The sequence below is a fragment of the Streptomyces sp. NRRL B-1347 genome (assembly GCF_000720325.1).
GTDB lineage: Bacteria > Actinomycetota > Actinomycetes > Streptomycetales > Streptomycetaceae > Streptomyces.
Genome location: NZ_JOJM01000067.1, coordinates 1 through 43293, shown reverse-complemented (window position 1 = coordinate 43293; position 43293 = coordinate 1). Strand labels below are relative to the sequence as shown.

The 43293-nt window shown below is 72.6% G+C and carries 36 protein-coding genes and 1 tRNA gene; 22 read left to right on the top strand and 15 right to left on the bottom strand.

Annotated elements, in window-relative coordinates:
- Positions 1-406 precede the first annotated feature (406 nt).
- Complete coding sequence (locus IG74_RS0136810; protein ID WP_030686288.1) at positions 407-1117, bottom strand: HAD family hydrolase; 711 nt, start codon at positions 1115-1117, stop codon at positions 407-409.
- 121 nt (positions 1118-1238) lie between these two features.
- A complete protein-coding gene (gene metH, locus IG74_RS0136805) occupies positions 1239-4769 on the bottom strand; it encodes a methionine synthase (RefSeq protein ID WP_030686285.1) in 3531 nt (1176 codons plus the stop codon).
- A gap of 298 nt (positions 4770-5067) precedes the next feature.
- Here metH and IG74_RS0136800 point away from each other — a divergent pair, with 298 nt between their 5' ends.
- The 8 genes from IG74_RS0136800 (at position 5068) to mtnB (ending at position 13471) form a co-directional block, all read left to right on the top strand.
- Complete coding sequence (locus IG74_RS0136800) at positions 5068-5832, top strand: IclR family transcriptional regulator (protein WP_030686283.1); 765 nt, start codon at positions 5068-5070, stop codon at positions 5830-5832.
- 394 nt (positions 5833-6226) lie between these two features.
- Complete coding sequence (locus IG74_RS0136795; RefSeq protein ID WP_030686282.1) at positions 6227-7012, top strand: MIP/aquaporin family protein; 786 nt, start codon at positions 6227-6229, stop codon at positions 7010-7012.
- Between the two features lie 46 nt (positions 7013-7058).
- Positions 7059-8597 (top strand): glycerol kinase GlpK, encoded by a 1539-nt coding sequence (gene glpK / locus IG74_RS0136790; protein WP_030686271.1) that lies wholly within the window; start codon positions 7059-7061, stop codon positions 8595-8597.
- A gap of 30 nt (positions 8598-8627) precedes the next feature.
- Entirely contained in the window at positions 8628-10247 is a 1620-nt protein-coding gene (locus tag IG74_RS0136785; RefSeq protein ID WP_030686269.1) for a glycerol-3-phosphate dehydrogenase/oxidase, read from the top strand.
- A 165-nt stretch (positions 10248-10412) separates the two neighbouring features.
- Positions 10413-11477: an LLM class flavin-dependent oxidoreductase gene (locus tag IG74_RS0136780; protein WP_030686266.1), complete on the top strand. Its 1065-nt coding sequence runs from the start codon at positions 10413-10415 to the stop codon at positions 11475-11477.
- 79 nt (positions 11478-11556) lie between these two features.
- Complete coding sequence (locus IG74_RS0136775) at positions 11557-12150, top strand: 1,2-dihydroxy-3-keto-5-methylthiopentene dioxygenase (RefSeq protein ID WP_030686264.1); 594 nt, start codon at positions 11557-11559, stop codon at positions 12148-12150.
- A complete protein-coding gene (gene mtnC / locus IG74_RS0136770) occupies positions 12147-12869 on the top strand; it encodes an acireductone synthase (protein WP_030686263.1) in 723 nt (240 codons plus the stop codon). Before IG74_RS0136775 ends, mtnC begins: the two co-directional genes overlap by 4 nt.
- Complete coding sequence (gene mtnB, locus IG74_RS0136765) at positions 12866-13471, top strand: methylthioribulose 1-phosphate dehydratase (protein ID WP_030686262.1); 606 nt, start codon at positions 12866-12868, stop codon at positions 13469-13471. Before mtnC ends, mtnB begins: the two co-directional genes overlap by 4 nt.
- Positions 13472-13492: 21 nt before the next feature.
- Here the strand turns inward: mtnB and mtnA are convergent, their stop codons facing one another.
- Positions 13493-14536 (bottom strand): S-methyl-5-thioribose-1-phosphate isomerase, encoded by a 1044-nt coding sequence (mtnA, locus tag IG74_RS0136760; RefSeq protein WP_030686261.1) that lies wholly within the window; start codon positions 14534-14536, stop codon positions 13493-13495.
- Positions 14537-14713: 177 nt separating this feature from the next.
- Between mtnA and IG74_RS0136755 the strand changes: the two genes are divergently transcribed.
- The 8 genes from IG74_RS0136755 to IG74_RS0136720 all read left to right on the top strand — a co-directional run bounded on the left by IG74_RS0136755 (position 14714) and on the right by IG74_RS0136720 (position 23178).
- A complete protein-coding gene (locus tag IG74_RS0136755; RefSeq protein WP_234334568.1) occupies positions 14714-15514 on the top strand; it encodes a nucleoside phosphorylase in 801 nt (266 codons plus the stop codon).
- A gap of 37 nt (positions 15515-15551) precedes the next feature.
- Positions 15552-16874: an amidohydrolase gene (locus tag IG74_RS0136750; protein ID WP_030686259.1), complete on the top strand. Its 1323-nt coding sequence runs from the start codon at positions 15552-15554 to the stop codon at positions 16872-16874.
- Entirely contained in the window at positions 16871-17500 is a 630-nt protein-coding gene (locus tag IG74_RS0136745; protein ID WP_030686258.1) for a sulfite oxidase-like oxidoreductase, read from the top strand. The genes IG74_RS0136750 and IG74_RS0136745 overlap by 4 nt, the downstream gene beginning before the upstream one ends.
- Positions 17493-18245, top strand: coding sequence for a ferredoxin reductase (locus IG74_RS0136740; protein ID WP_030686257.1), 753 nt, complete (start codon positions 17493-17495; stop codon positions 18243-18245). Before IG74_RS0136745 ends, IG74_RS0136740 begins: the two co-directional genes overlap by 8 nt.
- 114 nt (positions 18246-18359) lie before the next feature.
- Positions 18360-19031 carry a FadR/GntR family transcriptional regulator gene (locus IG74_RS0136735; RefSeq protein WP_030686255.1) on the top strand — a complete coding sequence of 224 codons (672 nt, stop codon included), beginning with the start codon at positions 18360-18362 and terminating at the stop codon, positions 19029-19031.
- 158 nt (positions 19032-19189) lie between these two features.
- Positions 19190-20329: a PAC2 family protein gene (locus IG74_RS0136730; RefSeq protein WP_078869366.1), complete on the top strand. Its 1140-nt coding sequence runs from the start codon at positions 19190-19192 to the stop codon at positions 20327-20329.
- A 346-nt stretch (positions 20330-20675) separates the two neighbouring features.
- Positions 20676-22430, top strand: a complete 1755-nt coding sequence (locus IG74_RS0136725) for a S8 family peptidase (protein ID WP_030686249.1) — start codon at positions 20676-20678, stop codon at positions 22428-22430.
- Positions 22431-22494: 64 nt separating this feature from the next.
- The gene (locus IG74_RS0136720) at positions 22495-23178 is read left to right on the top strand and encodes a hypothetical protein (protein WP_030686248.1); all 684 of its coding nucleotides are present in this window, start codon (positions 22495-22497) and stop codon (positions 23176-23178) included.
- Positions 23179-23342: 164 nt separating this feature from the next.
- Here IG74_RS0136720 and mshC read toward each other — a convergent pair whose 3' ends face one another.
- From mshC to IG74_RS0136700, 4 genes are all read right to left on the bottom strand, one after another.
- Positions 23343-24572, bottom strand: a complete 1230-nt coding sequence (mshC, locus tag IG74_RS0136715) for a cysteine--1-D-myo-inosityl 2-amino-2-deoxy-alpha-D-glucopyranoside ligase (RefSeq protein WP_030686245.1) — start codon at positions 24570-24572, stop codon at positions 23343-23345.
- 102 nt (positions 24573-24674) lie between these two features.
- Positions 24675-25514: an SCO1664 family protein gene (locus IG74_RS0136710; RefSeq protein WP_030686243.1), complete on the bottom strand. Its 840-nt coding sequence runs from the start codon at positions 25512-25514 to the stop codon at positions 24675-24677.
- Complete coding sequence (locus IG74_RS0136705) at positions 25478-26068, bottom strand: DUF3090 domain-containing protein (protein WP_030686241.1); 591 nt, start codon at positions 26066-26068, stop codon at positions 25478-25480. The genes IG74_RS0136710 and IG74_RS0136705 overlap by 37 nt, the downstream gene beginning before the upstream one ends.
- 90 nt (positions 26069-26158) lie before the next feature.
- The gene (locus tag IG74_RS0136700) at positions 26159-26845 is read right to left on the bottom strand and encodes a histidine phosphatase family protein (RefSeq protein ID WP_030686239.1); all 687 of its coding nucleotides are present in this window, start codon (positions 26843-26845) and stop codon (positions 26159-26161) included.
- A gap of 62 nt (positions 26846-26907) precedes the next feature.
- Between IG74_RS0136700 and corA the strand changes: the two genes are divergently transcribed.
- Positions 26908-27906: a magnesium/cobalt transporter CorA gene (gene corA, locus IG74_RS0136695; RefSeq protein ID WP_030686236.1), complete on the top strand. Its 999-nt coding sequence runs from the start codon at positions 26908-26910 to the stop codon at positions 27904-27906.
- A 43-nt stretch (positions 27907-27949) separates the two neighbouring features.
- Here the strand turns inward: corA and IG74_RS0136690 are convergent, their stop codons facing one another.
- Positions 27950-28738, bottom strand: a complete 789-nt coding sequence (locus IG74_RS0136690; RefSeq protein ID WP_030686235.1) for a hypothetical protein — start codon at positions 28736-28738, stop codon at positions 27950-27952.
- A gap of 221 nt (positions 28739-28959) precedes the next feature.
- Complete coding sequence (locus IG74_RS0136685) at positions 28960-30015, bottom strand: LLM class F420-dependent oxidoreductase (protein WP_030686231.1); 1056 nt, start codon at positions 30013-30015, stop codon at positions 28960-28962.
- A gap of 235 nt (positions 30016-30250) precedes the next feature.
- Between IG74_RS0136685 and IG74_RS0136680 the strand changes: the two genes are divergently transcribed.
- Together IG74_RS0136680 and IG74_RS0136670 are read left to right on the top strand one after the other, a co-directional pair.
- Positions 30251-31240: an aldo/keto reductase gene (locus IG74_RS0136680; protein ID WP_030686229.1), complete on the top strand. Its 990-nt coding sequence runs from the start codon at positions 30251-30253 to the stop codon at positions 31238-31240.
- Positions 31237-33465, top strand: a complete 2229-nt coding sequence (locus tag IG74_RS0136670) for a helix-hairpin-helix domain-containing protein (protein ID WP_037826672.1) — start codon at positions 31237-31239, stop codon at positions 33463-33465. The genes IG74_RS0136680 and IG74_RS0136670 overlap by 4 nt, the downstream gene beginning before the upstream one ends.
- Positions 33466-33673: 208 nt before the next feature.
- On the opposite strand, the gene IG74_RS0136665 is transcribed toward IG74_RS0136670, so the two are convergent.
- Positions 33674-34447 carry a hypothetical protein gene (locus IG74_RS0136665; protein WP_030686227.1) on the bottom strand — a complete coding sequence of 258 codons (774 nt, stop codon included), beginning with the start codon at positions 34445-34447 and terminating at the stop codon, positions 33674-33676.
- 47 nt (positions 34448-34494) lie between these two features.
- On the opposite strand from IG74_RS0136665, the gene IG74_RS50040 reads away from it, so the two are divergent.
- Positions 34495-34683, top strand: coding sequence for a DUF5703 family protein (locus tag IG74_RS50040; protein WP_016641768.1), 189 nt, complete (start codon positions 34495-34497; stop codon positions 34681-34683).
- A 73-nt stretch (positions 34684-34756) separates the two neighbouring features.
- Here the strand turns inward: IG74_RS50040 and IG74_RS0136660 are convergent, their stop codons facing one another.
- The 3 genes from IG74_RS0136660 to IG74_RS0136650 all read right to left on the bottom strand — a co-directional run bounded on the left by IG74_RS0136660 (position 34757) and on the right by IG74_RS0136650 (position 37674).
- The gene (locus tag IG74_RS0136660; protein ID WP_030686224.1) at positions 34757-35758 is read right to left on the bottom strand and encodes a chaplin family protein; all 1002 of its coding nucleotides are present in this window, start codon (positions 35756-35758) and stop codon (positions 34757-34759) included.
- A 156-nt stretch (positions 35759-35914) separates the two neighbouring features.
- The gene (chpH, locus tag IG74_RS0136655) at positions 35915-36148 is read right to left on the bottom strand and encodes a chaplin ChpH (protein ID WP_030686223.1); all 234 of its coding nucleotides are present in this window, start codon (positions 36146-36148) and stop codon (positions 35915-35917) included.
- Between the two features lie 182 nt (positions 36149-36330).
- On the bottom strand, positions 36331-37674 hold the full coding sequence (locus IG74_RS0136650; RefSeq protein WP_030686221.1) for a M20/M25/M40 family metallo-hydrolase: 1344 nt from the start codon (positions 37672-37674) through the stop codon (positions 36331-36333).
- A gap of 178 nt (positions 37675-37852) precedes the next feature.
- Here IG74_RS0136650 and IG74_RS0136645 point away from each other — a divergent pair.
- Positions 37853-37940: transfer RNA gene (locus tag IG74_RS0136645), tRNA-Leu, on the top strand.
- A 151-nt stretch (positions 37941-38091) separates the two neighbouring features.
- Positions 38092-39654, top strand: coding sequence for an acetolactate synthase large subunit (locus IG74_RS0136640; RefSeq protein ID WP_030686219.1), 1563 nt, complete (start codon positions 38092-38094; stop codon positions 39652-39654).
- A 78-nt stretch (positions 39655-39732) separates the two neighbouring features.
- On the opposite strand, the gene IG74_RS0136635 is transcribed toward IG74_RS0136640, so the two are convergent.
- Together IG74_RS0136635 and IG74_RS0136630 are read right to left on the bottom strand one after the other, a co-directional pair.
- Positions 39733-42591, bottom strand: coding sequence for a peroxidase family protein (locus tag IG74_RS0136635; RefSeq protein ID WP_030686216.1), 2859 nt, complete (start codon positions 42589-42591; stop codon positions 39733-39735).
- A 281-nt stretch (positions 42592-42872) separates the two neighbouring features.
- Positions 42873-43268, bottom strand: a complete 396-nt coding sequence (locus IG74_RS0136630) for a YchJ family protein (protein WP_030686215.1) — start codon at positions 43266-43268, stop codon at positions 42873-42875.
- Positions 43269-43293: the final 25 nt, after the last annotated feature.

The window sequence follows — 43293 nt, the reverse complement described above, 5'->3', positions numbered from 1 at the left end:
CGCAGAGCTACCTCGCCGGACTCCATCTCCGCGCCTCCATGATCTGGATCAACGACCTCACACGAACCAATCCTTGATCACGACTCGATACAGGCCCTAGGAGCGTTGACGGAGACCGGAGTTGGGCTGCCATCACGCAGGGATACCGGGCGTGGACGCACCGATAACCCGACACCGGAAGGTTTCGTGCACCGCCGGTCCAATCAGGACACAAGGACATGCCTCAACCGGGGCGCACCACCCCACCTGCACAAGTGCTCGCAGCTGTCGACCCTCTTCCCAGTGGGAAAGGTCACACTTTCAACTGGGCGCGCTGTCTGGGCTTTTCGGCCATGGGCAGGTGGTTGGCTGGTTCCCCACAACCCCGGAGGCGGTCGGGCGCCGGGTGCCGGAGCGCCCCGGGCGCTCAGTTGCGCGCCGCAGGCGTGCTCATCAGGCCGTGCAGGAACGACAGGTCGACGTGTTCGAGAGAGGGTACGACGGTCCGGCCCGCGGCCGGGCCTATGGGGGCCACGGACGGCACGGCCACCACGCGGCAGCCCGCGGCCTCGGCGGCGGCCACGCCGGTCGCGGTGTCCTCGATGACCGCGCAGCGGGCCGGGTCGGCGCCGAGGCCGGACGCGGCGAGCAGATACGGGTCGGGGTGCGGCTTGGTGCGGGCCACCTCGTCGCCCGCGACGGTCAGCGCGAAGTGGTGGGCGCCGATGGAGCCGAGGACGCGGTCGATGATGCGCCGGTGCGAGGCGGAGACCAGGGCCATCGGCACCTCGTGGGCGGAGAGCTCGGCGAGGAGTCTGGCGGCGCCGGGCATCAGCGGCAGGGCGCGGCTGATGCGGTCCTCGAAGCCGTCGTTGAGCAGGACCGTCAGCTCGTCGAGGGTGATGTCGGCGCCGGTGGCCTCGATGAGGAAGCCCGCGCTGCGGGACATGGGGCCGCCGACGACGACGTCGCGCCAGGCCTCGTCGAGCGAGTGGCCGAGCGCGGCGAACACCTCGACCTCGGCGTCCCACCAGAAGCCCTCGGTGTCGACGAGCGTTCCGTCCATGTCGAGGAGAACGGCCTGCAGGGCGGAGCCTTCGGCCGTTCGGGTACCGAGCGCGGGGACCGTACTGGTCATCCGTACACCTCCATGAGGGACGAGAAGGCCGGTCCCCAGAAGGAGACCGGCCTGTACTGGACCGACCAGTGTACGACTCGTCCGGCGCGAACGCTCTTGAGTAAGGACCGGTGGGACGGCCTCAGCGCGCGTTGAAGTACTTCGCTTCCGGGTGGTGGATGACGATGGCGTCCGTGGACTGTTCGGGGTGGAGCTGGAACTCCTCGGAGAGCTCGACGCCGATGCGCTCGGGCCGCAGGAGCTCGGCGATCTTCGCGCGGTCCTCCAGGTCCGGGCAGGCGCCGTAGCCGAGCGAGAAGCGCGCGCCGCGGTACTTGAGCGCGAACATGTCCTCGACGTCGGCGGGGTCCTCGCCGCCGAAGCCGAGCTCGGCACGCACGCGTGCGTGCCAGTACTCGGCGAGGGCCTCGGCCAACTGCACGGACAGGCCGTGCAGTTCCAGGTAGTCGCGGTAGGAGTCGGAGGCGAAGAGCTCGGCGGTGGCCTCGCCGATCCTGGAGCCGACGGTGACGACCTGGAGGCCCACCACGTCGGTCTCGCCCGACTCCTCGGGCCGGAAGAAGTCCGCGAGGCACAGGTGGCGGCCGCGGCGCTGGCGCGGGAAGGAGAAGCGGGTGCGCTCGTTGCCCTGCTCGTCCAGGATGATCAGGTCGTCGCCCTTGGAGACGCAGGGGAAGTAGCCGTAGACGACGGCGGCTTCGAGCAGGCCCTTGGTCTGCAGGTCGTCGAGCAGACCGCGGAGCCGGGGCCGACCCTCGGTCTCGGCGAGCTCCTCGTACGTCGGCCCGTCGCCGGTGCGGGCCTGCTTCAGGCCCCACTGGCCCTTGAACAGGGCGCCCTCGTCCAGCCAGGAGGCGTACTCCTTGAGCTGGATGCCCTTGATGACGCGGGTGCCCCAGAACGGCGGCGTGGGCACGGGGTTGTCGATGGCGACGTCGGAGCGGGCCGGGCCCTCGGGCTCCTTGACCTCGACCGCGGCCGCGTCCCGCTTGGGCACGCGGCGCTGCTTGAGCTCGGGCAGGGTCGCGCCGGGCACGCCGCGCTTGACCGCGATGAGGGCGTCCATCAGGCGCAGGCCCTCGAAGGCGTCGCGGGCGTAGCGGACCTCGCCCTCGTAGATCTCGTGCAGGTCCTGCTCGACGTAGGCGCGGGTGAGGGCGGCGCCGCCGAGGATGACCGGGTAGTCGGCGGCCATCTGGCGCTGGTTGAGCTCCTCCAGGTTCTCCTTCATGATCACGGTGGACTTGACCAGGAGGCCGGACATGCCGATGACGTCGGCCTTGTGCTCCTGCGCGGCTTCGAGGATCGCGGCCACGGGCTGCTTGATGCCGAGGTTGACCACGTTGTAGCCGTTGTTGGACAGGATGATGTCGACGAGGTTCTTGCCGATGTCGTGGACGTCGCCGCGCACGGTGGCCAGGACGATGGTGCCCTTGCCCTCGGCGTCGGACTTCTCCATGTGCGGTTCGAGGTGGGCGACCGCGTTCTTCATGACCTCGGCGGACTGGAGCACGAACGGCAGCTGCATCTGGCCGGATCCGAACAGCTCGCCGACGACCTTCATGCCCTCCAGGAGGGTGTCGTTGACGATGTCGAGGGCCTTGCGGGTCTCCAGGGCCTGGTCGAGGTCGGCCTCCAGGCCGTTGCGCTCGCCGTCGATGATGCGGCGCTGGAGGCGCTCCTCCAGCGGCAGGGCCGCCAGCTCCTCGGCCTTGCCGGCCTTGAGGGACTTGGCGGTGGCACCCTCGAACAGCGCCATCAGCTTCTGCAGCGGATCGTAGCCCTCGGCGCGGCGGTCGTAGATCAGGTCGAGGGCGGTGGTGACCTCCTCGTCGCTGAAGCGGGCGATCGGCAGGATCTTCGAGGCGTGCACGATCGCGGAGTCCAGGCCCGCCTTGACGCACTCGTCCAGGAAGACGGAGTTCAGCAGGATGCGGGCGGCCGGGTTGAGGCCGAAGGAGATGTTGGAGAGGCCGAGCGTGGTCTGGACGTCCGGGTGGCGGCGCTTGAGCTCGCGGATCGCGTCGATGGTCGCGATGCCGTCCTTGCGGGACTCCTCCTGACCGGTGCAGATGGTGAAGGTCAGGGTGTCGATGAGGATGTCCGACTCGTGGATGCCCCAGTTGCCGGTGAGGTCGTCGATGAGCCGCTCGGCGATCTCGACCTTCTTCTCCGGGGTGCGGGCCTGGCCCTCCTCGTCGATGGTGAGGGCGATGAGGGCGGCGCCGTGCTCCTGGGCGAGTTCGGTGACCTTGGCGAAGCGGGACTCGGGGCCGTCGCCGTCCTCGTAGTTCACGGAGTTGATGACGGCGCGGCCGCCCAGCTTCTCCAGGCCCGCCTGGATGACGTCGACCTCGGTGGAGTCGAGGACGATGGGCAGCGTGGAGGCGGTGGCGAAGCGTCCGGCGAGCTCCTCCATGTCCGCGACGCCGTCACGGCCCACGTAGTCGACACACAGGTCGAGCATGTGGGCGCCCTCGCGGATCTGGTCGCGGGCCATCTCCACGCAGTCGTCCCAGCGGGCGGCCAGCATGGCCTCGCGGAACTTCTTGGAGCCGTTGGCGTTGGTGCGCTCGCCGATCGCGAGGTACGACGTGTCCTGGCGGAACGGGACAGTCTGGTAGAGCGAGGCGGCGCCCGGCTCGGGGCGCGGGTCGCGCGCGGCCGGGGTGAGACCGCGCACCCGCTCGACGACCTGGCGCAGGTGCTCGGGCGTCGTACCGCAGCAGCCGCCGACGAGGGACAGGCCGTACTCGTTGACGAACGTCTCCTGGGCGTCGGCCAGCTCGGCGGCCGACAGCGGGTAGTGGGCGCCGTCCTTGCCGAGGACGGGCAGGCCCGCGTTGGGCATGCAGGCGAGCGGCACGCGCGAGTGGCGGGCCAGATAGCGCAGGTGCTCGCTCATCTCGGCCGGTCCTGTCGCGCAGTTCAGACCGATCATGTCGATGCCGAGGGGCTCCAGGGCGGTGAGCGCGGCGCCGATCTCCGAGCCGAGGAGCATCGTGCCGGTCGTCTCGACGGTGACGGAGCAGATCAGCGGCAGGTTCGAGCCGGTGGCCTCCAGGGCGCGGCGGGCGCCGAGCAGGGCCGACTTGGTCTGCAGCAGGTCCTGGGTGGTCTCCACCAGGAGCGCGTCGGCGCCGCCCGCGATCATGCCCTCGGCGTTCTGCTGGTAGGCGTCGCGCAGCAGGGTGTACGGGGCGTGGCCGAGGGTGGGCAGCTTGGTGCCGGGGCCCATGGAGCCGAGCACCCAGCGCTGCTGGCCGGTGCGCGCGGTGAACTCGTCGGCCACCTCGCGGGCGATGCGGGCGCCGGACTCGGAGAGCTCGAAGACGCGCTCGGGGATGTCGTACTCGGCGAGGGCGGCGTAGTTCGCGCCGAAGGTGTTGGTCTCGACGCAGTCGACGCCCGCGGCGAAGTACTCCTCGTGCACGGAGCGCACGATGTCGGGACGGGTGACGTTCAGGACCTCGTTGCAGCCTTCCAGGTTCTGGAAGTCCTCGAGGGTGGGGTCCTGTGCCTGCAGCATCGTGCCCATCGCGCCGTCGGCCACCACCACGCGGGTGGCGAGCGCCTCGCGAAGGGCGTCGGCTCGGTTCCCGGCGGAGGCGTCCGCTGCGGAAACGGATGAGGGGGTCGGCGACGAGGCCATGAATGAGCTCCCTGGAGTGCGACGGCTGTCGGCTTTGCGGCTTCCCGTGGAAGGCGCACCCGGTCAGCGTAGCCGGGACGGGCGTTCTGGTGTGAGGGCATTCCACGGGACGGACGTGTGGCTGGAAATCGCCGTCGGAGGGCCCGCCGCGCAACGAGGGAGCGCTCACCCTTAGCCAGAGGTCGGCAACGACCGATAGTGTTCAGCATTGCCGAACGGCGACCCCGTTGGCGAGGAGCCGCGGAACCAGTGCCCGGCACACAGGGGTGCGGGACACGGGATGGAGGAAAGGGCTGCGATGGCACGCAACATCCAGTCGCTCGAACGGGCCGCGGCGATGCTGCGCCTGCTCGCGGGCGGCGAGCGCCGGCTCGGCCTCTCGGACATCGCCTCCGCCCTCGGCCTGGCCAAGGGCACGGCCCACGGCATTCTGCGCACCCTCCAGCAGGAGGGGTTCGTCGAGCAGGACGCCGCGTCGGGGCGCTACCAGCTGGGCGCGGAGCTGCTGCGGCTCGGCAACAGCTACCTGGACGTGCACGAGCTGCGGGCCCGCGCCCTGGTGTGGACCGACGACCTGGCCCGCTCCAGCGGCGAGAGCGTGTACCTGGGCGTGCTGCACCAGCAGGGCGTGCTGATCGTGCACCACGTCTTCCGGCCCGACGACAGCCGCCAGGTCCTGGAGGTGGGGGCCATGCAGCCGCTGCACTCCACGGCACTCGGCAAGGTGCTCGCGGCCTACGACCCGGTGGCGCACAGCGAGGCCCTGGAGAGCGAGCGGCGGGCGTTCACGGACCGCACGGTCTGCGGCCCCGAGGAGTTCGAGGGGGTCCTCGACCTCACGCGGGCACGCGGGTACGCGACCGACGAGGAAGAGACCTGGGAGGGGATCGCCTCCGTGGCCGCGCCCATCTACGACCGGCGGCGGATGCCGGTGGGGGCGGTCGGGGTCACGGGTGCCGTCGAGCGGGTGTGCCCGGACGGGGAGCTGCGGGCCGAGCTGATCGCGGCGGTGCGGGACTGTGCGCGGGCGGTTTCGCGGGACCTGGGCGCCAGCCGCTTCTGACCGCCGGTGGGGCCTCGCGGGGCGCCCCGGGCCCGCCCCTTCCCGAACAAGGGGGCTCCGCCCCCTTGGACCCCCGTTTTTCGGCGCTCCGCGCCTCGTCCTCAAACGCCGGACGGGCTAGAAGGTGCCCGGTGCGGGCCGACGCCCTCATGCCCTGCCCACCGATAGGGCGAAACGATCAATAACGATCGTGTTTTCAATTACAGAAGTCTTGACGCGCTGGTAACCCCGGAGTCAGACTCGCGTCCACCGGTCGGCATTGTCGAACAGCTAACGGCATTACGCGTTAGAGTGGGGCGAGCCAAGGGCCGGCAACGCTCTCACCTGAGGGCGCGGACCACCGGAGGGACCCGGGGTTCGGCTTTCCCCTGGACGAAGGACAAAGGAGTCGCGGGTGTCCAGCCACGACATCTTCCTCGGCGAGACCATCGGTACCGCCGTTCTCATTCTGCTGGGCGGCGGCGTGTGCGCCGCCGTCACGCTCAAGCGCTCGAAGGCCAAGGACGCCGGCTGGCTCGCCATCACCTTCGGGTGGGGCTTCGCGGTCCTCACCGCCGCCTACCTGGCCGGTGGCGTCTCGGGCGCCCACCTGAACCCGGCGGTCACCATCGGCCTCGCCGTCGAGGGCGGCACCAAGTGGGGCGACGTACCGCTCTACCTGGGCTCGCAGCTCCTGGGCGCCATGATCGGTGCCGTGCTCGTGTGGGCGACGTACTACGGGCAGTTCCAGGCCCACCTCACGGACCCCGAGATCATCAAGGCGCAGCCCGCCGAGGAAGGCCTCGTCGACCAGAAGGCGGCCCCCGCGGCCGGTCCCGTGCTCGGCATCTTCTCCACCGGTCCGGAGATCCGGAACGCCGTGCAGAACCTCATCACCGAGATCATCGCCACGACCGTGCTCGTCCTGGCGATCCTCACCCAGGGCCTCAACGACGGCGGCAACGGCCTCGGCACCCTGGGCGCCCTGATCACCGCGCTCGTCGTGGTGGGCATCGGCCTCTCGCTCGGCGGCCCCACCGGTTACGCCATCAACCCGGTCCGCGACCTTGGTCCCCGCATCGTCCACTCGCTGCTCCCGCTCCCCAACAAGGGTGGCTCCGACTGGTCGTACGCGTGGATTCCCGTGGTCGGTCCGCTGATCGGCGGCGCTCTCGCCGCTTACATCTTCAAGCTGTTCTGAGCGAACCCGCCGACCACACGACCACGACGTACTTGAGGAGCACACCGTGACCGACGCGCACACCGCAGGCCCCTTCATCGCGGCCATCGACCAGGGCACCACGTCCAGCCGCTGCATCGTCTTCGACCGGGACGGCCGCATCGTCTCCGTCGACCAGAAGGAGCACGAGCAGATCTTCCCCAAGCCGGGCTGGGTCGAGCACAACGCCACGGAGATCTGGACCAACGTCCAGGAGGTCGTCGCCGGAGCCGTCGAGAAGGCCGGCATCACCCGCGACGACATCAAGGCCATCGGCATCACCAACCAGCGTGAGACCACGCTGCTGTGGGACAAGAACACCGGCGAGCCGGTGTACAACGCCATCGTCTGGCAGGACACCCGCACCGACGCGCTCTGCAAGGAGCTCGGCCGCAACGTCGGCCAGGACCGCTTCCGGCGCGAGACCGGTCTGCCGCTGGCGTCCTACTTCGCCGGCCCCAAGGCCCGCTGGCTGCTCGACAACGTCGAGGGCCTGCGCGAGCGCGCCGAGGCGGGCGACATCCTCTTCGGCACCATGGACTCCTGGGTCATCTGGAACCTGACGGGCGGTGTGAACGGCGGCAAGCACGTCACCGACGTCACCAACGCCTCCCGCACCATGCTGATGGACCTCCACAGCATGCAGTGGGACGAGCGGATCTGCGACTCCATCGGCGTGCCGATGCAGATCCTCCCCGAGATCCGCTCCTCCGCCGAGGTCTACGGCGAGGTCACCGGCGGCAAGCTGGGCGACCTGCTCGGCGGCATCCCCGTCGCCTCCGCCCTCGGCGACCAGCAGGCGGCCCTGTTCGGCCAGACCTGTTTCGAGGAGGGCGAGGCCAAGTCCACGTACGGCACCGGCACGTTCATGCTGATGAACACCGGTGAGAAGGCCATCAACTCCTACTCGGGGCTGCTCACCACCGTGGGCTACCAGATCGGCGACCAGAAGCCGGTCTACGCCCTGGAGGGCTCCATCGCCGTCACCGGTTCGCTGGTGCAGTGGATGCGCGACCAGATGGGCCTGATCAACTCCGCCGCCGAGATCGAGACGCTCGCGTCCTCGGTCGAGGACAACGGCGGCGCCTACTTCGTCCCGGCCTTCTCCGGTCTGTTCGCACCGTACTGGCGCTCCGACGCCCGCGGTGTGATCGCCGGTCTGACCCGGTACGTCACCAAGGCGCACATCGCGCGCGCCGTCCTGGAGGCCACCGCCTGGCAGACCCGCGAGATCACCGACGCCATGACGAAGGACTCCGGCGTCGAGCTCGCGGCCCTCAAGGTCGACGGCGGCATGACCTCCAACAACCTGCTGATGCAGACCCTCTCGGACTTCCTGGACGCGCCCGTGGTGCGTCCGATGGTGGCCGAGACGACCTGCCTCGGCGCCGCATACGCCGCCGGCCTCGCCGTCGGCTTCTGGTCTTCCACCGACGACCTGCGCGCCAACTGGCGCCGGGCCGCCGAATGGACCCCCCGCATGGACGCGGACACCCGCGCCCGTGAGTACAAGAACTGGCTCAAGGCCGTGGAGCGGACCATGGGCTGGCTCGAAGACGAGAGCTGACCACAGCTCAGCTGACGAGGAGCAATAACCATGACCACCCTAGAGAGCGGCCCCGTCATCTCGGCACTCGGGACGCCGCCGGCGGCCGGCGGCAACCCGAGCCGTGCCGAGACCCGGGAACGCCTTTCCAAGGCGGCGTACGACCTCCTGGTGATCGGTGGCGGCATCCTGGGCATCTCCACCGCCTGGCACGCCGCGCAGTCGGGTCTCAGGGTGGCCCTGGTGGACGCCGGCGACTTCGCCGGCGCCACCTCCTCCGCCTCCTCCAAGCTTCTCCACGGCGGTCTGCGCTACCTGCAGACCGGCGCGGTGAAGCTGGTGGCGGAGAACCACTTCGAGCGGCGTGCGGTGTCGCGTCAGGTGGCACCGCACCTCGCCAACCCGCTCACCTTCTACCTGCCGGTGTACAAGGGCGGCCCGCACGGTGCCGCCAAGCTCGGCGCGGGCGTGTTCGCCTACTCGGCGCTCTCCGCGTTCGGCGACGGCGTCGGCCACCTGCTCTCCCCCGCCAAGGCGGCGCAGGACGTGCCGGAGCTGCGCACCGACAACCTGAAGGCCGTCGCGGTCTACGGCGACGACCAGATGAACGACGCCCGCATGGCCCTGATGACGGTCCGCGCGGCCGTCGAGGCGGGCGCCGTGGTCCTCAACCACGCCGAGGTCACCGGCCTGCGCTTCAGCAACGGCCGGGTCACGGGCGCGGACCTCAAGGACCGCCAGTCCGGCGACGAGTTCGGCGTCAGCGCCCGGCTCGTCCTGAACGCCACCGGTCCCTGGGTCGACCACCTGCGCAAGATGGAGGACCCGAACGCGGCGCCCTCCATCCGCCTGTCCAAGGGCGCGCACCTGGTGCTCAAGCGCACCGCCCCCTGGAAGGCCGCGCTCGCCACGCCGATCGACAAGTACCGCATCACGTTCGCCCTGCCGTGGGAGGACATGCTGCTGCTCGGCACGACCGACGAGGAGTACGAGGGCGACCCGCGCGACGTCTCGGTCACCGAGAAGGACACCGCGCAGATCCTGGACGAGGCCGCGTTCTCCATCCGCGACCAGCAGCTGTCCCGGGACCTGATCACGTACTCCTTCGCGGGTCTGCGGGTGCTTCCGGGCGGTCCCGGCGACACCTCGAAGGCCAAGCGCGAGACGGTCGTCACCGAGGGCCGCGGCGGCATGCTGTCGATCGCGGGCGGCAAGTGGACGACGTTCCGCCACATCGGCCGCACCATCATGAAGAAGCTGGAGTCGCTGCCGGGCCACCCGCTGGGCGACGACTACGAGCCGATCTCCACGTTGCCGAAGAAGCTGCCGCTGCCCGGCATCGCCAACCCGCGCGCGGTCGCCCACCGGCTGCTCGTCGACGGCCCGGCCCCCGGCCCGCGCATGGCGCCGGACACCGCCCGCCACCTGGCGACGCACTACGGCTCGCTGTCCTTCGACATCGCCCGCCTGGCGAACGAGAACCCGGAGCTCGCCGAGCGCGTCCACCCGGACGCCCCGGAGATCTGGGCGCAGGTCGTGTACGCGCGCGACAACGAGTGGGCCGAGACGGCCGACGACGTGCTGCGCCGCCGTACGACGCTGACGATCCGCGGTCTGGCCACGGACGAGATCCGCGGCAAGGTCGAGGACCTGCTCGGCAAGAAGAGCTGACCTCAGGGCAGTAGGTGCACTAGTGCACTAGGTAAGGGGCGGTCGCCATGGCGACCGCCCCTTACTCGTGCCTCGCTCATGCCTCACTCATGCCTCGCGTGTGCTTCCCCGGGGGTGCCATACCGCCGCCACACCCCGGCAACGTTCGGCCCGCACATTTGAAGCATGAAGTTTCAGGTGCTTTCCCTCATCTCCCACTCCCCGCACCCGCTGACCGGTGAACTCCCCGCCGCGGCCGACCGGTTCGCCGACGTCGTCGAGGTCGGCGTCGAGGCGGAGCGGCTCGGGTACGACGCGTACGCCGTGGGCGAGCGGCACGCGGGCGACTTCCTGTCGTCGAGCCCGACGGTCGTCCTCGGCGCGCTTGCGGCCCGCACGTCCCGCATCCGGCTCCTGACCGGAGTCACCGTCGTCGCCATCCTCGACCCGGTGCGGATCGCCGAGGACTACGCGACGCTCGACCAGCTCTCGCGCGGGCGCGTGGAGCTGGTCATCGGCAAGGGCGCGGAGGCCGGCCACTTCGATCTGTTCGGGCTCGACGAGGCGCGCCAGTGGGACCTCCAGGAGGAGAAGTACGAGCTGCTCCGGCGGCTGTGGCGGGAGGAGAACGTCGACTGGCGGGGCGAGTTCCGTCCCGCCCTGAAGGACGTGACGACGGTGCCGCGCCCGTACGCGGGGGCGCCGCGCGTCTGGCACGGCTCCGCGACCTCCCTCAACTCCCCCGAACTCGCCGCCAAGCACGGCGATCCGCTGTTCACCGCCAACGCGATCCAGCCGCGCGCGGCGTACGCGAAGCTGATCGCGCACTACCGCGAGCGGTTCGAGGCCCACGGCCACGACCCCGCCGACGCCCATGTGGCGGCGGGCTCGGGCGGGCTGCTCATCGCCGACAGCGCGGAACGGGCGGTGAGCCGCTACCGGGACCTGTACGAGGCGAAGGTGCGCCAGACCTTCAAGCCCCACCTGGAGGGCAAGGCGGGCTACAACACGCCCTTCCGCACCATCGAGGAGGCGATCGCCGACGGGCCCCAGCTCATCGGCTCGCCGCAGCAGATCATCGACAAGATCCTCGGCTACCACGAGGTGTACCGGCACGACCTGCAGTCCATCTCCGTCGACGGCTTCGGCCTCCCGCGCGGCGAACAGGTCGAGACCCTCCAGCGGTTCGCGGAGGAGATCGCGCCGGTGGTGCGCAGGGAGGCGCCGTCCCGGCTGTGGGACCCCTCGTGACGGCGGCCCGGGCCGGGCTACGATCCGCACAGGCGTCCGGCCGACGCACGCACCGCAGTCTGCCCCTTGGGAGCGACCGATGACCCTCCTCACGACCTGGCCGGAGTCCGGCCCCGAGACCGTCGTGCGCCGCACGTCGGACCCCGTCGAGATCGCCGCCGCACTCGCGCCCCTGGGCGTGCGCTACGAACGGTGGCCGGTGCGCGAGGACGTACCGGCCGACGCGGACGGCGACACCGTGTTCGCCGCGTACGGACCGGAGATCGACAAGCTCAACGCCGCGGAGGGCTTCCGCACCGTCGACGTCGTCGCGCTGCACCCGAGCGACGCCCCGGACTGGCCGGTAAAGGCACGGGCGGCCCGCGAGAAGTTCCTCGCCGAGCACACGCACGACGACGATGACGAGGTGCGCTTCTTCGTCGCGGGCGCGGGGATCTTCTATCTGCACGTACGCGGCGAAGTGCACGCCGTCTACTGCGAGAAGGGCGATCTGCTCGGGGTGCCGCGCGGCACGGCGCACTGGTTCGACATGGGCACCACGCCCTCGTTCACGGCGATCCGCTTCTTCCACGAGGAGGACGGCTGGATCGGCACCTTCACCGGCAGCGACATCGCCGGGCGCTTCCCGGACTTCGACACGATCCACTCCGGTCACGCGGGGTCGGCGGCGTGAGCGTGGACTTCGGGGCCGGCGCCGTGGACGCGGTGGTGCTCGACATCGAGGGCACCACCAGCGCCACCGGGTTCGTCGTGGACGTCATGTACCCCTACGCCCGGGAGCGGTTCGGCGCGCTGCTCGGCGAGCGGTCCCACGAGGCCGTCGTCGCGCGGGCCGCCGCCCAGGTCCGCGAGGAGATCGGGGAGCCCGACGCGGACGCCGTACGGATCGAGAAGGTCCTCGGCGCCTGGATCGACGAGGACCGCAAGGCGACTCCGCTGAAGGCGCTCCAAGGCGTCGTCTGGGCGGAGGGCTTCGCGCGCGGCGACCTCGTCGCGCCCTTCTTCGACGATGTCGTGCCGCGGCTGCGGAGCTGGTACGCGGCCGGGATCCGGCTCTATGTGTACTCGTCGGGGTCGGTGGCGGCGCAGCGCGCGTGGTTCGCGCACTCGACTCACGGGTCGCTCACCGGCCTGGTCAGCGGCTGGTACGACACGGAGAACGCGGGGCCCAAGCAGGACCCCGGCTCCTACCGGGCCATCACCGCCGCGGTCGGCGTGCCGCCCGGCCGCACGGTGTTCCTGTCCGACCGGCTCGGCGAGCTGAACGCGGCCCGGGAGGCCGGGTGGCGGACGGTCGGCGTGCGCCGTGCCGGGGAGCCGTACTTCGCCGACGGCGTCGGCGGGCATCCGGAAGTGGGGTCGTTCGACGAGGTGGGGCTGGAGGCGTCGTGAGCGAACTCGACCTGGACATCGGTCTCGCGGAGGCCGGGGCGGTGCTCGCGGCGGAGGCCGCGCGGTTCGCCTCCTTCGGCTGGATGCGCGGGACCTCGGGGAACCTCTCCGTGGTCGTCTCGCGGGCCCCCGTACGGCTGGCCGTGACCGCCAGCGGGCTCGACAAGGGCGAACTGACCGCCGCGGACGTGGTCCTGACGGACGCGGAGGGCGCCGCGGTCGGCGCCGGGCGGCCGTCGGCCGAGGCGGCCCTGCACGCGCGCGTGGTACGGCTCACCGGGGCGGGTGCCGTCGTGCACGTGCACACCGTGGCGTCGGTGGCCATGGGACGGCGGCGGCCGGAGGGGATCGAGTTCCGGGACCTGGAGATGCTCAAGGGCCTCGGGCACAAGACGCACGAGGTCGCGGTGGTCCTTCCGGTGATCGAGAACAGCCAGGACATGGCGGAGCTCGGGGACCGTCTGGAGGCGGCGCTGCGGCCGGGGATGCCCGCGGTGGTCGTGGCGGGGCACGGCCTCTATGTGTGGGGCGACGACCCGCGGCAGGCGCGGCACCGCGCCGAGGTCGTGGAGTGGCTCCTCGAACTGGCCCTGGCCGGGTGACCCGCGCGAGGGCACGGGGGGCTACAGCGGCAGCTCCCCCTTCGCCACCTCGCGGACGCCCCGCTCGGTGACCAGGGCGGTCACCAGCGTGCCCGGGGTGACGTCGAACGCGGGGTTGTGGCCGCGCGAGGCGGCGGAGGCGGTGCGGACGCCCGCCCACTCCAGGACCTCGTCACCGGCGCGCAGCTCGATGGGGATGTCCGCCCCGGAGGCCGTGGCGAGGTCCACGGTCGTGCTGGGCGCGGCCACCACGAAGGGGATGCCCGCGTGCGCGCAGGCCAGGGCGATGCCCACGGTGCCCACCTTGTTCGCGGTGTCGCCGTTCGCGGCGATCCGGTCGGCGCCGACGACCGCCGCGTCGACCTCGCCGCGCAGGATGACGCCCGCGGCGGCCGCGTCCGCCTGCACGTAGTGCGCGATGCCCGCACGGGTGAGCTCCCAGGCGGTGAGCCGCGCGCCCTGGAGCAGCGGCCGGGTCTCGTCGGCGTAGACGGTGTCGAGGCGGTCGCGCCGGTGCAGCTCCCGGATGACGCCGAGGGCCGTGCCCCAGCCCGCCGTGGCGAGCGCGCCGGTGTTGCAGTGCGTGAGGACGCGCAGCGGCCGGTCCCCACCGAGGCGTTCGAGGAGCCAGTCGGCGCCGTGCCGGCCCATGGCGTGGTTGGCCGCGAGGTCCTCCCCGACAACGGCGTCCGCCTCGGCGAGCACCGCGCGCAGGCCCTCGTCGAGGCGCGCGGCGACGCGGTCCACGCAGGTCATCAGGTTGACAGCGGTGGGGCGTGCCGCGCGGACGCGGGCGACTTCGGCGTCGACCCGCGCGCGGTCCCAGCCCTCGCGCTCCCCCTGGAGCAGGGCGAGGGCGACGCCGTACGCCCCGGCCGCGCCGATGGCGGGCGCGCCGCGCACCACCAACCGCACGATGGCGTCCACGAGTTGGTCGACCGTGCGCACGTCGAGGCGCTTCAGGTCGTGCGGCAGTGCCGTCTGGTCGATGAGGGAGAGCGCGGGGCCGCTGTCGGTGTCCGCCCAGACGACGGCCCTGAGGTCCTCGGTGCTCGCCTTGCTCATGTGGGTCAACTCCCGGTGGCGGGTGCGGGTTCGGCTCGCGCGACGGCAGGTGCGGCCACCGTACCGGACCAGCCGGAACGGCAGTTCGACGCCGCTCGCCCACCCCGGCGCGGGCGCCGCGCCCGGCTTTCGGCACACTTCCCCCGAAGCCCACGGAGTCCAGCCAGGAGCGCGCCCATGACCATGCCACCGGCGTCCGCCGCGTCCCCCGCACCGCTGCCCATCACCGGCGTCCCGCGCACCGGCCTGCCGCCGTACGCCGTCGTCGTCGGCGACCCCGCCCGCGCGGCGGCCGTCGCGGAGCTCCTCGACGACGCCAAGGAGGTGTCGTACCGGCGCGAGTACCGCACCTTCACCGGCAGCTGGCGGGAGCTGCCCGTCGTCGTGTCCTCACACGGCGTGGGCGCGCCCGGGGCGCTGCTGCTCTTCCAGGAGCTGGCGCAGGCGGGTGTGACGCATTTCATCCGGCTCGGCACGGCGGGCGCGATCCGGCGCGGCATCGCGGACGGCGATCTGGTGATCGCGGACGCGGCGGTGCGCGACGACGGCGTGACGGGGCAGCTGATCCCGGCCGAGTACCCGGCGTTCGGGGCCCCGGAGGCGGTGCTCGCGCTGCAGCGGTCCGCCCGTGCCGCCGGGGCCCCGCACCACCGGGGCGTGGTGTGGACGCGGGCCGCCTTCCAGCCCGGCTTCGTGGCGCTGCCCGCCGATGCGTACGAGCGGGCGGGCGTCGCCGCGATCGAGATGGAGCTGAGCGCCCTGTACGTGTTCGCCTCGACGCGCGGCCTGGTCGCGGGCGGCGCGCTCGTCGTGGACGGCGCGAACGCCGACGAGCTGGTCGACGAGGAGGCCACCGGCGGCTACGACCCGCACCGGTCGGTGGTCGCCGACGGAGTCTCCCGCGGCGCCCGGATAACCTTGGACGCGCTGCGCCTGTTGGCCGCCGACGTCCCGGCGCAGGCCGGAGAGACCCGGTGAGAACCGCCCGCGGAAACACCCTGGAGATACGCGCCACATGCTCCCCATAGACCTCCTCGTCCACGGCGGCGACGTCCTGACCGTCGACGCGTCCGGCACCGTGGTGAGCGACGGCGCCGTCGCCGTGCGCGCCGGCGAGATCGTGGCCGTCGGCCCCGCCGAGCGGCTGCGCGCGCAGTACGCCCCGGCCGAGGAGATCGACGCGCGCGGCTGTCTGGTCCTGCCGGGGCTCGTCAACACGCACACGCACCTGGCGATGACGCTCCTGCGCGGCACCGCCGACGACGTCACCCTCCAGGGCTTCCTGGAGCGGGTCGTGCCGCGCGAGGCCGAGCTGCTCACGCCGGAGACCGTCGCGGTGGGCCTGCGGGCGGCGATCGCCGAGTCGGTGCGCGGCGGCGTGACCACCGCGCTCGACATGTACTGGTTCCACGAGGCCGCCGAGGAGGTGGCGCGCGAGGCCGGGTGGCGGCTGCTGACCGGGCCGACGTTCATGGACGTGCCGGAGCCGCCGGACGGCCGCCCGTACGCGGAGCGGCTCGGCTGGGCGGGTGCCCATCTGGCCGCCCGCACGGCCGCGCCGGGCACCCGTCCCGTCCTCTTCGCGCACTCCGCGTACACTCTCGCGCCCGACCAGCTGGCCGCGATCAGCGCGCTCGCCCGCGCCCACGGCGCCCTGCTGCATCTGCACGCCGCGGAGAACGCGGCCGAGGTGGCCATGGTCACCGAGCGGTACGGCATGCGCCCGGTGGAGCTCCTGGACTCGCTCGGCGTGCTCGGCCCGGACACGCTCCTGGCGCACGCCGTCGAGCTGACCGACGCGGAGATCGCGGCGCTCGCCCGCACCGGCACCGCCGTCGCGCACTGCCCGGCGTCGAACCTGAAGCTGGGCTGCGGCATCGCCCGCGTACCGGACCTGCTCGACGCGGGCGTCACCGTCGGCATCGGCACGGACGGCGCTGTGAGCTCGAACACCCTCGACGTGCTCGGCGCGGTCCGGCTCGCGGCGCTCGTGCACAAGGCGGGCGGCGACCCGACAGCGGTCGGCGCCGAGCAGGCCGTGCGGATGGCCACCGTCGAGTCGGCGCGGGCGCTCGGCCTCGGCGACCAGCTCGGCTCCCTGGAGCCCGGCAAGCGCGCGGACCTCATCGTCGTCGGCCTCGACCGGCCGCACCTGGCGCCGCGCCACGACCCGTACGCGACGCTCGCCTACGCCGCCGCTGCCGCCGACGTGCGCGACACCGTCGTCGACGGCCGCGTCCTGATGCGCGACCGCGTCCTGCGCACCCTCGACGAGCCGCACGCGCTGCGCGCCCTGGCCGACGCCGTGGCCCCGACCGAACCCGCGTACCTGTCATGACCTCCCCGAACCCCGCACCGACCCGCGGCTTCACCGGCCGCGCCCGCGCCGCCGACCGCGACCCGCGCCTGCCTCCGGGGCAGTACGACGCCCGCGACACCTGGCCCGTGCTCTCCGCCGAGGTCACGCCGCGCCTTGCCGCCGCCGACTGGACGTTCCGCGTCGGCGGGCTCGTGGCGCGGCCGCGCACCTGGACCTGGGACGAGGCGCACGCGCTGCCCGCGTCCGAGTACCGGGGCGACATCCACTGCGTGACGAGCTGGTCCAAGTTCGGCGTGCGCTTCGGCGGCGTGAGCCTGGACGCGTTCCTCGCCGGGGCGGGCGGCCCGCTGCCCGCCGCCACGCACGTCGTCGCGTACTCCCACACCGGATACACCGCGAACCTGCCGCTCGCCGACGTGACCGGCGGCCGGGCCTGGATCGCCTGGGAGTACGACGGGGCGCCGCTGCCGCCCGAGCACGGCGGGCCCGCCCGGCTCGTCGTCCCGCACCTGTACTTCTGGAAGAGCGCCAAGTGGATCGCGGGCCTGGAGCTCCTCGACCACGACGAGCCGGGCTTCTGGGAGAAGAACGGCTATCACCACCGGGGCGACCCGTGGCACGAGGAGCGGTACGCCGGTGACTGAGCACTCCACGGGGGCCTTCGTCCCCCCGACCGCCTTCGCCGTGCCCGGGCGCATCGCCGTGAGCGAGCAGGCCGCGGCCCACTGGCAGCAGGCCCTGATCACGGAGATCCGCCGCGAGACGCACGCCGCCGCGACCTTCCGGCTCAAGGTGCCCGACTGGCAGGGGCACCTGCCGGGCCAGCACCTGATGCTGCGCCTGACCGCCGCGGACGGCTATGTCGCCCAGCGCCACTACTCGCTGGCCTCCGCGCCCGACGACAGCGGCGAGATCGAGCTGACCCTGGACCACGTGCCGGGCGGCGAGGTCTCCGGACACCTGCACACCGTCGCGCGCGAGGGCGACACCGTGGAGGTGCGCGGCCCGCTGTCCGGCTTCTTCGCCTGGCCGGGCGACCGGCCCGCGCTGCTGCTCGGGGCGGGCTCCGGCGTGGTCCCGCTGATGTCGATGATCCGCCACCACCGGCGGGCCGGCCTGACGATGCCGCTGCGCCTGCTCGTCTCGGCCCGCACCCGCGCGGACCTCCTCTACGCCGACGAGTACGGCGCCGAGACGGACGTGATCCTCACCCGCTCCGAAGGACGCCTCGACGCCGGGCACTTGGCGCACCACCTCGGCGCCGGTCGGCCCGCTGACGGCTGGGAGGCGTACGTCTGCGGCTCCAACGGCTTCGCCGAGCACGCCTCGCGGCTCCTGGTGGAGGGCGGGCAGCCGGTGGACCGGATCAGGATCGAACGCTTCGGCTGAACCCCGTTCCGCCCGGGGCGCCCAGGGACATAATGTGCCGATACATCGGATGTCTATTTCCACACTGGGCATCCGGTGTCCGTTCCTGCTGCTCTCCACCGAGGCGAGGTCCCCATGGCTGTCACGGACGAGGCCATCGAAAAGATCAAGGGCATGATCGTCTCGGGTGCGCTGCGCCCCGGCGACCGGCTGCCCAAGGAGAGCGAACTGGCCGCCGAACTCGGCCTGTCCCGCAACTCGCTGCGCGAGGCGGTGCGCGCGCTCTCCCTGATCCGCATCCTCGACGTACGGCAGGGCGACGGCACGTACGTCACCAGCCTCGATCCCCAGCTGCTCCTGGAAGCTCTGAGCTTCGTGGTCGACTTCCACCGCGACGACACGGTCCTTGAGTTCCTCGCCGTACGCCGCATCCTGGAGCCCGCCGCGACGGCGATGGCGGCCGCGCGGATCAGCGAGGCGGAACTGGACACCCTGACGGAGCAGTTGGACGCCCTCGGCGCCGCGCCGTCGGTGGAGGAGCTGGTGGCCTGCGACCTGGAGTTCCACCGGGGCATCGTCCAGTCGTCGGGGAACTCCGTCCTGTGCTCGCTCCTCGACGGCCTGTCCGGGCCGACGACGCGGGCCCGCGTCTGGCGCGGCCTCACCCAGGAGGACGCGGTCAGCCGCACCCTGCACGAGCACCGGGCGATCCTCGCCGCCCTGCGCGACCGGGACGCGGAGGCGGCCAGGTCCTGGGCGACCGTGCACATCGCGAGCGTGGAGCAGTGGCTGCGCTCCACGCTCTGAACTCCGCGCTCCGCGGCTCCACCCGAAGCGGCAGGAGTGAGGTGCGGATGACCTGGGCAGTGATCCGGCACTCGGCGCCGCCGGGGGGCTGCGGAGGCCCCCGCGGGACGCCGTAAGGTTGGGGCGTACTTAGAGGAGAACGTCGGAAGGAGGCCTGGGTGATCGAGCTCGAGGGGGTACCCGAGCTGATCGACCCGGTCATGGTGGCCGCGTTCGAGGGCTGGAACGACGCCGGCGACGCCGCCTCCACCGCGGTCGCGCATCTCGACAAGGAGTGGAAGGGCGAGGTCTTCGCGGCACTGGACGCGGAGGACTACTACGACTTCCAGGTCAACCGCCCCACGGTGTGGCTGGACGGCGGCGTGCGCAAGATCACGTGGCCGACGACCCGGCTCTCGGTCGTCCGCGTCGGCGGCGACAAGCCGCGCGACCTGGTCCTGGTGCGGGGCATCGAGCCGTCCATGCGCTGGCGTTCGTTCTGCAACGAGCTGCTGGGCTTCGCCCACGAGCTGGGCGTCGAGCTGGTCGTGATCATGGGCGCGCTGCTCGGCGACACCCCGCACACCCGGCCGGTTCCGGTCAGCGGCGTCACCTCCGACGCGGACCTGGCGCGCACCATGGACCTGGAGGAGACGAAGTACGAGGGCCCGACGGGCATCGTCGGCATCCTCCAGGAGGCGTGCACGCACGCGGGCGTCCCGGCGGTCAGCCTGTGGGCCGCCGTGCCGCACTACGTCTCGCAGCCGCCGAACCCGAAGGCGACGCTCGCCCTCCTCAACCGCCTGGAGGACCTGATCGACCTCAGGATCCCGCTCGGCGAGCTGACGGAGGACGCGCGCGCCTGGCAGCTGGGCGTCGACCAGCTGGCGGCCGAGGACAGCGAGGTCGCCGAGTACGTCCAGTCCCTGGAGGAGGCCCGCGACACCGCGGAGCTGCCAGAGGCCTCGGGCGAGGCGATCGCCCGCGAGTTCGAGCGCTATCTGCGGCGGCGCGACGGGGGCGGCCCCGGCCAGGTCGGCGGCGTCGCGTCGGAGGGCGAGGGCGCGGCCTATCTGCGGGACGCGCCGAGCGAGCGCACCCGCCCGCCGAAGCCGCAGCCGCGCCCGGACACAGGCCCGGAGTCCGGCACCGGCGCCACGGCCAGACCCGCGGCGGACGACAAGTCCGAGGACAGGACGGGCGACAAGCCGGACGACGAGCCGGGCGACAAGCCCCAGGGCAAGGCGGACACGGCGGAGCCGGGCCAGAAGCCCGGCACCGCGCCGGACGCCGAGCCGGGGGATTCCTCCGAGGACTGAGCGTCGCACCGGTCAGGACTGAGCGGCCGTGTCGGTCGGGACCGAGCGACCGCGCCGGTCAGGACTGAGCGGCCGCGCCGAGGGACGCGTCGGCCCGTCCGGCAGCACGAAGGGGCGGCACCCGCACGGGTGCCGCCCCTTCGTGCGCTCGCACCCCATCCGTCTCGCTGCTTTTGGCCGGTATGCGGCGTGACACGGGATTGTCGATGAATTGCACACGGTTCCCCAATCAACTTCTGTTCAAACGCAGTTGAGGGAAAGGGGTCTGGACGTCCCGGCCTGGCGGTAGCAGGGTGTGCAGCGACCGAACGCCCGGGGTGCGGAAACCGAAGGGAGCGGTGAAGCGATGACCGACCAGGTGCGGCAGGGCGGCGATCCGGGAGGCAGTGGCCCTGGACCCGACGGAGCGGGATTCACCTATCGGGCGACCGAGCAGGAACTCATCGTCGTCGCGCGGCCGGAGGCCCGGCTGCGCGCCCAGGAGCACGGCGTCCGCTCGGCGACGGGTGCCGACGTCTCGGCCCTGAACATGTTCCTCAGCGACGAACAACTCACCCTGGAGCCGCTGTTCGGCAGCGAGGACCGGCTCCAGGCGTCGGTGGCGGGCAGCCTGGACGACGTGCCCGACCTGACCCTCTTCTACCGGGTGCGCGGCGGCACGGACCGCGCCCCCGAACTGCGCGCGCGGATCTCGGCGCTGCCCGGCATCGACACGGCGTACGTCAAACCCGGCGCCGTCCCCGCCACGCTGGGCACGATCGGCCAGCAGGGCGGCGGCAGCGAGCCGGACGAGGGCCGGCGCCGCAAGGAAGGTGCGCCGGTCACCCCCGACTTCACCGGCCGTCAGGGCTATCTGCGCCCGGCCCCCGAGGGCGTGGACGCGCAGTGGGCCTGGCAGCGGCCCGGCGGCGGCGGTGACGGCGTGACCGTCATCGACATCGAGGGCGCCTGGCAGCTCAGCCACGAGGACCTGTCCGCGAGGCTCGCGGGCGTGGTCATCGGCACCCCGATCCAGGACCTGTCGTGGCGCAACCACGGCACCGCCGTGATCGGCGTAATCGGCGGCGACCGCAACGGGTCCGGGGTCACCGGCATCGTGCCGGACGCCGTGACGGCGGCCGCGTCCTTCCTGCCCAGCGGCACCGCGGCGACCATCCACGCGGCCGCGGACCGGCTCGGGCCCGGCGACGTCATCCTCATCGAACTGCACCGGCCCGGACCGAGGTTCGACTTCGAGGACCGCGACGACCAGCGCGGCTACATCGCCGTCGAGTGGTGGCCCGACGACTACGCGGCGGTCCGCTACGCCACGGCCAAGGGCATCGTCGTCGTCGGGGCGGCGGGCAACGGCGCCGAGTCGCTCGACGACGCGCGCTACGAGCGCCGTCCGGACGAGTTCCCGTCCTGGTGGCGCAACCCGTTCAACCCGTCCAACCCGTCGTCCGAAGCCGTCCTGGTCGGCGCGGGCGCGCCGCCGCCCGGCACGCACGGCCGCGACCACGGCCCGGACCGCTCGCGCCTGGCGTTCTCCAACTACGGGGCGCGCGTGGACGCGCAGGGCTGGGGCCGCGAGACCACGACCACCGGCGGCTTCTGGAACCAGCCGGGCGACCTCCAGGGCGGTGTGGACGAGATCGCCTGGTACACCGACACGTTCTCCGGCACGTCGTCGGCGTCCCCGATCGTGGTCGGCGCGATCGTCTCGCTGCAGGGCATGCTCAAGGCGGCGGACCAGCAGCTGATGACGTCCGCACGCGCGCGTGCGGTGCTGCGGGCGACGGGCTCGCCGCAGCAGGACGCGCCGGGCCGCCCGGCGTCGCAGCGGATCGGCAACCGCCCCGACATCAAGGCGGCGGTCACCAAGCTCCTGCCGTCGGCGGTGGGCTCGGGCCGCGCCGAGCGCTACTGGGACGAACTGCTCCCCTATCCGCCGGAACTCCCGCCGCGCCTGCGGCTCTTCGTGACCGGGGAGTGGCGCAACCTGAACCATCCGACGCCCGAGATCCGCCAGGCGGTGCACTCCGCCTTCGCGGGCGGGTCCCCCGACGTACGCGTCTGGTTCGCGGGCGACGAGGTCGTGGGCCTGGTCGTCACGGGCTGAACCACCGCGGCAAGCACAGGAAGCAAGGCAAACGGACCGACCATTGACGGAAGGTGGCACCCGCATGAGCACCACCCCGCAAATGAGTCAGCTGGGCCAGCAGTACGGTCAGCAGCCCTTCGGCTCGCAGCAGTACGGCCAACAGCAACCGTTCGGCCAGCAGCAGCCGTTCTCGCAACAACAGCCGTTCTCCCAGCAGCAGCCCTTCGGCCAGCAACAGCAGCCGTTCTCACAGCAGCAGTACGGCCAGCAGGGCATCGGCCAGCAGCACGGCCAGCAGGGCCCGAGCACCGCGCCGCCGCAGACCGGTCAGCAGGGCCAGATCGGCCAGCAGCGGCCGTTCGGCCAGCAAGGTCAGCAGCAGCCCTTCGGCCAGCAGCAGATCCAGGGCCAGCAGATCCCGCCGCACCTGCGCCAGCAGATGCAGCAGCTCGGCCAGCAGCAGCCGTTCCAGCAGCTGCTCCAGCAGCTCGGGCAGCAGCAGGTCCCGCAGGCGCAGGCGCCCACGATCTCCACGCAGGCCCTGTCGGGCAACGTGGCGGAGAGCTTCTGGGACGTCATCCAGCCCCTGCCCGGCCAGGCCACGCTGCTCTATCTGCACGTGGACGGCGACTGGCGCGTCTTCATCAACCCGCTCGACCGCACCCGCGACCAGGTGCAGGAGGCCTTCGCGTACGGGCAGCCGGTCATCGGCTACTACGACACCAACAACCCGGGCATCCTGCTCGCCATCGTGATCACCAGGTGACCCGTACGGCAGCCGTGTGAGGCACCGGTGGGACGGCGGCGCCGGGCGGAGTCCTTCCCGCCCGGCGCCGCTCGCCGCTGTCCGCGTACTCGCCAGAGCGCGGCTACGGAAGCGCGCGTCTACGAAGCAGGTGCCTACGAAGCAAGTACCTACGAAGCAGGTGCCTACAGGGCCACGCCGAGCAGTGCGTCGACGGCGCGCGACACCACTCCGGGCGCCCCCTCGTCCGCGCCGCCCTCGGCGTCCTGACGGGCGACCCAGCGGTCCACGGCGGCGAGCGCGGCGGGCGCGTCCAGGTCGTTGGCGAGGGCCTCGCGCAGCTCCTCGACGAGTCCGTCGGCGGACGGCCCGTCCGGCCGGGACACGGCGGCGCGCCAGCGCCCGAGGCGCTCGACGGCGTCCTGGAGGACCTGGTCGGTCCACTCCCAGTCGGCGCGGTAGTGGTGGGCGAGGAGCGCGAGCCGGATGGCGGCGGGGTCGACGCCGTCGTGCCGGAGCTTCGACACGAACACCAGGTTGCCCTTGGACTTGGACATCTTGGCGCCGTTGAGCGCGACCATCCCGGCGTGCACGTACGCCTTGGCGAAGGGGTGCTCCCCGGTGAGGGCCTGCGCGTGGGACGCGCCCATCTCGTGGTGCGGGAAGGCGAGGTCGGAGCCGCCGCCCTGGACGTCGAAGCCCATCCCCAGGTGGTCGAGGGCGATCGCCACGCACTCGATGTGCCAGCCCGGCCGGCCGCGGCCGAGCGAGGCGCCGTCCCAGCTGGGCTCGCCCTCGCGGGCCGCCATCCACAGCATCGGGTCGAGCGGGTTCTTCTTGCCGGGCCGGTCCGGGTCGCCGCCGCGCTCGGCGGAGAGCAGCCGCATGGCGGCGGCGTCGAGCCCCGACACCTCGCCGAAGTGCGGATCGGCCTCCACGGAGAAGTAGACGTCCCCGTCGAGCTCGTACGCGGCACCCTGGTCCCGCAGCCGCTCCACGAGCGGCACGATCCCGGGTATCGACTCGACGGCGCCCACGTAGTGCTGGGGCGGAAGCAGCCGCAGGGCGGTCATGTCCTCGCGGAACAGCGCGGTTTCGGACTGCGCGAGCTCCATCCAGTCCTTGCCGTCGCGGTTCGCCCGCTCCAGGAGCGGATCGTCCACGTCGGTCACGTTCTGTACGTAGTGCACCTGCCGCTTCGTGTCGAGCCACACGCGCTGCACGAGGTCGAACGCGTTGTAGGTCGCCGCGTGACCCATGTGGGTCGCGTCGTACGGAGTGATGCCGCAGACGTAGAGACGGGCGACGGGACCGGGCTCGAGGGTGACGAGGTCACCGGTCGCGGTGTCGTGGATCCGGAGGTCGCGGCCCTTGCCAGGCAGGGCGGGGACCTCAGAAGCGGGCCAGGCATACATGCCATGAGCCTAACCGGATGCACCGTCCACATACGACCCCGGGGACGATCCCCCTGTTCCCCGCCGTGCCCGGCGCCTGCCGTGCGGCGGTTCAGCGGGGGCTCACACCGGCGGCCAGGGGATGGCGGGCCACTCACCCGAGGGCGCGGGATGCCGCCCGGCGGCGAGCAGCGCGGCCACCCGCGCCCGGGTGGCCGCCACCTCGGCGGAGGTGAGCAGCTCGCCGAGGCGCGAGCCAAGGGCCCCGCCCGCGGCCAGCCCGTCCCGCAGGGTCCCCAGGCCGGCCACCGCCTCGTCCGTGAGCTTCTCCCCCGCCCAGCCCCACAGCAGCGTCCGCAGCTTGTCCTCCACGTGGAACGTGACCCCGTGGTCGATGCCGTACAGCCGCCCCTCGGCGCCCGCGATCAGATGCCCGCCCTTGCGGTCCGCGTTGTTGATCACCGCGTCGAGCACGGCCAGGCGGCGCAGCCGGGCGTCGTCCGCGTGCACGAGCAGCGCCGTCCGCCCCTCTCCCACCTCGGCGAACCCGACGGCCTTCCAGCCGTCGCCGGGCTGGTCCCCGTCGACGAGGGCGAGCAGCTCCTCACCCTCGGCGGCTCCGGCGTCCTCACCCGGCGAGTCGATCCACAGCTGGACCATGCCCTCTCCGTAGGGCCCGTCCCGCAGCACGGTGGGCGGCACGAGGCCCCAGCCCAGCGCCTCGGACACCTCGTACGCGGCGACCTCGCGCTCGGCGAGCGTGCCGTCGGGGAAGTCCCACAGGGGCCGCTCCCCGCGGACGGGCTTGTACACGCAGGTTGCCGAGGCGCCGTCGTGCGCGACCGAGCAGTACAGCACCGCGTTGGACGCCTGCCGGATCTGTCCGCGCACGGTCAGCTCGCCCCGGGCGAGCAGTTCCGTGGCGGTCAGGCTCCCCGCCGGTATCCGTTCTGGCGCGGGCATACGTGTCCTTCCGGGTCGAGCGGCAGGCTGCACAGCGGGCACGGCGGGCGCCCGGCGTTCACGACGTCGAGGGCACGCTTGGCGAAGGCCCTGGCCTGCGCCCCGGTGAGCCGGACGCGCAGCATCGGGGGGCCGTTCTCCTCGTCCTGCAGGAGCCTTTCCTCGGCTTCCGCGAGGTCCTCGTCGGAGTCCGCGTCCAGCTCGACGAGCGCCTGCGCCTCCACGATCATCCGTTCGGCCTCGCCGTCCCAGGCCAGGGCCATCGTGCCGACCCGGAACTCCTCCTCGACGGGCGAGTCGAGCGGGGCGCTGTCCGCGACCTCGGTGGGCGCCACTGCGGGCACCGCCGCGCTGCCCCCGCTACGCCGTACCACCTCGTCGAGGAGCTCTTCCATGCGCTCGGCGAGGGCGGCCACCTGGGTCTTCTCCAGGGCGACGCTGGTCACTCGCACTCCGGCGGACGCCTGGAGGAAGAAGGTACGCCGCCCGGGCAGCCCGACCGTTCCGGCCACGAAGCGTTCCGGCGGGTCGTAGAGGAACACCTGACGGGACACGTCCTGTCTCCATTGGAATCGACTGCATGTTCTTGGCGCGACAACTGCACTGAACCCTACTGCGGGCGACGATCACGGTCATCGCGCGTCTCACGGTGTGCCCGTGTCTCCCCCCACCTGAGCATCTTGGCTCGCGGGCTCGGCGCGCGGGGCCAGGGAGGCGAAGTCCCCGGTGTCCCCGAGACGGACGAGGAAGGGGCGCAGCCGGGTGTAGCGGATCGCCGTGATGGAACACGGTTCTACGGAGATGCGCTGAAAGAGGTCGAGATGCAGTCCGATGGCTTCGGCGACGAGGGACTTGATGATGTCGCCGTGGGAGCACATGAGGTACACGGCGTCGGGGCCGTGGTCGCGCTCCACGCGTGCGTTCCACTCGCGGACGGCCTCGGCGGCACGGGTCTGCATGGCGCGCAGGGACTCGCCGCCGGGAAAGGCGGCGGCGGACGGGTGCTGCTGGACGACCTCCATCAGCGGCTCGTCGGCGAGCTCGGCGAGCTTGCGGCCGGACCAGTCGCCGTAGTGGCACTCTCCGATGCGGTCGTCGGTGTGCACGGTGAGGTCCGGGCGGGCGGCCCCGAGCGGTGCGAGGGTCTCCTGACAGCGCTGGAGGGGGCTGGTGACGGCTTCGGCGAGCGGCAGCGCGGCGAGGCGTCCGGGCAGCGCGGCGGCCTGGCGGGCACCGCGCTCGTCGAGGCCGACGCCGGGGGTCCACCCGGCGAGCAGGCCTGCGGTGTTGGCCGTGGAACGGCCGTGCCTGACGAGGATCAGCGTGGGCATGCGGATCAGCCTAAGCCGCCGAGCGGGTGCGGCAGCAGTGTGGCTTGGGAAGAATGCCCAGCGTGATCGTCGACTGTGCCATCTACCAGCACGGGCGCCGGACCGAGGGTCCCGCGGACTTCTCCGACGCCCTGGACGAGGCGCGCGCGGCGGGGGACGCGTTCGTGTGGATCGGCGTGCACGAGCCGACGGAGGCCGAGTTCGACCGGGTCACGGAGGAGTTCGCACTGCATCCGCTGGCGGTCGAGGACGCCCTGAAGGCGCACCAGCGGCCGAAGCTGGAGGTGTACGAGGACTCGCTCTTCATGGTCCTGAAGCCGGTGGTGTACGAGCCGGAGAGCGACACGGTGTCATCGGGCGAGCTCATGATCTTCATGGGTGACTCGTTCGTGGTGACCGTCCGGCACGGCGAGGGCGCGCCGCTCGGCAGCGTCCGGCACCGCCTTGAAGCGGAACCGGAAGTTCTGAAGCACGGTCCGACGGCGGTGCTCTACTCGATCGCCGACGCCGTCGTGGACCACTATCTGGAGGTCGCCGAGGAGCTGCAGACGGACCTGGAGGTCCTGGAGGCCGAGGTGTTCTCGCCCGACAGCGGGGGCTCGCGGAACTCGGCGTCGCGGATCTACCGGTTCAAGCGCCAGATCCTGGAGTTCCGCCGGGCCACGGGGCCGCTCGCGATGCCGCTCGCCCGGCTCGCCGGGGTGGGCCCGCCCGGCCGCGCGGTGCCGTACGTGAACGAGTCGGCGCAGCCCTATCTGCGGGACGTCAGCGACCATCTGACGCGCGTGAACGAGTCCGTGGAGGGCCTGGACCGCCTGGTGACCGACATCCTGTCCGCGCATCTGGCGCAGATGAGCGTGCGGCAGAACGACGACATGCGGAAGATCTCCGCCTGGGCGGCCATGGCGGCCGTGCCCACGATGATCGCGGGTGTCTACGGCATGAACTTCGACCACATGCCCGAGCTGCGGTGGTGGTGGGCGTACCCGGCGGTGATCCTGCTGATGGCCGCTCTGGAAGTGGTCCTGTACCGGATGTTCAAGCGCCGCGGCTGGCTGTAGCCCACGCGCGCGTGGCGGGTCACGCGCGCGTGCGCCAGGTCCGTCAGGCGAATTCGGGTGCCGAGGTGGCGGGCCCGCCCAGGGCGTCGCGCCGCTCGGGCATCTTCAGGCTCACCATCTTGCGCCAGCCGCCGACGCGTTCGTACGCGTACATGGCGTGGATGCCCGCCGCGAGCGCTTTGGCCTTGGTGGGCGTCCAGCCGAGGATGCGGCCCATGCGCTCCATGACGGCGAGGCTGACGTCGCGGTAGACGCGGATCTCGACGTGCGCGGTCTCCTGGAGGGTGCGCTGGATGGTGCGGCCGTGGCCCGCGTACGCGAAGCGGAGCAGCTCCTCGTGGCAGTAGGCCAGGTGGTTGTCCTCGTCGTTCGAGATCATCTTCACGGCCTTGCCGATCTCCGGGTGGTCGGCGAAGTGCTTGCGGAGCATCACCATCTGGTCGGCGGCGCGCTGCTCGGTGACCCGGCTGTGCGACAGGTACGTGATGATGTCCTGCTCGGTCAGGGGCGTGTCGGCGCGGAGCTTGTCGTGCGCGAGGCCGATGCCGTGCCGCTCCAGGAGCATCGTGTAGTCGGTGTCGTGCGGGACCTCGCAGGGCTCCAGGCCGCGCTTCCTCAGGAGCGCGTTGAAGATGCGTCCGTGCTTGTCCTCGTCGGCGCCGTGCCGGGTGATCTTGGGGGCGAGGGCGCGCTGGCTCTCGGGGACGAGGGCGGCGATGCGCCCGTTCTCCCAGCCTCCCTGGGACTCCCCGCTGGCCGCGATGGAGCAGAACAGCCGGAACGACTCGTCGTTGTCGACGATCTCCTCGAAGAGACTCTTGGCCGAAAGCATCGCAGGCACCTCCATGCCTTCCCTGACCATACGGACTTCCGCAAAGAACGAGTCAAATGCGGAGCGCGGCAGTAGGCAACAGCTGTATGGGCCAGCTCAGCCGAACGAAGGAGTTTGACGGGCCGAACGGGGCCGTAACCGGAGGGCGCGTCGCGGCGTTGTGCTTCGTGACGGCCGTGGCGGGGAAGACCCCCGAGCCCCCACCACGGCCGCAGAAATCGTCAGGCCACTCCGGCCCGCTCCAGGGCCTCGGTGCCCGCCCGCAGGGCGGTGAGCCGCTCCTCCAGCGTGAAGCCCGCGGGCGCCAGGGTGAGGGTGGTGACCCCGGCCGCCGCATAGGCCCGCATCCGGTCGGCGATCCGGTCCACGGAGCCGAGCAGCGACGTCGAGTCGATGAGCGAGCGCGGCACGGCGGCGGCCGCGCCGTCCTTGTCACCGGACAGGTACTTCTCCTGGATCTCGGCCGCTTCCTTCTCGTAGCCCATGCGGCTCGCGAGCTGGTTGTAGAAGTTCTGCTTGCGGCTGCCCATGCCCCCCACGTACAGCGCGGTGTACGGGCGGAACATGTCGGCCAGGGCGTCGACCTGGGAGTCCTCACCGACCGCGAGGGGCAGCGTCGGGACGACGTCGAAGCCCTCCATCGTCTTCCCGGCCTTCTCGCGCCCGGCCCGCAGGTGCTTGAGGGCGGTCTCCTCCAGGTGCTCGGCGGCCGGGAAGATCAGCAGGGCGCCGTCGGCGATCTCGCCCGTCTGCTCCAGGTTCTTGGGGCCGATCGCGGCGATGTACAGCGGGATGTGCTCGCGCTGCGGGTGCACGGTGAGCTTGATGGGCTTGCCGGGACCGCCCGGCAGGGGCAGCGTCCAGTGCTGACCCTCGTACGACAGGCGCTCGCGGGTCATGGCCCTGCGGACGATCTCGACGTACTCGCGCGTGCGCGCAAGCGGCTTGTCGAACTTCACGCCGTACCAGCCCTCGGAGACCTGCGGGCCCGAGACGCCGAGGCCCAGGCGGAAGCGGCCGCCGGACAGCGAGTCGAGGGTGGCCGCCGTCATCGCCGTCATCGCGGGCTGGCGCGCCGGGATCTGGAAGATGGCCGAGCCGATGTCGATGCGCTCGGTCTGGGCCGCCACCCAGGAGAGCACGGTGGCCGCGTCCGAGCCGTAGGCCTCGGCCGCCCAGCAGACCGCGTATCCCAGCTTGTCGGCCTCCTTCGCGACGGTGAGGTTGTCCGCGTCCATCCCCGCGCCCCAGTAGCCGAGGTTGATCCCGAGCTGCATGGCCGAATCCCCTTACTGATGAGTAACGTCCCTGTGCCGGGGACTGTAGCGCGCGGCCGCGTGATCCGTCAGGGGTGGACCGCGCGGGTGCGCCCCGGCCGACGCCGCGGCCCTGCCGCGGCCGGGCCGCCCTGGTCCGTCCCGGTCCGGCCGTCGGGGTCATCGGGTTGTCCACACCCGCGCGTTTGTCCACAGGCATGCCACGTGTCCAGGCGTGGCCAGTAATCTCGCGGCCATGGAGCAGAGGCATCTCGGCCGCACGGGTCTGCGCGTGTCCCGGATCGGGCTCGGCACCCTCACCTGGGGCCGCCCCGAAGAGACCGGTGAGAACGACGCCGCGGACCTGCTGAAGGCCTTCTGGGAGGCGGGCGGCACCCTCGTCGACACGGCCGACGTGTACGGCGACGGCGAGGCCGAGTACCTCCTCGGCCGCATGGTGGAGCGGCTCGTGCCGCGCCGCGACTTCGTCATCGCGACCAAGGCGGGCAGCGTGCCGGACCCCGACCGCCGCTTCGACTGCTCGCGCGGCCACCTCCTGTCGGCCCTCGACGCCTCCCTCGCCCGCCTCGGCACGGACTATGTGGACATCTGGCAGGTGCACGCCTTCGATCCGGAGACCCCCCTGGAGGAGACGCTCCAGGCCCTGGACATCGCGGTCACCAGCGGCCGCGCACGGTACGCGGGCGTGTCCAACTTCAGCGGCTGGCAGCTGGCGAAGGCCGCGACCTGGCAGCTGGCCGCCCCCAGCTCCCGCACCCGTCTCGCCAGTACGCAGATGGAGTACTCCCTGCTCCAGCGCGGCATCGAGCGCGAAGTGCTGCCCGCCGCCCGCGACCTAGGCGTGGGCCTGCTGCCGTCGTCCCCGCTCGGCCGCGGCGTCCTGACCGGCAAGTACCGGCACGCGACACCCGCCGACTCGCGGGGCGCGTCCGAGCAGTTCGCCCCCTTCGTCGCGCCGTATCTGGACGAGGCGGCGAGCCGTGTCGTGGACGCCGTCGCGATAGCGGCCGACGGACTCGCCGTGACCCCGCTGCAGGTGGCGCTCGCGTGGGTGCGCGACCGCCCGGGAGTGGCCGCCCCGATCGTCGGCGCGCGCAACGCGCAGCAGCTCACGGCGGCATTGTCAGTGGAGACCCTTAGTCTTCCTGACGAGATCTGCCAGGCGCTCGACGACGTGTCGGCGCCCGTGCATCGCTACCCAGACCAGGACTGGAGCACGCTGTGAGTACGGAGTCCGCTGCCGCGGAGGTTGCCGAGCCCGAGGCCCCGGAGGCCGCGGCGGAGCCCGAGGCCGAGGCCGCACCGGAAGCCGGGGCCACGCCGGAGGACGCCGGGGCCGACGCGGCCGGGACGGACGACGCGGCCGAAGCCGAGGCCACCACGGACGCCGAGGGCTCGGCGGACGGCGAGCTGTCCGAGGCCGAGGCCGAGCTGGCCGCCCAGCGGGAGCTGCGGCAGCGGATCGAGGAGCGCAAGGCGGCCAGGACAGCCCCGGTGGCGGCCGGCACCAAGCTCCAGGGCACGGCGGCGGACCTGCTGGCGGCGGTGCGGGCCGTGGAGAGCGGGGAGAAGCCCGTGGCCTCGGCGTTCCGCGAGCCGGAGCCCGTCGCGCCGCGCAGGCCCGCGGCGGAGCCGGTGCGGCGGCAGGCCCCCGCGGCGCCCGCGGCCCCGGCCGAGCCCGCCGGGGAAGCCGTCGCCGCGGTGGCGGCGGTGCTCGGCGAGGGCGGCGCGCCCGCCGCGCTCGCGGCCAAGGCGGCGGCCGCGCTCGGCGAGGGCGCCGACGGACACCTGCGCGAGGACCCCTGGCAGTTGCTGCGCGTGCCCGGAGTGCGGCCCGAGCAGGCCGACGGTTTCGCGCGGGCGCTGCTCGGCGACGCGTGCGGGCCCGGGGACGAGCGCCGGGGCCGCGCCCTGACGGTGTGGCTCCTGGAGCAGGCCGCGCTCGCGGGGCACACGGCCCTCGACGCGGCCGCCCTCACCGCCGCGCTCGGGCAGCGCGCGGTGCCGGACCCGGACGAGGCCGTGCAGAGCGCCCTCGCCGAGGGCGATGTGCTCGTCTTCCAGGACGCGTTGGACGACGCCCCGCAGGGCGCCCCCGTCACGGCCCCGGCCGGCGAGGACGGCGAGTCCGACGAGGAGGCCGCGCCCCCGGTCCGCGTCCTGTTCGGCCTCGAGCGGTACGCGCTGGCGGAGGAGAGCCTCGCCGACGGCCTCGCCCGCGTCATCAACTCCCTGCCGAAGGACGACGGGGCGGGCCCGGGAGCCGAGGCGTGGGAGTCCGCCGCGGGCGCGGCGTCCGGCTCCGCCGCCGAGCTCATCCGCGCCGTCGCCGCGCACGGCCTGGTGCTGCACACCGGCGGCGAGGCGGCACGGGCCGAGCCCGCCGCCCTGGTGGCGGCGGCGCGCTCGCTGGGCCTGCGGGTGTGCGCGGCCGCGCACACCGCGGACGGGCAGCGCCGCCTCACCGAGCACACCGGCACCGACGATGCCGACGGCGAAGCCGTCACCGTGGCCGGGCTGCTGTCCGGGCAGCAGGCGCCGGGCCGGGACGCGGACGGCGCCCTCGCCCTGGACCTCCTCGTGGTCCTGGACGCACCACAGCTGGACGTGGAGGCGGCGGCGATGCTCGTCGAGTCGCTGCCGGACGGCGCCCGCCTGGTGCTCAGCGGCGATCCCGGCGTGCTCTGGTCGGCGGGCCCTGGCCGGGTCTTCGCCGACGTGCTGGCGGCCCGCGCCTGCCCGCAGGTCGTCTCGCGCACCCCGGACCCCGGTCCTGTCGGGGAGCTGGTGTCCGGCATCGGCGTCGGCGAGCTCACCGAGGTCGCCGCGCCGCACAAGGAGGTCGTGATCGTCCCGGTGCGCGACGCCGACGACGCGATCCGGCGCACGGTGCAGCTCGTCGCGGACTCCGTGCCGCGCGCGATCGGGGTGCCGTCCGAGCACACGCAGGTCATCACGCCGGGCCACGGCGGAGCCGCGGGCACCCGGGCGCTGAACGCGGCGCTGAAGGAGCGGCTGAATCCCGGCCCGGGCCGCTTCGGCGGCTTCGACCCGGGCGACCGCGTCGCCCACGCCCCGGTGCCGGGCCGCACGGCGCTCGGCCGTGTCGTGCGGGCCGACGCGGAGGGCCTGCACCTGGAGTGCGACGGCGCCCCCGTGGTCGTGGCCAAGGAGCGGGTGGAGCAGAGCGTGCGGCACGCCTGGGCCGTCACCGCGCACCAGGCGGCGGGGCGCCGCTGGCCCGCCGCGGTCGTGGTGCTTCCGGGTGACGCCGCCGCGGCCCTGACCCGGCCCTGGGTGTACGCGGCGTTCAGCCGTGCCGAGCGCCATCTGTCGGTGGTCCAGGGGGTCGCGCAGGCCCTGCCTCAGGCGGTCGCGGAGCGCCCGGCCAAGGAGCGCACCACGCGGCTGCGCACCCTGCTGCGGCCCCAGCTTCCCGAGGCGGGCTGAGAGCGCGCGGATGCCCCCGGCCAGGTCCCGGCCGGGGGCATCCACATGTCCGGGCGAGCGCGCCCTGCCCGGGGGGCAGGCCCTAAGCGGGTGCGGCGAAGTCCGCTGCGGTACGGGAGCGCCCCGAAGGGGCGCGGGGAACTGCGCGACCAGCCACGACGGCGCCGTAGCAGAGTGACGGCACAGCGCGTTACTTCCAGCGAAGCGCTTACGCGGGCTCGCCGCGTTCGCGCTCGACGACCTCCACGTCGTCGACGTCGTCGAGCGACACGACCTCGTCCGGGTCGTAGTCGAGCTCGCCGTCCAGGTCGGGATCGGCCTGGTCCGGACCGTCGTCGGCGTCCTCCAGGTCGTCCAGGTCCTCCAGACCGTCCTGCTCGTCGTCGAAGACCGCGCTGACGTCGAAGCGGCACACCACCCGCTGGGGGTCGGTCTGGTCGAAGGGGGACTCCAGCCACTCGCCCGCCTCCGCGGGCTCGTCCTGGGCCGTGACCCACAGCGTGGAGTCACCCTCCTCCAGGCCGAACTCCTTGTGCCTGGAGGCGATTTCGTCCGGTTCGAACTCGCCGAACAGCAGCCCGATGGCGCCCGGCAGCGTGCCCGCCTGCCGGTCGTCGTCCGTGGCGTCCTCGTCCGCGGCCTCGACGCGCGCGGCCTGGGCGAGGAGCCGCTGCGGCTCCGCCACCGCGTAGTCGCGCCGGATCAGCACGCTCAGGGCGGTCGGCTCCGCGGGGCCCTGGTACGGCGGCAGGCTGTCGTCCGCGCCGGGGATCTCGAAGGGGGTGACCTCGTCGTAGCGGTCGTAGAGCAGCTCGTCATAGGCCTCGGCCGCGGCGGCCAGCTCGTTGAACGCTTCGTAGACGGCCGGATCGTCCTCGCCCGACCTGCGTTCGACCGCGGCGAGATGGCGGTCGAGCGCGGTCTTGACCGCCTCGGCGGCGGCGCGTACCTCGGCAGCGGTGGGCTGCGCAGCATCAGACATAGTGCAGACGCTATCCGTACCGGGCCTGTGCCCGCACAATAGATGCGATGCCGGAATACGAATTTGTCGATGTGTACGTTCCCCGCGGGGTCTCCCGCAAGGAAGCCACACGTCTCCTGACGGACCACGCAGAGTACGGACACTGGGAGTTGGACCGCCTCAGCCTGCACGCCGACGGCAGTCGGCGGGTGCGGCTGCGACGGCGCATCATCCGCCAGGTACGGGCCACTTGGTGAGCCGTTGCGGGCGGGTGGTGTGAGTAGGGAGAGGGCCCCGCGATCGCGGGGCCCTCTCCCTACTCACACCACCTCAAGCACGCGCTTTGCGGTACAGGACCGAGCCCGCGAGCAGCATGCCCGCGCCCATCGGCAGGGCGATGCCCGCCGACAAGGGGCTGCCGGTGGCGGCGAGCTGGTCCTTGCCCTCGGGCGGGGTGATGACCTGGGTGTCCGGCAGGTTCGGGGTGTCGGCGGGGTGCGCCGTGCCGGGGTGGGTGGGGACCTCCGCGCCGGGGCGGTCGGGCGCGGTGGGCTGCCCCGGCTCGCCCGGCTGTCCCGGCTGTCCCGGCTGTCCCGGCTGTCCCGGCTGTCCCGGCTGTCCCGGCTGTCCAGGGTGGCCGGGCTGACCGGGCTGACCGGGCGTTCCAGGCTCTCCGGGCCGACCGGGCTCGCCCGGCTTCCCGGGCTGACCAGGCTTGCCGGGCTCTCCAGGCTTCCCCGGCTGACCGGGCTCTCCCGGCTTCCCCGGTTCCCCGGGCCGGCCCGGGTTGCCCGGCTGGCCCGGATTCCCGGGCTGCGTCGTATCGCCGCCCCCGTTGTTCGCGCAGTCGTTGCCCGTGACGGCGTTGCCCGCGCCGCCGATGGTGACGCTGTTGCCGCAGACGTTCACCGGGGCGTACACCGGCGCCTGCACGGTGTTGCCGGAGCCGATGCCGGGCGAGTGCTGCGTACCGCCGTGGGCCGACGAGCCGCCGCCCGCCGAGGGCTGCTCCCCGTATCCGCCCCCGTGCCCCTCGCCGTAGCCACCTCCGTGGCCACCCCCGTACCCGCCCCCGTGTCCTGGCGAGCCGGACGAGTTCGTACAGCTGTTGCCGATCGCGGGATTCAGCGCACCCACCACGTTCACGGTGTTTCCGCACGCGTTCACCGGGGCGTGCACGGGCGCCTGCACTGAATTGCCCGAAAGGACCCCCGGGGAATTCGAACTGCCGCCATTCGCATTCGAGTCGGCGTGGGCGTAGCCGCTGGTGACCGCGAGTACGCCACCGGCGGCCGCCGCGGTGATCAACCCTTTGCGCGTGACCTGTCGCATTGCTTTCCCTGCCCTTAGCATTCCGGAATGCGCACGGGCCTCGTTGCGCCGTGCGCCCAATGCCCGCGGCCCCGGAGTGCATGGCACGCACTCCGGGGCCGATGGACTCAGACCCTCATTGGGGTGACGCCCCTCAAGGGGCGAGGCACAGCAACGTCACTTGTTGACGCAGTAGTTGCCGAAGGCAGGGTTGAGCACGCCGATCACCGAGATGGTGTTGCCGCAGGCGTTCACCGGCACGTGCACGGGGATCTGCACGACGTTGCCGGAGGCGACGCCCGGGGAGTGCACGGCGGCGCCCTGCGCACCGGCGTCGGCAGCGGCGACGCCCGCACCGGCGAGCACCAGGCCGCCGGTGGCAACCGCGGCGGCGACAACCTTCTTGATCATTGTTCCTCCTAGTTGGCAATGCGGCCCCAGCCGCGGACCGCACCACCTGTAACGAGGAGGCCATAGGACGGCTACGAGCGCCGGACTGCTTTCACTCTTTTCAGTCCAATACGCACGCGCAGCCGATTATTGGAGTTTCGTTTCGGCTTATTGACTGGATTATGCGACGGCGTCCTCGCTGGTTACGAAGCGTCGATGAAGCGGTCGAGTACGCGCACGCCGAACTTCAGCCCGTCCACCGGTACCCGCTCGTCCACGCCGTGGAACATGCCCGCGAAGTCCAGCTCCGGCGGCAGCTTGAGCGGCGCGAAGCCGAAGCCGCGGATGCCGAGGTCGTCGAAGGACTTGGCGTCCGTGCCGGCCGAGAGCATGTACGGCACGGCGCGGGCGATGGGGTCCTCGGCCTGGAGCGCCAGCTGCATGGCGTCCACGAGCGCGCCGTCGAAGGTGGTCTCCAGGGCCTTGTCCGCGTGCACGTCCTCACGCCTGACGTTCGGCCCCAGGATCCGGTCCAGGTCGGCGAGGAACTCCTCCTCGTACCCCGGCAGGAACCGCCCGTCCACGTGCGCGGTGGCCTGCCCCGGGATCACGTTGACCTTGTAGCCGGCGCCCAGCTGCGTCGGGTTCGCGGTGTTCTGGAGCGAGGCGCCGATCAGCTTGGCGATGCCGCCGAGCTTGGCGAGCGTCTCGTCCATGTTCTCCGGGTCGAGCTCGGTGCCGAGGGCGTCGCCCAGCTCGTCGAGGAAGTGCCGCAGCGTCTTGGTGACCCGGATCGGGAACTTGTGCCGCCCGAGCCGCCCGACGGCCTCCGACAGCTCCGTGATCGCGTTGTCCTTGTGGATCATGGAGCCGTGTCCCGCGGTGCCGTCCACGGTCAGCTTCATCCAGTGCATGCCCTTCTGGGCCGTCTCCACGAGGTACAGCCGCAGCTTCTCGTTGACGGTGAAGGAGAAGCCGCCGACCTCGCTGATCGCCTCGGTCACGCCGTCGAAGAGGTCCGGGTGGTTGTCCACCAGGTACCGCGCCCCGTACGTGCCGCCCGCCTCCTCGTCCGCGAGGAAGGCGAGCACGATGTCCCGCGGCGGCTTGCGGCCGCTGCGCAGCCGGTCGCGCACGACCGCGAGGGTCATCGCGTCCATGTCTTTCATGTCGACGGCGCCGCGGCCCCACAGGCAGCCGTCCGCGATCTCCCCGGAGAAGGGGTGGTGCGTCCAGTCCTGGGCGTTGGCGGGCACGACGTCGGTGTGGCCGTGGATGAGCAGCGCGGGCCGCGACGGGTCCTCGCCCTCGATGCGGGCCACCGTGGAGGCGCGCCCCGGGTGCGACTCGAAGATCCGCGGTTCGAGCCCCACCTCCGCGAGCTTCTCCGCGACGTACTCGGCGGCCTTGCGCTCCCCCGGCCCCGAGTGGTCGCCGTAGTTGCTGGTGTCCATGCGGATCAGGTCCCGGCAGAGGTCGACGACCTCGTCCTCACCGGACACGGCCCCCGCCCCGTTCACCCTGCCGCCCGTGGTCGGCTCGCTCACGCTGTTCCTCCCGCTGTCGCACTCTCGGTCCCTGCCATCCTCCCGCGCTTGCCGTCCCGGCCCAAGGGCGGGCGGCCGTCGTCATACGCCGTTCACGCTCATGACCTGCGTGATCAGGTACCCCCGAATGTTTGCTATGGTTTTCCACGTCGCCGCGGGAAACCGCGACAGACCACCGGTCCGGGTGGCGGAATGGCAGACGCGCTAGCTTGAGGTGCTAGTGCCCTTTATCGGGCGTGGGGGTTCAAGTCCCCCCTCGGACACCAGCAATGACCCCAGAGCTTCTGGGGTCATTCGTGTTTTTGGCGGGGTTTTCCCGCGTTCCTCCGGGTCTTGTGGGGGTCGGGGGGCCGTGCGGGGTGGGGGCTGGCTGGAATGTGGCTGCCGTTGGGTGGGTGTGGCGGATGACACTTGACCATGCCGAACGGAGCCCAGTCCATCATCAGCGGTCTTGTCGAGGCCGGAGTCCAGGTGTGCTTCGCCAACCCCGGCACGTCCGAGCTGCACATCGTGACGGCGCTCGACGACGTGCCACGGATGCGGCCGGTCCTGTGCCTCTTCGAAGGCGTCGCGACGGGTGCCGCCGACGGGTACGGGCGGATGACCGGCCGCCCCGCGAGCACGCTGCTGCACCTCGGCCCCGGCCTCGCGGGCGGACTGCCGAACCTGCACAACGCGCGCCGGGCCGGTACGCCCGTGGTGAACGTCGTCGGTGACCACGCGCTGCGGCACAAACGCCTCGACGCGCCCCTGGAGTCGGACATCACCGCGCTCGCCCGCACGGTGTCCGCGTGGACGCGGCGCGCGTACGACGCCACGGACCTCGCGGACGACGTCGCCGACGCCGTCGCGGCCGCGGCCGGGCCGCCGGGGGCCGTCGCCACGCTGGTCGTACCCGCCGACGTGGCCTGGGCGGACGCCGAGAAGCCCGCCGCGCCGCGGCGCCGGGCCGCCGTCCCGCACGGGTTCGTGTCCGAGCGGGGGCTCGAAGAGGCCGCCGCGGTGCTGCGGTCCGGGGAGCCCGCCGCGCTGCTGCTCGGCGGCGCCGCCACGCACGGGGCAGGGCTCAGGGCCGCCGCGCAGGTCGCGGGGGCGACGGGGGCGCGGCTGCTGTGCGAGACGTTTCCCGCGCGCCTTGAGCGGGGTGCGGGGCTTCCGCCCGTCGAGCGCCTGGGCTATCGCGCGGCCGACGCCGCGGGGCAGCTCTCCGGCGTACGCCATCTCGTGCTCGCCGGGGCGTCGGTGCCGGTGCCGTTCTTCGCGTACCCGGGGCAGAGCGGGATCGTCGTGCCCGACGGGTGCGAGGTCCGCGAGCTCGGTGGTGCGGGGCAGGACGTGGGGGTGGCCCTGCGGGAGCTGGCCGCCGCCGTGGGCGGGGGCACGGCGGCGGCGGTGGCGCGCGAACCGGGGCGGCCCCGGGTGCCCGGCGGGGACCTCACCGCGGAGACCGCGGCCGCCGTGGTGGGCGCGCTGCTTCCGCAGGGGGCCGTCGTCGTGGACGAGTCCAACACGTCCGGGCTCTGGCTGCCCAGCGCCACGGCCGGGGCGCCGCCGCACGACTGGCTGACCCTCACCGGCGGGGCGCTCGGGCAGGGGATGCCGCTCGCCGTGGGCGCGGCCGTGGCGCGGCCCGAGCGGCCCGTCGTCGCGCTCGTGGCGGACGGGGCCGCGATGTACACGCTGCCCGCGCTGTGGACGCAGGCGCGGGAGGGGCTCGACGTCACGACCGTGGTCTTCAGCAACCGCGCGTACGCGATCCTGGGCCTTGAGCAGGCGATGATGGGGGCCTCCGTGGGGGCCGCGGCGCGGGATCTCTTCGATCTCGGGCGACCCGACCTCGACTTCGTCGCGCTGGCGCGCGGGATGGGGGTTCCCGCGGGACGGGCCACGACCGTGGAGGGATTCGCCTCGCTGCTTGAGCGGGGTTTGGCGGAGCCGGGCCCGTTCCTGGTGGAGTGCGTGGTGCCGCCCATCGCGTGACGCCCGGCCGGCGCCCCGACGCGTGCGACCGCTGCCGCGACGCGTACGACCGGTACCTCGACGCGTCCGCCCGCCCCGTCAGCGCGTGGGATGGGGCGGCACCTGGCGCCACGGGGCGAAGGCCGTGGCCGTCCGGGGCAGGAGTGCGGCGAGTTCGGGGCAGTGGCGCAGGATGACGGACTTCATGCCGCCCTTCTGGACCCAGTCGATGCCGAGCGGGGTGTAGATCTCGGGGCGGAAGTCGACGGTCAGGAAGCGGTCGCTCTGCAGGCGCCTCGTGGCCATGAGGATGAAGACGCGGAACGCCGTGTCGCTGAAGCCGAATCCGGTGGGCGGGTTCTCCGCGAACAGGCCGACCATGGTGTCGATCTCGTCGACGGATGAGTAGACGTCCTTGAGCCGAGCCAGCGTCTCCGGGTCCTCGGTCAGGTCCTCGAAGCGGCGGACGCGCGGCTTGTGCAGGCCCGCGAGGAAGTCGTTGTAGCGCGGCACGCCCCGGCGCCGCGTACGGACGAGGTCGACGACGGACAGGTCGATGATCTCGCCCTCGCGTTCGAAGGCCTGGAGGGCGCGGGGGAAGTTGTGCAGCGTGATGGCGCCGGGGTGGGCGATGCCGAAGGAGTAGAGGGTGTTGGCGAGGCCCGTCTTGCGGACGGCGCCCTCGGCGGCGGCGCCGTTGATGTCGAGGAACCCGACGGTTTCGAGGCGCTGCCCGAAGTGGTGCTCGCGCAGCTCGAAGTCGTCGGGGATCAGCGGGTGCATGCGGTAGACGGTGACGAAGTCCTCGGTGAGGGAGTACGGCGCGCCGTGGTGGTCGGGCAGGGTCGCCGGGATGCCGGTGAGGGCGTGGGCGTCGAAGAGCCACAGGCCGAGCTTGGTGAGCCAGCGGTCCGGCGGGCCGTCCCAGTTGGTGTGCAGACCGATGTCGAGGGCCTCGGTGGCGAGGATCGCGGGGGTCCACTCCACGGTGTGGATCTTGGCGATGAGGGCGGAGACGACGAGCCGGGCCGTGTGGTAGATGGACTCCTGGCTCATGGAGGGGTAGGTCTGCCGCAGGGCGTCGCAGACGGCGTTGTGCTCGCGGGCGAAGAGGGTGTGCATGACGCTCAGGCCGAGCCACCAGTTGTCGGTGAAGCCGCTGAGCGGGACGCCGTTCTGGCCGATCGGCAGGTGCCCCTGCTCCAGGCGCAGGTGGGCGCCGCCGTCGGGGGCCTGCAGGGAGCGCGCGGTCGTCTCGTCCTCGCCGTACACCTCGGAGCCGTCCCACCAGTGCGACGCGGTGTTGCCGAAGAGGACCGGCGGCTGCCCCTCGGGCACGGGCAGGCCCTCGTTCTCGGCGAAGCGCATCACGGTCTCGGCGGGGCCGCCGGGCGTGTTGCGCCAGGACATCCCGCCGGGCAGCGGCACCTCGACGGTCTTGGTGCCCGCGGGGTGGCGGCGGTGGTTGACCCAGTCGTGCACCTGGAACTGGATCCAGGCGGCGGCGAGGATGTTGAGCGAGGTCGCGGGCAGGAAGGTCTCCCGGTGCAGGAGCTGCCTGCTGACGGTGACGGGGTTGGGCGTGTCGAAGAGGTCGGGGCGGTAGACGGGGGCGAGGTTGCGTCCGAAGGCCGCGCCGACGGAGCCCATGGTGGGTGCGGACAGGTCGTTGTACGTGCCGTCGTAGCTGCGTGCGGCGCGCAGCCGCTCGTCGGCCGGAGGCGGTACGGGCACGGGCTTCGGCGGCGCCTCGTGCGCGTCGGTGTCGATGAGGTTGAAGCGGCGCAGCGCCTTGCGCAGGAAGACCAGGTTGAGCAGGCTCGTCTGGGTGCCCAGGCGGTGCCAGGGCACATAGCGGTTGAGGAGCCGGAAGGCGGCGCCCGCGGGGGCCGAGAGGATCCGGTTGCGCCGCGGTTCCTCGGAGCGGAAGCGCAGGCCCGCGCGGTGGGCGGCGCTCGCCTCGTAGGCGGCCTTGCGGGCCCGGTTGAGGTTGCCGAGCGGCCGGAAGTCGTCGGTGGTGTACCAGGGGTTGAAGGCCAGCTCCTCCACGCGGCCGGCGGCGGCGCGGGCCTCGGCGGTGTCGAGGTCCTGGCTCGGGATGGTGAGCCGGGCGATCGGCAGGGCGGGCGCGACGGCCTCGCGCCAGTCGGTGGCGCCGTCCTCGACGGGGGTGCGCGGCTCGTCGACGTACCGCTGGACGCACAGGTCGAAGGAGACGTCGGCGGTGGCGAGGCGGTGTTCGAGGTCGCGGCGCAGGTGGTTGGGGTCGCGCCGGTCGGAGCGCGGTCCCGGCGCGGCGCCGCCCGCCGGGCGCAGCAGGTACCGGACGGGCCCCGCGTCGCCCCACAGGATCGCGCCGCGGCTCCAGTACGTCTCGCCCGCGAGGCTGGTGACGGCGTGCCGGGTGGCGGCCCGTACGTTGCGCCGCATGCGGGTGGCGTTGGCGAGGCCGACGGCGAGCGGGAGCTTGACGAAGAGGCCGAAGGCGGCCTGGAGCGGGGTGCGGGCGCCCGCCATGGCCTTGGCGAAGGCGACGAACTCGCGGGCGTCCCTGGCGTGCGACACCGGCCAGTTGGTGGCGAGCAGGTCGTGGCTCTCCTCCGCGGACACGGCGACGCGCACGGCGATGCCGCGCAGGTCGGCGGCGCCGTCGGCCTGCCGGATGCCGCTCGCGTTGGAGATCCGTACGGTCGCCGGGTACTCGGCGCCAGGCTCGGCGAAGCCGTGGCGCAGCGCGTCGGGCAGGTCGTCGTGGAAGCGCAGGCGCGCGTTCTCCACGCCGAGCGCGGCCTTGGCGTGCTGGGTGCGGGCCGGGGAACCGGCGCCCGCGGCGCGCTTGTTGACGTCCTGGACCTTCATCAGCTCGCGGGCGAGCCGCTCGAAGACGCGGCGCTCCGCTTCCGGGCTGCCGTCCAGATAGCGCTCGTAACTCCGCTCGTACGGTGTCGCTTGGGCCATCGGGCGCTTCCCTTCGCACGAGGTCGCATACACGGCGGGAGGCGTCGACGCTACTGGCGGCGCCGGGCGGCCGCAGCGCGCGATCCCGCCATGTGCGCGGGCCGCGCCCGGGGTCGAACTGGCGGGCGGGCGGCGCCGTTCGGGCCCGTCAGCGGCTTGCGGCGGCCGCGGCGCCGGGCGGTGCGCGTCCCTCGCGGGCCTCGGTTCCCACGCACCCCACCGCGCCGGGTGCGGGGGTGGCCGGGTCGCGCCCTGGCGCGGGGGCGCGGGGTGGGGGCGCGTCAGTCGATGAAGTCGCCGTCCACGTAGACCCAGGCGCCGTCGACCCGCTCGAACCGGCTGCGCTCGTGCAGGGCGTCCGTACGGCCGCCGTCGCGGTAGGAGGCGCGGAAGGTGACGGTGCCGGTGCTGTGGAAGGCGGTGCCGTCGGTGGTGTCCTCGATCTCCAGGCCGGTCCAGCGCAGGGCGGGGTCGAAGTCGATGCCGGGCGGGCGGGTCCGCGGGTGCCAGGTGCGCAGCAGATACGCCTCGTCGCGCACGGCGAAGGCGCTGTAGCGGGACCGCATCAGCTCCTCGGGCGTGGCGGCGGCCGCCTCGCCGCGGTGCAGACGGCCGCAGCACTCGTCGTACGGCAGGGCGGGGCCGCAGGGGCAGGCCCGGGGGTGTCTCTTATACACATCTCCGAGCCCACGAGACCGAGGC

What these genes read in the sequence shown, in the direction of transcription:
- IG74_RS0136785 (WP_030686269.1), top strand. Translation starts at nt 8,628, where the DNA reads ATGACCACCCTAGAGAGCGGCCCCGTCATCTCGGCACTCGGGACGCCG.
- IG74_RS0136735 (WP_030686255.1), top strand. Translation starts at nt 18,360, where the DNA reads ATGGCTGTCACGGACGAGGCCATCGAAAAGATCAAGGGCATGATCGTC.
- IG74_RS0136685 (WP_030686231.1), bottom strand. Translation starts at nt 30,015, where the DNA reads ATGCAGCTCGGGATCAACCTCGGCTACTGGGGCGCGGGGATGGACGCG.
- IG74_RS0136635 (WP_030686216.1), bottom strand. Translation starts at nt 42,591, where the DNA reads ATGGCCCAAGCGACACCGTACGAGCGGAGTTACGAGCGCTATCTGGAC.
- IG74_RS0136680 (WP_030686229.1), top strand. Translation starts at nt 30,251, where the DNA reads ATGGAGCAGAGGCATCTCGGCCGCACGGGTCTGCGCGTGTCCCGGATC.
- IG74_RS0136665 (WP_030686227.1), bottom strand. Translation starts at nt 34,447, where the DNA reads ATGTCTGATGCTGCGCAGCCCACCGCTGCCGAGGTACGCGCCGCCGCC.
- IG74_RS0136780 (WP_030686266.1), top strand. Translation starts at nt 10,413, where the DNA reads ATGAAGTTTCAGGTGCTTTCCCTCATCTCCCACTCCCCGCACCCGCTG.
- IG74_RS0136710 (WP_030686243.1), bottom strand. Translation starts at nt 25,514, where the DNA reads ATGCCCGCGCCAGAACGGATACCGGCGGGGAGCCTGACCGCCACGGAA.
- mtnA (WP_030686261.1), bottom strand. Translation starts at nt 14,536, where the DNA reads ATGAGCAAGGCGAGCACCGAGGACCTCAGGGCCGTCGTCTGGGCGGAC.
- IG74_RS0136640 (WP_030686219.1), top strand. Translation starts at nt 38,092, where the DNA reads ATGCCGAACGGAGCCCAGTCCATCATCAGCGGTCTTGTCGAGGCCGGA.
- mshC (WP_030686245.1), bottom strand. Translation starts at nt 24,572, where the DNA reads ATGTATGCCTGGCCCGCTTCTGAGGTCCCCGCCCTGCCTGGCAAGGGC.
- IG74_RS0136745 (WP_030686258.1), top strand. Translation starts at nt 16,871, where the DNA reads ATGACCTCCCCGAACCCCGCACCGACCCGCGGCTTCACCGGCCGCGCC.
- IG74_RS0136775 (WP_030686264.1), top strand. Translation starts at nt 11,557, where the DNA reads ATGACCCTCCTCACGACCTGGCCGGAGTCCGGCCCCGAGACCGTCGTG.
- chpH (WP_030686223.1), bottom strand. Translation starts at nt 36,148, where the DNA reads ATGATCAAGAAGGTTGTCGCCGCCGCGGTTGCCACCGGCGGCCTGGTG.
- IG74_RS0136755 (WP_234334568.1), top strand. Translation starts at nt 14,714, where the DNA reads ATGACCATGCCACCGGCGTCCGCCGCGTCCCCCGCACCGCTGCCCATC.
- IG74_RS0136700 (WP_030686239.1), bottom strand. Translation starts at nt 26,845, where the DNA reads ATGCCCACGCTGATCCTCGTCAGGCACGGCCGTTCCACGGCCAACACC.
- IG74_RS0136800 (WP_030686283.1), top strand. Translation starts at nt 5,068, where the DNA reads ATGGCACGCAACATCCAGTCGCTCGAACGGGCCGCGGCGATGCTGCGC.
- IG74_RS0136660 (WP_030686224.1), bottom strand. Translation starts at nt 35,758, where the DNA reads ATGCGACAGGTCACGCGCAAAGGGTTGATCACCGCGGCGGCCGCCGGT.
- metH (WP_030686285.1), bottom strand. Translation starts at nt 4,769, where the DNA reads ATGGCCTCGTCGCCGACCCCCTCATCCGTTTCCGCAGCGGACGCCTCC.
- IG74_RS0136810 (WP_030686288.1), bottom strand. Translation starts at nt 1,117, where the DNA reads ATGACCAGTACGGTCCCCGCGCTCGGTACCCGAACGGCCGAAGGCTCC.
- IG74_RS50040 (WP_016641768.1), top strand. Translation starts at nt 34,495, where the DNA reads ATGCCGGAATACGAATTTGTCGATGTGTACGTTCCCCGCGGGGTCTCC.
- IG74_RS0136725 (WP_030686249.1), top strand. Translation starts at nt 20,676, where the DNA reads ATGACCGACCAGGTGCGGCAGGGCGGCGATCCGGGAGGCAGTGGCCCT.
- IG74_RS0136720 (WP_030686248.1), top strand. Translation starts at nt 22,495, where the DNA reads ATGAGCACCACCCCGCAAATGAGTCAGCTGGGCCAGCAGTACGGTCAG.
- IG74_RS0136690 (WP_030686235.1), bottom strand. Translation starts at nt 28,738, where the DNA reads ATGCTTTCGGCCAAGAGTCTCTTCGAGGAGATCGTCGACAACGACGAG.
- IG74_RS0136750 (WP_030686259.1), top strand. Translation starts at nt 15,552, where the DNA reads ATGCTCCCCATAGACCTCCTCGTCCACGGCGGCGACGTCCTGACCGTC.